Below are 54,411 nucleotides of genomic sequence, written 5' to 3'. Positions count from 1 at the left end.
CTTCACGGCGCCCCTGGCCCTGCGCGCCCGCGTGCTGGCCGATCTCGCGCAGGACCGGCGGCGCCCCTTGCCGGGGTTGCTGCGCCGGCTGTGGAACTGGAGCCCGGTGCCCCTGGCCGCCGGGCTCGCCGCCTGTCTGATGCTGCTGCTGGCGCAGCCGCGTGGGCCGGATCTGGCCGATGAACTGGTCGCGGGGCATGTACGCTCGCTGCTGGCGCGGCACCTCACGGATATCGAGACCTCGGCCGCGCATACGGTCAAACCCTGGTTCATCGGGCGGATCGATTTCGCGCCGCCGGTCGTCGATCTGGCGGCCCGCGGCTTCCCGCTTGTCGGCGGCAGGCTCGACTACATCGGCGGGCGGGCGGTGGCGGTGCTGGTCTATGGGCGGCGGGAGCACGTCATCAACCTGTTCGTCTGGCCGGAGCTGCATGGCCAGGAGGGCGCGGCGGCGCGGGAGGGCTACAGCCTCACCCAATGGACCCAGGCGGGGCTGGCGTTCTGGGCCGTGTCCGACCTGAACGCGGTCGAGCTGCGCGAATTCCGGGAGGAGTTCAGCGCGGCGACCCCGCGCTGAGCATGTTCAAGCCCGGCGACGACTGGAGCGAAGGAAAGCCGCGCCGGCCCGCTTCAGCTCCGGCCGGCCGCGGCCTCCGTCGCCAGGGCGCTGAGCAGCGCATCCATATCGGCGCCGGCGGGCGTCGGGCCCGGCGCCCCACTCGCCGCCCGCGCGACGCGCAGATTGGCCGCGACGCGGGCCGGCGCGCCTGGGCGGCGGGACAGCGGCTCCAGGATCGCCAGGGCCTCCGCCGCCCGCCCGGCCAGCAGCAGCGACATGGCGAGGTTGTTGGCCGCGGGGATGTTCTCCGGGCTCGCGGCCAGCGCCTGGCGGTAGCTGGCCTCGGCCTCGGCATGGCGGCCGAGCAGGTCCAGCGCGACACCCTGCCCGTCCAGCGCGCCCACGTCGCGCGGGGAGGCGGCGAGCAATTGGCCGAACACCACCAGCGCCTGCGGCGCCGCCCCGGTCCGCAGCCGCAGGCGGCCCAGTTGCAGTTGCAGCACGGGATCGCCGGGCCGGCGTTCCAGCGCGCGGTTCAGCACCTGCTCGGCCTGGGCGACATTGCCGCTGCGGGCGAGTGCCGCGGCGAAGCGGGACTGCGCCTCGGCCTGCCCCGGCTCGGCCGCCGCGGCGGCGGCATACATGGAGAGCGCGATATCGGTCTGGCCCGAGGCCTCGGCCGCCTGCGCCACCCGCATGCGCGAGCCGGCATCATAGGTCGCCGCGCGCTCTCCCCCGAGCGATCCGCAGGAGGCCAGCATCGTCGCGGCGAAGACCGCGGTTGTGGCGCGTAGGAACATGCGGGTCATTGCGGGTTTCCGAAGGAGCTGCCGAGTTCGAGGATGGAAGGGCCGATCAGCGCGATGAACAGCGCCGGCAGGATGAACAGGATCAGCGGGCCGATCAGCAGCGCCGGCAGGCGGATCGCCTTCTCCTCGATCCGCAGCATGCGTTCCTGGCGCATGTCCGCCGCCAGCACGCGCATCGCCTGCGCCAGCGGCGTGCCGTAGCGCAGGGTCTGCGACAGGGTCGAGGCGAGGCGCTTGAAGCCCTGGATCTCGTTGCGCTCGCCCATGCGTTCCAGCGCCATGCGGCGGTCGGGCAGGATGCGAAGCTCCTGCACCAGAAGGTTCAGCTCCATCGCGATGGCGCGGTTGGAGGCTTCCATCTCCCGCGCCACCCGGTCCACCGCCGTCTCCAGCGCCAAGCCGGCCTCGGCCGCCACGACCATCAGATCGAGGGCATCGGGCAGGCCCTGGCGCAGCTTGTTCTGGAACGGGCCGCGCAGCCGGGCGACGATCCAGCTCGGCCCCATCACCGCCAGCACCAGCGAGCCGCCGACGGTCATCGCGGTATGGAGATCATCCTGTTCCAGGAAGATCGAAACGCCCCAGCCCGCCAGCGGCAGCGCCAGCAGCAGCACCGCCTTGAGGCCGATGAAGATCGGCACCGCGCGCCGCGGGTCAAGCCCCGCCGCGGTCATCGCACTCTGGAAGCCCGCGACCTCCTTGGGCGAGATGATCGCCTTGTCGCGCAAAATATCGCCGAGATAGAGGAAGGGCCGCAGCAGCCCGGTCGCGATGCCGCGGGTCAGATGCGCCGGCGCGCGGGCCTCGGTGGGGCGCACCACCGTGCGCAGGCGGGCGCCGAGGTCACGCTCCTCGGCCAGATGCGCGAGCAGCGCAGCGGCCAGCACCGCCAGTGCCACGGCGGCCCCGGCGGCCCCGGCGGCGAGCACCAGCACGGTCCAATGCGGGACGGCGAACATCAGTCCCGCCCCGCCTGGCGGATCAGCCAGCGTATGGTCAGCAGCCCGAGCAGCATCAGCCCCAGCCCGATCAGCCCCATGCGTTGCCCGGTCGGGTTCTGCGTGAAGGCGGCGATATAGAAGGGCTGGATGAAGGACATCGCGGCGGCGGCGATGAAGGGCAGGATGATCAGCAGCCCGGCCTGGGCCTTGGCCTCGCCCGCCAGCGCCTTGGCCCGCTTCACCATCGCCACGCGCTTGCGCACCATCTCCGACAGATTGTCGAGCGTCTCGGCCAGGCTCCCGCCGGTCTGCGACTGCAACCCCAGCGTTACCGCGAGGAAGGCGTATTCCGTGAGGCCGGTGCGTTCATGCAGCCGCACCAGCGCGGTATCGACCGAGCGGCCGATCGCCATGTCGCCGACCACGCGGGAGAATTCCTCCTTGGTGGGGGACGGCATCTCGGTGGTGATGTTGCGCACCGCATCGGCCAGCGGCAGCCCCGCGCGGATCGCGCGCACCATCAGCCCCAGCGTGTCCGGGATCTGCTGGAACACCGCATCGCAGTAGCGCGCATGCTGCCAGCCGAAGATCATGCGCGCGCATTGCACCCCGACCCCGATGCCGCAGGGCACCCCCAGGACCAGGCCAAGCAGTTGGGACAGCCACCAGATGCCGCCCGCGCCGACGCCGACGCCGATCAGCAGCACCACGGGCCAGGGGATCACCTGCTCCTGCGGAATGTCGGGATCGAAGCGGAAGAAGCGCAGCACACGCAGCGCGAAAGGGCTGCGGTTCGCCGCCCCCACCCGGATGCTGCGCTGGACCGGCGCGGCCTCGACCTGTCGCGCCAGGCTGCGCACGCGCTCCCGCATCTGGCGGGAGGAGCCGGCCCGCACCAGGAACACCGTGCCGAGCACGAGGCTCAGCAGCAGCACCGCGGCAAGGGCGAAGATCGGCGCGTGCTGCATCCTCAGGCCTCGCGCAACGCCGCCATCCAGGCTTCGCCGAGGCCGAAATAGTCCAGCCTGTCGTAGAAGCCGGGGCGGATGCCACCCGTGACCCAGCGGCCGCGGATGCGCCCGGTCGCGTCCTCGCCCTGGTACTCGAAGGTGAAGACCTCGTTCATGGTCACCACCTCGCCCTCCAGCCCGCAGACCTCGGAGACCTGGAGCACGCGGCGGCCGCCGTCGCGCATGCGCGCGACCTGGACGATGATGTCGACGGCGCTTGCGATCTGGGTGCGGATGGCGCGGCTCGGCAGGCTGCTCTGGCCCATCATCACCATGTTCTCGATGCGGATGATGGCGTCCCGCGTGGTGTTGGCATGGACGGTGCAGTAGGAGCCGTCATGGCCGGTGTTCATGGCCTGGAGCATGTCGAAGGCCTCCGCACCGCGCACCTCGCCGACGATGATGCGGTCCGGCCGCATCCGCAGCGCGTTCTTGATCAGGTCGCGCTGCGTGATCTCGCCGCGGCCTTCAAGGTTCATCGGCCGCGTTTCCAGCCGCACCACATGCGGCTGTTGCAGTTGCAGCTCGGCCGCATCCTCGATGGTGACGATGCGCTCGGTCTCGTCGATCAGCCGGCTCATGGCATTCATCATCGTGGTCTTGCCCGAGCCGGTGCCGCCCGAGATCACCACATTCAGCCGGCAGCGCGCCGCGATCTCCAGCACCCGCGCGACCGAGGGCGACATCGAGCCGCCATCGGCCATGGCGCGCAGATCGACCTTGCGCTTGGCGAATTTGCGGATGGAGATGCAGGCGCCGTCGATGGCGAGCGGCGGGAAGACGACATTGACGCGGCTGCCGTCGGCCAGGCGGCAATCGACCAGCGGGCTGCTTTCATCCACGCGGCGCCCGACCGTCGCGGCCATCTTCTGCGCGATGGCGGAAAGCTGGGCGCTGCTGCGGAAACGGACGTTGGTCTGGACGACCTTGCCGCGCACCTCGATGAAGACGCGGTTCGGGCCGTTCACCATGATGTCGCTGATGCTGTCGTCCTGCAGCAGCGGTTCCAGCGGGCCGTAGCCCAGCATGTCGTCGGCCAGCTCCTCCGCGATGCGGGCCTGTTCCCGCGCGGAAAGCTCGATGCGCTCCCGATCGGCGATCTCATGCACCAGCGCCTCAAGCTGCACGCGCAGGGTCGCCGCCGGCAGATCGGCCGCGACCACCGGGTCCACACGCTCCATCACCTGCGCGCGCAGGCGCTGGATCGGCGCCTGGGCCGCGGCGGTGTTGGTGGTGGCGGCATTGGGCGCGGCGACGGCGGTGGCGGTGACCGGCGGGACCTGCGGTGCCGCGGCCTCGGGCGCGACAAGCGGGCGGCGGCCGAAGGAACGGCTCATGCCCGCTTGCCTCCGAACAGCCGCGCGAAGAAGGACGACGGGATGCCGGAGGCCGCGACGGCGGCGATCTCCTGCATCAGCGGCTCCATCGCGCGGCGCAGCGCCGGCGTCTCGCGCACCGCGGGACGGCCGAGATTGGCCGCGCGCGGCAGGTGCCGCGGCAGGTCGGGGATCACCACATCCGGGGCCATGCCCAGCCCCTCCTCGACCAGCTTCAGCTTCAGCCCCCCCGGCAGGCCGGCGCGGTTGAGCACGATGGTGGCGCGCGAGCTGCCGCCCGTGTTCACCAGCTTGCGCAAGGCCAGCGTGTCGCGGATGCCGGCGATGTCCGGGCCCAGCACCAGCACGCAATGCCGCGCGGCGGCGAGCGCGATCATCCCCGCCGGGGTCGGCGGCATCGGCAGGTCGAGCACCACGAAGTTGAAGCGATGGCGCAGCATCTCCAGCACCCGCTGCACACCGACCTCGGAGGGTTTCGGCATGCTGTCCATCGGCTCATCGGCCGCGATCAGCCGCAGCCGGTCGTCGATCGGGATGCCGACGCGGTCGAGGAACAGCGCATCGACGCGATCGGGTTCCTCCAGCGCGACGCGCAGCCCGGTGCCCGGCCGCACCCCCAGCATCAACCCCGCGGTGCCGCCGCGCAGATGCAGGTCCAGAAGCGCCACATGGCCACGGCTCGATTCGGAAAGCTGCACCGCGAGGTTCACCGCGATGGTCGTGGCGCCGCAGCCGCCGCGCGCGCCGCAGACGGCGACGACATGGCTGCCGCGGCTGAGCGCCTCGGCCGCGGCAGCGGCGGCCTCACCCGCGAGCTGCGGGCCGAACAGCCGCGCCACCATGTCGCGGGTGAGCGGCTTGTGCAGGTATTCGGCAACCCCGAGGTCGCGCGTCAGCCGGCGGTAGAAGCCGATATCGGCCTGGTCGCCGATCGCCAGCACCCGCACATCGGGGGTGCAGACCGCGGCCAAAGCCTCCAGCGCCTGCAAGGGATCGGCGATGCCGGAGATATCGACCAGCAGCACCCCCGGGGTCGGCTCGCGTTCCAGCACCCGTGCGGCGACACGGGCATCACCGCGGCGGATCTGGACATCGCCCAGGAGCTTGGGCAGGCCGCCGCGCAGGGCCGTCTCGCTGGCCTCATCGGCGACGAAGGCGAGGAAGCCCGGCCGGTCACCCAGCGGCAGGCCGGGCGTGGCCCCACGGGGGGCATCGGGCGCCTCGCGCAGCAGCCAAGGCTCAGCGCCCACCGCCACCTCCCGCGGTCGGCGCCGCGCCGATGGCGGAGGCACGGCTGTCGGGCAGCGGCGGCCGGCGCCCCTCGCCAAGCTGGGTGACGGCGCGGATGCCCGGATCGGCGCGATCGGTCGCGGCACCGACGCCGCGCTCGGCATGGCTCGGCTCGGCCAGCATCAGCGCCAGATTGGCATCATTCACCCCGGTCGCGTGCCAGGTGCCGGGGCGTTCGTAATCCTGCCCGCCGGCGCAGCCGGCCAGAAGGAGAAGCAGCAGGGGGGCACGGGACGACATGGCGATCATTCCACGATAAAGCCCGCGTCCAGGCCGGACCGCAGCGGCGGCGCGGCGGCCCCCCGCGCGGTCTGGCGCCGGTACAGCACGCGGTCGAGGTCGGTGGCCGGCTGGAAGCCGTCGGTCGGCGCCCCCAGGGCGCGCGGATTCGACACCGGCCGCACCAGATAGGGCGTGATGATGATGACCAGCTCCGACTCATTGCGGCGGAACCGGTCGGAGCGGAACAGCGCGCCCAGCACCGGGATGTCGCCGAGGCCGGTGACGCCGTTGTTGACGAGCGTGTTGCTGCGCTGGAGCAGCCCCGCGATGGCGAAGCTCTGGCCGCTGCCGAGTTCCACCGTCGTCTCCGCGCGGCGCACGCTCAAGGCCGGGATCGTGACCACGCCGGTCGAGAGCGGCAGGCTGATGGCACCGTTTTCCGACAGCTCGCTGACCTCCGGCCGCACCCGCAGGTTCAGCCGGTTGGGGCCGAGCACGGTCGGCACGAAGGCGAGGCTGACGCCGAACTGCTTGTATTCGATGGTGATGCTGTTGCTGATCGAGCTTGCCGCCACCGGCACCGGGAATTCGCCGCCCGCGAGGAAGCTCGCGACCTCGCCCGATTGGGCGGTCAGGTTCGGCTCGGCGAGGATGGTGATGAGCTGGTCCGAGGCCAGCGCATCGACCACCGCGTTGATGTCGAAGCGCGAGGAGCTGTAGCCGACGCCATAGCGCCCGATCTGCGACTCGGTGGCGGAGACCGCGCCGGTCAGCGCGGCCCCCGCGGCGCCGGCGAGGCCGGAGCGCAGGCCGATCAGCAGCCCCGCGCCATTGTTGGCGACGGCCTGCCAGTTGAAGCCCAGCTCCCGGCTGACCTGGCGCGAGATCTCGGCGACGCGGACCCGCAGGTTGACCTGGATGGAGGAGAGCAAGGTGAGGGTGTTCACCACCTCGCGCCCCTCGCCGCCATAGGTGCGGGCGATGGCCTCGGCCCGCTGGGCGCTGGCCGCATCCGGCACCTCGCCGCTCAGGACCAGGGCGCTGCGCCCCGCCGTCGCGACCAGCAGGCCTTCGGAACCGGGGACGAGGCGGCGGATCATGCTTTGTATGGCGCCGGCATTGGGCGGCGGCGGCGCCCCGGCCTGCTCCCCGCCGGCGGCGCCGCGGACGGGCAGCACCGTGATGTCGTATTCGGCGATCGGGGAGCCATCCTCGGCGGTCGCCAGCACCGTGGTGCGGCCGGGGGCCACGGCCATCAGGAACAGGCTGGTCGGGGAGACCGGCTGCACCCGGGCGACGCGCGGATCGGCGGCCAGCACGGTGATGGCCGGCCCGGGCAGGCGCAGCAGCCGGCCGACGCCGGTTTCCAGCAGCATCGAGATCGGCGGCTGGCTGGGGCCCGCGGGCGTGGCGCCCGGCGCGGGGCCGGCGGCCGGCATCGGGACGGCCACACCGGCCGGCGGCGCGGCCGAGGGCAACAGCGGCGGGGCCACCAGCCGCCCCGGCGGCTGGCCCTGCGGCAATTGCACCGGGGTCGCGGGCATCGGGGTCGCGGGCGGCGCGTCGGGGCCGCGGCGCTGGGCCCGCGCGTCACCCGCTGCCGCCAGAAGGCAGGCACCAAGGACAAAGGCCACAAGGCCCGCCTGGACGTCGCGGGTCATCGCCAAAGCCTCATGGGCCAGTTCTCGTCATGGGCCGGCATTCGTCATCTGAAGGTTACGTCCCGCCGCTCGTCGCCCTGGATCAGCCGCATCCGCACGCCGCCTGAGATCGCCGAACCGGTGAGGGCGGGGGACACATCGCCGCCGAAGACCGAAGCGCCGGTCGAAACCAGCTCCGCCTCCAGCCGGTCGATCGCCCGGACGGTCAAAGCGATGCGGCCAAGCCGGTTGGCGACGGCGACGCGCTCGGCCTGTTCGGCATCGACCTCAAGCGTCACGGTGCGGGCGATCCGGCCCGCCGCCACATCGTCCGGGTTGGCGCCGCGGGTGAATTGCTGGTCCACCGCGATGACCCGCACATCGGTCAGCACCGTCTCGCCGATCACCCGCCGGGACAGCGGCGCGTCGGCGGCGGCGAGCTCCTGGGTCAGGATCAGATCGACCTGATCGCCGGGCCAGATCAGCCCCGCGGCCCCGGTCACGACATCGACCCCGACCGAGATGGCCCGCATCCCCGGCCGCAAGACCGCGGCGAGGAAGCCATGTTCGCGCGCCCGCAGCACATCGGCGCGGCGCAGGGGGGTATTGGGGTCGAGGTACCTGCGCAGCAGCGCGCCGCGCAATTCTATCCGGCTGTCGTCGCCCGGGGCGACATAGCCCTCCGGCGCATCGGCGGTGGCGACCTGTCTGGTGGCGAAATCCTCGTCCTTCAGCAGCGTTCCAGCCAGAAGCGGGCGCGCGGCGACGACGAGCGCCACCATCGCGGGCGGCGCGGGGGGCGCGACCGTCACGGAGGCGGTGAGCGGCGCCGGGGCCGGGGAGAGCAACTGGTACCCGAGCACACCCAGGCCGAGCGCGCTGAGCACGAGCGAGAGTATCAGGAGGAGGCGGAGGAACACGGTTTAGAGCCCCGGTGAAGCCAGCAGGATAAGCGCGCCGCCGGCTGCAATAGCAACACCATAGGGTAAAGGGCCCCCTTGGCGGAAACGCCTCGCCTCCACAGCCATGATGCGACGGAAGGGATGCCGCCCGCCGGACCGGCGGGGGCGGAGCGCCAGGCGGCGCCCGGCGATATAGGCAAGGCCCAGGACGCCTCCGGCCAGCACCGTGGCCAGCAGGAAATCCCAGCTTGCATAAGGCGGCAGCCCGATTGCGACGGCCGCGGCGAGCTTCACGTCACCCCCGCCGAGCCATCCGCGGACAGCCAGGACCAGGAGTGCCAGGAAGAGCAATGCGGCGGTCGCGAGCGACCACAGAAGGGGGGACCATCCCACGCTCAGGCGAAGGGCAATGCCGATCGCGGCGATCGAGAGGGAAATTTCGTCCGGGATTATGCGCGTTGCGATATCCCGCCACGCGGCAAGGACAAGCAATGCGACCAGGACCACAGAGGCGAGGAGGTGCATATCACCAGATGCACCAGCCTCAGCTCTTAGGAAAGCCGCGATCGCCAACCCGCGGCCTGGGCCGCGGGTTGGTCGAGGCGGAACACTTCAATCAGCCGGCGAGGGGCTTACCAAGGGTCCCGAAGATGTCGCTCAGGCGGGTGCCGAGGGCGCCGGCCGCGATGCCGACGACGAGCACGATGCCCGTGGCGAGCACGGCGTATTCGGCGGCGGTCACGCCCTTGCGATCGTTCAGAGTCTGGACGGTGGCGGCATAGGTGGCGGCAATCAGGGTGCGGATCATCGTTTGGGTCCTCTTTCGATAAGGGCTGTGACCAACCGCGCTCCCGTTTTGGATTGCGGCCAACTGCGTGCATCAGACAGTCAAATTCTCGCTGGAGGTTGTTTGCCATCCAACGAATGCAACTATTGCGCGAGTTTTCGCCTGAGTCAACAAAGATTAACGCCTGGATCTTACGCCGGAGCCTGCCGATATGCGCCTGGCGAAAGGCACCGATTTCAGCGGCATCCCAGCAGAAATCGGCCTAGAACAAGGCCTTCAAGGCAGCTCGATGCCGCCGCGCAGGGCGCCCCGCATAGATTTCGCGTCCTGCGTGTGGCGCGGGGCGCAAAGGAAACGAAACCGTGAATGCAACCCGCCCCGCCCAAGTAACCAAATCGCCCCAGGCCGGCGGTCGACGACGCCCGCTGGGCCGGCGCGGCGCCACCACGGTGGAATTCGCCCTGATCGGCGGCCTGGTCGTGATGCTGCTGCTCGGTTGCCTGGAAATCGGACGGTATCTGTTCACCGCCGAAGCCGTCCGCAGCGCGACGGCCGAGGCGGTGCGCCTCGTGACCCTGCGCGGCAGCCAGAACCTCAATGCCGGCTCCGCCGCCTGCACCAACCTCACCGGCGCCCTGTCGGGTGCCGCGGCGAAGACGCCCTATCTGACCCCCGCCTCACTCTCCGTGACGATGAGTGGCTGCGCCAGCCAGGCGGGCGTGACGACTGTCGCCATCTCGGTGCAATACCCCTTCACCTTCATCGTCGATGTATTCGGGGCGCGGAGCCGACCCATTCGGGAAACGGCGCAGGCCCTGTTCAATTGAGGCGGGGTCGGGGCTGCGGCCGCAGGTGAGTTTGAGAATGACTCGCATTGACTTTTTGGGGTTTCGATGATGCTCTGGGGCAAAGGAGTCCCCAGCCATGCTCACCCGCCGCCTCATCCTGACCGCCGCGCCGGCACTTCTCGCCTTCGACGGCACGGCCCTCGCCACCGTGGGCGGCCTGCCGCGCACCCTGCGCGATCCCGTCCTCGGCGATATCCCGATCTGCCGCGGCGGCGCCACCCGCGTACAGTACATGCAGGGCCGCGAGAGCAATGACCCCGCCGCCGCCGATGCCGCGCTGCTGGAAGCGCTGGGGCTGATGGAAGGCCATATGCTGATCGGCCGCGCTTTGGTCGATGCCGGCGAAACCCGCCTCGGCCTGCCGCATTTCGGGCACCCGGTCAGCGAGCTCTACACCTGGCTCGAACCCCGCATCGCCACCCGCGGCGCCCGGCCGTTCGAGGCCGAGTTGATCGCCCTTGAGGCCCGCGCCAAGGACGGCGCCAAGGGCGCGGCCCTGGCCACGGTGTTCGAGCCCGCTTTGGCCGGCGTCGCCGCCCTGCGCGCCACCATCGCCCCCGAGCGCGCCGCCAGCCAGCGCTTCCGCATGGAGCATGTCGCGACCATGCTCGGCGCCGTGGCCGATGATTATGGCGAGAGCATCGAGCGCGGCCGCATCGCCAATGTCCTTGAGTACCACGACAGCGCCGGTTTCCTGCGCTACGCGATCGCCACCGCCGCAAAATGGGGTGGCGAGCCGGGCGCGCCCGCCGTCTGGGGCTCGGCCCTGTCCGAACTCGAGACCGTGCGCCAGACCGCCTATCCGGAGCTGCTGCCACCGCCCCGCCCCCCGGTTTCGATCAGCGCCGTCCGGGCCCGCGCGGCCAAGGTTCGCAGCTTTGCGGAGCAGATCTGACATGTCGGCCATGCGCCCACTTCTTGCCGTGCTGCTCCCCGCTCTGCTCGCCGCCGCCCCGCTCGCGGCGCAGGAGATGGAGCTCGCGCCCGGTGTCACCCTCGGCGGCAATCTTGAGGTCGAGATGGACCTCGACGTGCTCGGCCGCCGCGGCGCCAGCCGCGCCCATGCCAGCGCCTACAACAAGACCGCGCTCGGCCTGTATCTGAACCTGCCGGGCGGCTTCACCGTCAATGGCGTGTTCAAGTTCGAGCCGACCGACCGCGAGCGCAGCGCCGCCGATCGCGGCTTCGCCGACCAGGCCGCCTGGGTGGATGAGCTGACCCTCTCCTGGGTGCAGGGACCGCTGGAGCTGTTCGGCGGCAAGATCCATCCCCGCTTCGGCTTCGCCTGGGACCGCGCGCCGGGGCTCTACGGCACCGACATCGCCGAAGGCTATGAGCTGGCCGAGAAACTCGGCTTCGGCGCGCAGCTCGCCTGGTCCGACCTGGCCGGGCTGACCGCCGCCTATGGCGAGCATGATCTGCGCTTCGAGATGTTCCAGGCCGACCGCAGCTTCCTCTCCGAATCCGGGGTCTCTCCGCGCTATGCGACGGTCGACCCGCAGACCGGGGACATGCGGTATCTGTGGCGCAACCGCCGCTCCACCGGCGGGGCGGACAATACCCGGGGCACCAACAACTGGGTCGCCTCGGCGGCGGGCCATGGCATGCCGCTGCCGCTCGGCACGCTGGACTATACCCTCGGCTATTCCTCGCGCCGCGCGGGGGATGACAGCGTGGAGGCCGGGACCGCCGCGACCGAGACCGGCACCGTCGCCGGCCTCGCCTGGGAAGTGCCCCTGCCCTTCCGCGTCACCGCGACCCCGCTGGTCGAATGGACGCGGCTGGACAATGCCGATGGGGTGCGCGATGCCAAGCGCGATGTCGTGACCGCCGGGATCGAGGTTGCCAGGCGCCCCTTCACCGTGGCCTATGCCTATGCCGTGCAGCGCGACACCGGGCCCACGCCCTATGATGCCACGCAGCACAGCGCCTCTGTCTCCTATGACCTCGGCAATGCCGCGGAATTCCTGAAGGGCTTCGAATGGACGGTCGGTTGGCGGCGTCTGCGGGAAGACGGGGTTTCGGCCAATGATTTCGGCACGCAGCTGGTCTATGCCGTCCGCTTTTAGGCGGGCGCGCCTGCCGCTTGTCGCCGTGCTCGCCCTGCTCTCGCAGGGCGCCGCCGGCGACGGCCCGCTCCCCCCCGGCAGCCAGATCGACCCGCCGCACGACCGCGTGGCGGCGATCCGCATGTCCAGCGAACTGGCCGGCGGGACGCAGTCGCCGCTGGTCGCCCTGGGTGGCGCGGCCTTCGCATCGCCGCTGCTTTATGGCGCCGCGGCGCAGGCGGCCGGCATCTCCTGCAATGCCTGTCACAGCAACGGGCATGTGAACCAGAGCTTCAACATCCCGGGCTTCTCCGGCCATGGCGGCAGCTTCGATGCCACCAGCGGGCTGTTCAATCCGCGCGCCGACAATCATGTGCACGACCCGGTCGATATCCCGAGCCTGCGCGGCGTGCGCTTCCGCGCGCGCTTCGGCCGCGACGGCCGCTTCGGCTCGCTGCGCGAATTCGCCCGGCATGTGATCGTCGATGAATTCGGCGGGCCGGAGCCGGCGCCGCTGATCCTCGATGCGCTGGCGGCCTGGATGTCGGAGCTGGAGTTCGTCTCCAACCCGCGCGTCGGCCCGCTCGGCGACCTGGCCGAGAACGCGACCCCAGCCGAGCACCGGGGCGAGGCGGTGTTCAACCAGCCCTTCGCCGGCCTCGGCGGGCTGGCCTGTTCGAGCTGCCACATCCCCTCGGCGGGGTTCACCGATGGCCGCGCGCATGATGTCGGCACGGGGGGGCGCTACCTCACCCCGACCTTGCTGAATTCCAGCAGCTCCGCGCCCTATTTCCACGATGGCAGCGCGCCCGACTTCGCCGCCGTGGTCACGCGATTCGACGATCGCTTCGGCCTTGGCCTTACCGAGGAGCAACGGGCGGATCTGCGCGCCTATCTGGACGCCATCGGCGATGGCGAGGATGTCTGGGAACCGCCGAGCTTTCGGCGCGACATGGCCGAACTCGCGGTCTGGGTCGATCTGCTCGACTCCACGCTGCGCGGGCACGAGGTGGTGCTGACGCGATTTGTCGCTGACACCGTCAGGCATGATTTGCAGCGCGTGGCGCGGTCCTGGCCGGAGGGCGATACCTCCAACCGCGCCGACCGCAAGCGCGAGCCCTTCGATCCGGTGCGGCTGTCAGCCCTGCTGGAGGTCCTGGCGACCAAGGCCGAGGCCGGGGACGCCGAGGGCGGCCTCGCGGCGCTCAACGCCTATTACGCGATGGCCGAGAAGATGGTGGCCAATTACCCGCGTGGTGGCGTCACGCATTAAGCCGGTCAGCGCAGCGCGTCGCTGGCCTCCAGCAAGGCGTCGGACACGATCGCGCTGACCGCGCCGATCGAGGGCATCTCCGCCGGCGGCACCGCGGGCAGCAGCACCAGCAGGCGCCCGAGATCGGTGGTCATCGCCGTCGCCGCCGGCAGATCCACGCCTTGCAGCACCGAAACGCCGCGCTCGGCCAAGGCCCGCGCCTCGACATAGGCGGCGCGATCGGCCAGCCGCCCGCACTCCAGCGCCGCGCCATAGGCGTCCAGCGCCGCCGCGGTCATCCGCGCCGCACGGCCGAGGCGCTGCAAGGGCGTGCCGGCGCCCGGCATGGCGGCCAGGCCAGAGGCGATCGCGGCCTCCGCCCCCGCGCGCGCCGCAGCATCCGTGGGTGCCGCGGCGAGGGGGGCCATCGCGGCCTCCAGCGCCGCATTGCGATGCCCGCGCCGGGCGAGATGCGCGGGGCCCTCATCCGTGGCGGCGCCGGTCAGGATCTCGGCGCTTTCGGTGTCGCCGGCGGCGCGCGCGGCGGCGGCGCCGGCGATCTGCGCGGCCATCAGATCGAATTCCAGGGCCAGATCTTCCTCGGTCGCCACGGTGCCCTCGCCCGACTCCCCGGCCTCGCCCGCGCCACCGGTCTGGAGCATCGGCTTTTCGCAGGCGGGGGCCGCCTTGCCGTCCTGCGCGAGCGCGGGCCCGGCGGCGAGGACGGAGAGGCCGAGACCAAGCCAGAGTCGGGGACGGTAGGTGGTCATGTCGCCTCGGAGTTGCGAAGGGTTCGCGGTATACTACGCCCGATCAAACCAAGGGCCAACGCCGATGCTGCTGCCGATTGCCGATGTGCTGGAGGCGGCGGCGCTGGAGCGGCTGCGCAAGGTGCTGGCCCGCGCCACCTGGCGGGACGGGCGCGCCACCGCGGGGGCGCGCGCCGCCGGGGTCAAGGCCAATGAACAGGCCGATGGGGACGACCCCGCGACGCGCGCCGCCGCCGTGGAGCTGGAGGCGAGCCTGCGCGCCCATCCCGTCTTCGCCGCCGCCGCCCTGCCGCTGCGGATGACGCGGCCGCTGTTCAGCCGCACCCCGCCGGGCGGTGGCTATGGGCGGCATGTGGACAATGCGCTGATGGGGCGCGGCGGGGCGACGATCCGCACCGATCTCGCCTGGACGCTGTTCCTCGGCGGCCCGGTCGGCGGCGGCGCGCTGGTGGTGGAGACGGCCGGCGGCGAGCAGGAGATCGCGCCGCGGCCGGGGCTGCTGGTGCTCTACCCCGCGACGCATCTGCATCGCGTGGCACAGGTCGAGAGCGGTGAGCGCCTCGTCGCGGTCGGCTGGGTGCAGAGCCGCGTGCGCGACGCGGCCCAGCGCGCCCTGCTGTTCGACCTGCATCTGGCCGAGCATGGCGGCGAAGATGCCGCGCTGCGCCTGCAACTCGCCCGCGCCAACCTGCTGCGGATGTGGGCGGAGAGCTAGCCGCGCCAGCCCGGGCATTCGCGATCGAGGCGCCGTAGCAAGGCGGGCCATTCGCGCTCGCCCTGCGGTGCGGGCTGGTCCTCGAATTGCCGCGCGGTGAGTTCGCAGACCTCGGGCGGGGGCAAGGGCAGCGTGGCGCCATCGGCCATCGCGGCAAGCTGCACGGCGGCCGCGCGTTCAAAGTAATGCGCGAGGATGAAGGCCTCGGGGATGGTGCGGCCGCAGGTCAGCACGCCGTGGAAGCGTAGCAGCATGGTGTGGTGCTGGCCGAGGTCGGCGATCATCCGCTCCCGCTCGCCGAGGTTCAGCGCCAGGCCTTCATAGCCATGCAGCGCCACGCGGTTGAAGAAGCGCATCGCGAACTGGCTGAGCGGCAGCAGCCCCTCGGGCCGCGCGGCGATGGCGACCGATGCGGGGGCGTGCGTATGCATCACGCAATCCACCTCTGGCCTGCCCATGTGGATGGCAGAATGGATCACGAAGCCCGCGGCATTGGCGTCATAAGGGCTGTCGCCGATCTTCCGCCCGGCATGGTCGATCTTCACGAGGCTGGCGGGGGTGATCTCATCGAAGCCGAGGCCATAGGGGTTGAGCAGGAAATGCTCCGGCTCCCCCGGCACCCGGGCGGAGATATGGGTGAAGATGAGGTCGTCCATCCCCATCAACGCGACCAGGCGATAGGCGGCGGCGAGGTGCAGCCGTGCCTCCGCCTCGGTTGCCGGCGCATGGGCGGTGACGCCGGCGATGCTGTCGCGGACATGGCCTTGGGCGTCGGCATCGAACATCGGGGGGCTCCGTCAAGGGATGGCACACCGATTGCTTACCGAAACCTCATTCTTCTGCATACGAAAATTCTCGTATTGCATGCGATCCGTGAGGCGAGGCGATGGACATCCTTCTGCTGCACCCAGGTTTCGGCGTCGAGATCGCCGGCATCGACCTCACCGGACCGGTGAGCGCGCCGCAATGGCGCGCGATCCTCGACGCCTTCCACACCAAGGGCGTCGTGGTCTTCCGCGCCCAGGCGCTCGACGAGGCCGCGCATGTCGCCGTCAGTCGCCGCTTCGGCGACTTGCAGACGCATGTGCTGACGCAGTTCCTGACCACGCCCCATCCCGAGATCTACGTCCTCTCCAACGCGCTGCGCGAGGGCAAGCCGATCGGCAACCACAAGGAAGGGCTGAACTGGCATTCGGACTGGTCCTACAAGGCCGAGCCCGCCGTCGGCTCGATCCTGCATGGCCGCGTCTGCCCGGCCGAGGGCGCCGATACGCTCTTCGCCTGCATGCATATGGCCTATGAGACGCTGGACGAGGCGACGCGGACACGGATCGACGGGCTCTTCGCCACGCACAGCTATGCGACCTACTACGACCGCGCCTTCGCCGACCGCGCGCCGCTGACGGAAGCACAGCGCGCCGCGACGCCGGATGTGATTCATCCCTTGGTACGACTGCATCCGGGCAATGGCCGCCGCGCGCTCTACATCGGGCGGGAGGTGGTGAAGGAGATCATCGGCCTGGACCCCGAGGAGGGGGCCGCTTTGCTCGACCGGCTGAACGCGCATGCGGTGCAGGCCGCGCATGTCTATCGCCACAAATGGCAGGAAGGCGATCTGGTGGCCTGGGACAATCGCAACACGATGCACCAGGCGACCGACTACGACGACAGCACATACATCCGCATCATGCATCGCACGACGCTGGCCGGCGAACGGCCGGTCCCGGCGACACCGATGGTGCGTGCGGCGTGAACGCCGAGCCCGTCCCCCATCCCAGCGCCGAACCGGAGTCACCGCCCATGCATCGCCGCACGCTGCTCGCAACGCCCCTCGCCGTCCTCGCCGCCCCCCGCATCGGCCAGGCGCAGGCACTGACCCCTGTGACCCTGCGGCTGAAGTGGCTGCCGCAGGCGCAGTTCGCCGGCTTCTACCTTGCCGTCGAACGCGGCTACTATCGTGAAGCAGGGCTCGATCTCAGCATCAGCCCGGGCGGGCCGAACCTGCTGACGGAAAACCTCGTGGCCTCGGGCAGCGAGCAATTCGGCCTCTCCGGCGGCACCGACAGCGTGTTCTCCGCACGCGAGAAGGGCCTGCCGATCACCTGCATCGGCGTGGCACACCAGGTCACGCCCTTCGTCTTCGTCGCCAAGGCCGATGGCCCGGTGAAGACGCTGGAGGATTTCCGCGGCAAGAAGGTCACCGCCTGGTTCACCGGCGCGCATCTGGTGCTGTTCGGCATGCTCGCCAGCCGCAACATCCCGCGCGATGCGCTGAGCATCAGCCCGCAGCAGGTCTCGATCACGCCCTTCATCAATGGCGATACCGATGTCTGCGCCGCGACCTGGTACAATGAGCTGAACACCATCAAGGCGCGCATCGGCGGCGCGGACAAGCTCAAGCTCTTCGTCGCCGAGGATTACGGCATCACCGTTCCGCGCGACACGGTGATCGTGAACGAGGCCTTCGCCGCCGCCAATCCCAATGCGGTGACGGCCTTCCTGCGCGCGTCCATCCGCGGCTGGAAGGCGGCGAAGGCCGAGCCCGCCGCCGCGTTGGAAGCGGTGATGAAGATCGTGCCGACCTTGGATCGCGCGCATCAGATCGCGATGCTGCCGGAAGTGCTGCGGCTGATGGAGGCAGGTGCCGCGGCACAGCAGGGGCTGTTCGTCATCGACCCCACCGCGATCAAGAAGGCGCATGACTTCTTCGTCGAGCAGCAGGTGCTGAAGGCGCCGATCGATCTCGCCACCGCCTTCCGCTCCTCCTTCCTCGAAGCGATCCCGCTGGCCGACCGTCTGGCATGACCGAGGCCGCCGGGCTGCTCGATCCGCATCTCACCGTCGGCACGGCGCCGGCGGGGCGGGAGAAGCTCGGGCTGCGCGGCGTTTCGCGGCATTTCGGGGCGGTCCATGCGCTGGACCGCATCGATGCCTCCATCCCCGAGGGCGCCTTCGTCACGCTCATCGGCCCCTCCGGCTGCGGCAAGAGCACGCTGTTCAACATACTGGCGGGGTTGCTGGAGCCCGATCCCGGCGGCAGCGTCGCGCTGGATGGCATGGTGGTGCCCCCGGGCGGGCTGCTCGGCCGCGTCGCCTTCATGCCGCAGCGCGACCTGCTGCTGCCCTGGCGCAGCGTGCTGGACAACGCGATCCTCGCCGCCGAGGTGCAAGGCCAGCCCAAGAAGGAAGCCCGCGCGCTGGCACGCGAGATGGCGCGCGACTTCGGCCTCGCGGGGTTCGAGGACCACTTCCCGCAGCAGCTTTCGGGCGGCATGCGCCAGCGCGTGGCGCTGATGCGGACCTTCCTGTTCGACCGCGACGTGATGCTGCTGGACGAGCCCTTCGGCGCGCTGGATGCGTTGACGCGCTCGCTGATGCAGCGCTGGCTGCTCGACATCTGGTCGCGCTATCGCCGCACCATCGTCTTCATCACGCATGACATCGACGAGGCGATCTTCCTCGCCGACCGCGTGCTGGTGATGGGCGCGCGCCCGGGGCGCATCCGCATGGATCGCGCCATCGACCTGCCGCGTCCGCGTGCCGCCGCGCTCATCACCGCGCCGGAGTTCACCGCCATCAAGCGGGAGCTGCTGGAGGTGCTGGAGGAGGAGAGCCTCAAGACCTTCCAGGCCGGGCAGAGGTGAAGGCGCTCGCCCTCCTCGCCCCCCTGGCGCTGATCGCCGCGGCCTGGGAGGGGTCGGTCGCGCTCTTCGCCATCAGCCCCTTCTACTTGCCGCCGCTGCGCGATGTGCTCGGCGCCATCGGCGCGAATTGGCAGGCGTATCAGGCGGCGTTCCTCATCACTTTGCTTGAGGCGGTGGTGGGATTTGTCGCAGGCGGGCTCGTGGGTGTCGGCAGCGGCATCGTCTTCGCGCATGCGCCGCGGTTGAAGCAGATGGTGCTGCCGATCTTCATCGTCTCGCAGACCGTGCCGGTGATCGCCTTCGGCGCCATCATCGTGTTGTGGTTCGGCAATACCTTGGCGGCCAAGGCGGCGATCGCCTTCTACCTCACCTTCTTCCCGGTCACGGTGAACACGCTGGCGGGGATGGAGGCGGTCGATCCGCGCCAAATCGCCCTGCTGCGCAGCTTTGGCGCGGGGCGGCGGGCGCTGCTGTGGAAGCTGCTGCTGCCATCGGCCTTGCCGCGCATCTTCACGGCCCTGCGGCTCTCGGCCGGCCTCGCGCTGGCGGGCGCCATCGTCGGCGAATGGTTCGGCGCGGTGCAGGGCGTCGGCGCGCTGCTGCTGGCGGCGATGTTCAACGAGCAGATCATCGCCCTCTGGGCCGCGATCATCCTCGCGGCGGCCGTCGGCGGCGCGCTCTTCGCGCTGGTCGCGGTGATCGAGGCGCGGCTGCTGTTCTGGCGGGAGGAGCTGTGACCGCCGCCCTGCGCGGCCTCGCCGGCGGGTTGATCCTGCTGCTGGGGTGGGAGGCCGCGGTGCGCCTCTTCGCCATCCCGCCCTGGATTCTGCCCGCCCCCAGCGGCATTCTCGCCACCACCTGGACCGCCCGCGCCGGCTTGCTGCCGGCCGCGGGGATGACGCTGGCCGAGGCGACCGGCGGCTATGCCATCGGCGCGGTGCTCGGCATCCTGCTCGCGATCCTGCTGTCCCAGGCAGCGATGTTGCGGCGGGTGCTGCTGCCGGTGGTGGTGATCATCAACTCGGTGCCGGTCGCGGCCTATGCGCCGCTGGCCCTGCTGTGGTTCGGCACTGGCGCGACCTCCAAGGTCATCATGGTCGCCTTCATCGTCGGCTTCACCGTCTTCCTGAACGCGCTGGATGGGCTGACGCGGGTGGACCCCGCCGGCATCGCGCTGCTGCGCAGTTTTGGCGCGGGGCGGCTCTCGATCCTGTGGCGGCTGCGGCTGCCTTCGGCGCTGCCCGCCATCGCGGTCGGGCTGCGTGTCTCGACCGTGCGCGCCATGATCGTGGCGATCGTGACGGAGATGCTCGGCAGCCAGCTCGGCCTCGGCTGGACCATCTTCGAGGCGGTGCTCCAGATCGATTTCTTGCGCGTCTGGGCCGCGATCCTCGTCGCCTCGGTGATGAGCCTCGCCTTCTTCGGCGCCATCACGCTGCTGGAGCGGCGCGTGGTGTTCTGGAAATGAACGCGGCCTCAGCCCGCCTTCTTCATCATCCGCAGCAACACCAGCGCATCGCGTTGCAAGGTATCCAGATGCGCGCGGGCACAGCGCGCGGCAAGCGGGCCGTCGCCGGCCTCGATCGCCTCGCGGATGCCGGCATGCTCGGCGTTGGATTGCGGCATGATCCCCGCGCGCCAGGTGACGCGGCGGCGCCAGGGCTCCAGCCGGCGGCGCAGCGCCAAGGTCTGCTCGGCCAGGAAGCGATTGCCCGCGGCCTCGGCGATCGCGTCGTGGAAGCGGTTGTTGGCGTCCAGGAACGCCTCCATCGCGCCGCGCGCGGTCGCGGCCACGCAGGCCTCATGCGCCGCGAGCAGGGCCGCGCGATCCACCGGGCGTGCCCGCAGTGCTGCGAAGGAGGCGCAGGCCGCCTCCAGCTCCGCCATGGTCTCGAACATCTCGATCAGCGCCTCGCCACCCGGCTCGGCCACGAAGGCGCCGGCATGGGGGCGCAGCTCCACGAGGTTCTGCGCCGCCAGGGCCTTCAACGCCTCCCGCACGGGGGTACGCGAGACGGCGAAGCGCGTCGCCAGATCCATCTCGTCCAGCCGCATGCCGGGGGTCAGCGCGCCGCCCAGCAGGTCCTGTTCCAAAGCCGCACGCACACGTTCCGCCGCCGTCACGCCAGCCCCCTTTTTGTCCGCGGCCATTGTATGCCACAGACGCTATATCGCATACAATTCACCTGACTCCGAGAGAGCTTCATCATGGACCTCCAGCTTCGCGGCAAGACCGCCCTCATCACCGGCGCCTCCAAGGGCATCGGCCGCGCCTGTGCCGAGGTGTTTGCCGCCGAGGGCTGCGACCTGCATCTGGCCGCCCGCAGCGCCGCGCCGATGGAGGAAGCCAAGGCCAGCCTCGAAGCCCGCCACGGTATCCGCGTCACCGTGCATGCGCGCGACCTTTCCGATGATCGCGCGATGCATGCGCTCGCCGATGCGGTCGGCGACGTCGATATCCTGGTCAACAACGCCGGCGATATCCCGGCGGGCCCGATCGATGTGGTGGATGACGCCGCCTGGCGCCGTGGCTGGGATCTCAAGGTCTTCGGCTACATCAGCCTGACCCGCGCCTATTACGCGCGGATGAAGGCGCGCGGCCATGGCGTCATCGTCAACGACATCGGCAATTCCGGCGAGAATTTCGATGCACGCTACATTGCCGGCTCCTCGGGCAATGCGTCGCTGATGGCCTTTACGCGGGCACTCGGCGGCACGTCGCTGGATGACGGCATCCGTGTGCTGGGCGTCAATCCCGGGCCGGTCGCGACGGATCGGATGATCAAGCTCATGAAGCGCCGCGCCACGGATTGGTATGGCGACGACAGCCGGTGGGAGGAGCTGTTCGACAAATACCCCGGCAAGCGCCCCGCCAGCGTCGAGGAAGTCGCGGATCTGATCCTGTTCCTGGCGAGCCCGCGCGCCGCCTATATCACCGGCACCATCGTCACCATCGATGGCGGCATCGCCTCGCGCGGCAGCATCATCTGATGCGCAGCCTGCCCCCGCATGAAATCCGCAACCGGCATTTCGACGCGCTGACGCGGGATGAGGATCTGCTCTGGCTCGGCCAGAACACCAATCATCTGCCGCCGCCCGCGCCATGAACGACATCCCCGAATTGTTCTGAGGCTCCCCCCATGCCGCATATCACCACATCCGATGGCACCAGGCTCTGGGTCGAGGAGGCCGGCAGCGGCACCCCGATCCTGTTCATCCATGAGTTCGGCGGCGATCATCGCAGCTGGGAGCCGCAGCTTCGCGCCTTCGCCCGCCGCCATCGCTGCATCACCTATGGCGCGCGCGGCTACCCGCCCTCGGATGTGCATGCCGATCCGGAACGCTACAGCCAGGCCATCGCGGTATCCGATGCGGTGGCGGTGCTCGATGCGCTCGGCATCGCCAAGGCGCATATCGTGGGCCTGTCCATGGGCGGGTTCTGCGCGCTGCATTTCGGGCTGGCGCAGCCCGATCGCGCGCTCTCCATCACCGCCGCCGGCGCGGGCTATGGCGCCGAGAAGCAGCATGAGGCCTATTTCCGCGGCGTCTCGCTGGCCGTCGCCGATGGCTTCGAACAGCAGACCGCCGGGGTCTTCGCCCGCACCTATGCCCTCGGCGCATCCCGCGTGCAGTTCCAGAACAAGGACCCGCGTGGCTGGGCCGAGTTCGCGGACCAGCTCGGCGAACATTCCACCGAGGGGTCGGCCGCGACCATGCGCGGCGTGCAGGCACGGCGGCCCTCGCTCTATGATCTGGAGGACGGCTTCCGCGCGATGGACCTGCCGGTTCTGGTGATGGCCGGGGATGAGGACGACCACTGCCTGCAACCGGCGCTCTACCTGAAGCGGGTGATCCCGCGCTGCGGCCTCGCGGTCTTCCCCAAGACCGGCCACACGCTGAACCTGGAGGAGCCGGAGCTGTTCAACCGCTTCCTCGCCGAATTCATCGCGACGGCCGAAGCCGGCCGCTGGGACCGCCGCGACCCCCGCGCCAACCCGGCCGAGGTGATGAAGACCTCATGATCCTGGACGGCGAGCGGCTCTGGCAGCGGCTGCACGCGCTGTCGCCGCAGGAGGCCGTGGCGAAGCGATGTTCTGATGGGGTCAGCCCGGAGGCGTCATTCGATAGAAATCAGACTGATACGGCACTGTAATATAGCTGCCTCTGAAATTCACACTCTTCTGACGAGTCTGCCTCAGGCTTGGCGCAACCCGTAGTAGAAACAGCTCTCATGCCGCTGGCGTGCCGAACACCAGATCTGGCCGGCGCTGACACGGCTGAAGCCGAGTGACTCCAGCAGGGAGATGGACCGCACATTGTCCGGTTGCACGGCCGCCCGCAGCTCCGGCACCCGCAGGACTTTGAAGAATTCCGCCATCGCCCGGGGGGCCGCCCGGCGCATCAAGCCAAGACCTTGATATTGCTCACCTATCCAATAGGTCAGCATGGCATAATTGCTTTCGCCGCGCGGGATTTCGGCGCTCACCCAGCCGCAGGGGATGGCCATGTCATGGGGTTCCACGACCGCCAGCCCATAGCCCCGGCCGTGGGCCGCAGCGTCCTGCATATAGGCGATCCGCGCCGCGACGTCCCGCGACGAGCACGGCGCCTGCCAGGACGCCAGCCGTGCCGCAACCTGCGGAGTCATAAGGGATGCGAGAGCCGGAGCGTCACCTTCGCGCAAGACACGAATAGGACTACCCTCCGCTCTCAATACGACGATGGTCTCAAGCTCTGCAATCATAAGGATATGAATGCACAACCGACACTACCGCAGCAACCCTTTCATAACCCTTTCCGCCAAAGATTTTCTGACAGTGCCGGAATTGCGGGGTATACAACTTTATCGTGCATGAATTACACGCCCAGGTTGCCGAACGATTCGAAACCGGAGCGGCCCTGGTGCCCTGCCCCGAAATTCGCCGCTCTTCGCGGCGCACTTCAGAGTCGGGACACCAGGGGCAGCGCGCGGGCGGCGGCCTGGCCGCTACGCACGGCGGCTTCAATGGTCGCGGGCAGGTCGGGGTCGGTCCAATCCCCGGCCAGCGCCAGATTTGCGAGCGGCAGACGGGGTGGCAGGCTGCGGGGGCCGGGGCGGTGGCGCGGGGTGGCCCGGCGCTCCTTCACCACGCGGCAGGCGGGGGGGCGGATCGGCCATTCGCCGGCAATGCCGACCGCGGCCACCGCGCGCAGGATTTCGGCCCAGGCGCGGGGGCCGAGGCTTTCGCCCGGCTCCTCGCTTTCGGCATCGGCGGCGCTGACGGTCACGGCGATCCCTTCCGGGCGGAACAGCACCCATTGGCACAGCCCGCCCAAAACCCCGACGAACCGCACCGGCCCCGGCACGCCATGGCCGAAGTGCAGGTTCAGGATGGGGGCATGCTCGCCTGGCGCCGCAAGCCCGGGCAAGAGACGCGTGGCCTCCCACGGCGGCAGCGCGAACAACACCGCGTCATCGCGCCCGAGCGCGATCTGTTCGCCCGCGAAGAGCAGCCGCGTCGCGCGGCCGGCCTCGGTCTCCACCCCCCGCAACCGTGCCCCGAAGACGACCGGCACCCGGCGTTGCGCCAGCGCGGCCAAGGCGGGGGCGATCAGCCCGGGGCCCAGCCCCTCCCGCGCCACCAGCAGCCGCGCCGCACCGGGCCAGGCGAGCCGCCGCGCGACGCTGCCGAGCAAGGCGGTGGAGGCCTCGGCGACCGGCGTGTTCAGCGCGGCGATGGCCAGCGGCTCGACGAAGCCGCGCAGCAGCTCGGGCCGGTCGGCGAAGGTTTCGGCGAGGCTGCGATCCGGCCCCCGGCCGAACAGCCGCGCCAGCGCGAAGATGCCCCCCGCCGGCCGCCGGTCCGCCCGCCACCAGCCTGAGGGGGACAGCGCGATGCGCCGCAGCGACCCATCGGCCAGATCGAGCAGCGGCAGCCCGTCCGGCTCCGGCTCCACCCAGGCCTCCCGCGCCCCGATCGCGCCCAAAAACCCCAGCGCCGCCCGATTGCCGGCGAGCAGCGCATGGGTGCCATTGTCCCGCCCATCCGGCAGCGCCCGGCAGCGCCCCCCGGCGACGGGGGCCGCCTCCCACAGCCGCACCGCGCGCCCCGCATCGGCCCCCCTCTGGCCAGCCAGGGCCAGCGCCGCCGCCAGCCCGGCGACGCCCGCGCCGACGACATGGACCGTCACCCCGGTCGGCCCCCCGGTTGGACCCCCGGTTGGATCCCCGGTTGGATCCCCGGTTGGATCATAGGCCAGCCGGCGGCCCAGGCGGCCATGCGGGCCTTCTCGGCGCGGTCCAGGCGCGGGCGGGTTCGCGGGGCGGCGAAGCCCTGTGCCAGCATCCGCGCCAGCAGCCGCCGATAACCCCACATCATGATCCGCGCCGGCAGCAGCGCGCGGGGGTGGCCGAGGGCCGCCAGCGTCGCATCCGCCGCGCCGAACCCGGCCTCCGCCTCGCGCGCCAGCGCCATGGCGGCGGCCGGGACCGAGGGCAGCGCCAGCAGCGCGGCGGCGGGCCGCGCCGCATCGGCGCCGGCCAGCAGCGACAGCGGCAGGTAGAGCCGATCCCGCGCCGCATCCTCATCCAGGTCGCGCAGGATGTTCACCAGTTGCAGCGTGCGGCCGAGAGCCAGCCCGAAGCCCACCGCCTCCGGCGCGCCAAAGACCCGCACCGCCATCGCGCCGACGCTGCCCGCGACCTGGCGGCAATAAAGATCCAGCGCCGGCGCATCGGCGATGCGGGGTGCGGGGGCGGCATCGGCCTCCATCCCCGCGATCATCGCCACGCATTCCGCGGCCGGCAGGTCGTGCGCGCGGCGGGCCAGGGCCAATTCGCGCGACAAAGCGCAATCCGGCGCCTGGAGCTTCGCCCGCCAGCCCGCCAGCGCGCGGCGGCGCTCCGCCAGCGGCGCGGCGCCATCGGCGATGTCATCGACGGCGCGGCAGAAGGCATAGACCGCATGCAGCCCCCGCCGCCGCCCCGCCGGCAGCACCGCCATGCCGGCACGGAAGCTGGAGCCGGAGCGCCCCACCCGCGCCTGCACGATCGCCGCGTCGCGCGGCGGCAGGGGGGAGGCAGCCAGCGCCGCCAGCGTATCGGCCCGCGACAGCGCGACCCGGCCCAGCACCGGGTCCGCCGCGCGCAGCCGCGCCAGCAGGCGCCGGGCGCAGCCGAGCGTCGCAGCGCTCTCCAGCGCCAGACGGCGGGAGGCGAGGCGGCGCGGCAGGCCGGCGGCGATGTCCAGCGCCGCCTCCACCCGGTCAAGCGCGGCATCCAGCACCGGGCGGCGGGCGGCGGCATCGGCGAAGAACGCGGCCTCCCCGCCCGCGGCCTCAAGCCAATCCAGCGGCAGGTAGACCCGCCCCAGCGCGGCGCGGTCCTGCGCGAGATCCTGCAGATGGTTCAGGATCTGCAAGGCGGTGCAGAGCGCATCGGCATCCGCCCCCGCGACCTCGCCATGCAGGCGCAGCAGCAGCCGCCCGACCGGCACGGCGGAGGTGGCGCAATACGCTTCCAGCGCCGGCCAGTCGGCATAGCGCGCCTGCACCGCATCCTGGCGGAAGGCGGCGAGCATCTGCCGTGCCTCGGCGGCGCCGGTGCCGGCGGCGTGCAGCCCGGCGGGTTCGGGCAGCGGCGTCGCGGGATCGTCCAGCCCGGCCTCCAGCAGCGCGAGGCGCGCGAGCTTCTCCCCAGGGTTCAGCAGCGGGTCGTCGGCGATGTCATCGGCGGTGCGGACGAAGCGATAGAAGGCGAGGATTTTGGGCCGCACCGCGCGCGACAGCAGCAGCGAGGCGACAGGGAAATTCTCGCTGCCAGGGCTCCGCGTCGGCGGCCCCACCGCGACGCCGCTCATGCGCGGCGGGCCATCGGCACGGGCAGCGGACAGCGGGGGCTGGGGCGGCGCATGGCCGCTGTCCTGCCCTGGGCGAGGGCGCAGGGCAAGGCGTCAAGCTTTCGCTAACCCTTGCCGGAGCAACCTGCCGCGGCCGCGTGGACCCGTGGAACTGCCCCCTAGCCCCCCCGGGGAGGCCTGCTCAGGAGGAGCGCCCGTGCCCCAGACCCTGCCTCAGACCCTGCACCGACTGACCTATTTCAGCCGCAGCCTGCTTCGCGGACCCGCCTGGTTCGTCGAGGCGGAGATCGAGCGCCTGCGGCACACCTCCGAGGCACGGAACCGCGCGGCCGGGATCACCGGCAGCCTGCTGTTCAACGACGGCTGCTTCGCGCAGATCCTGGAGGGGCCGGCGGCGGCGCTGGACCGGCTCTTCGCCGCGATCTGCGCCGATCCGCGCCATTCCCATGTGACGGTGCTGCAGGAGGTGACGGCCACCGCGCGCGCCTTTCCCGACACGCCGCTGAGCTACATCGGCCCGACGCTCACATTGCCGCCGCGAGGCGCGGCCGTGCCGCTGTTCGAGCGGATCGAACAGGTGGCGCGCGGGGAGGGTCCGTCAATCTCCCGGTAACCCGATCCGGGCAGACTCGTCCCAGCCAATTCGGCACCGCAAAGGCGCCCGACCCACCACGCCAGAACGGCGTCCGAAAGGATTGCCATGGCGACCCGCCATACCGTGCTCACCGACCCTCTTCCGGTCATGGAGCTGCACCCCGAGCTGCAAGCCGACGCTCTGCGCCGCGCCGCCTGGACCTTGGCCGCCCATGCCGAGGATCTGGCGCGGGCGATGCAGGCGGGCGCGGTCGAGCCCCGCGATGGCGTTGCCGCATTGCGGCTCTTCGCCGCCGTGGTGCGGGCGGCCGATGCCGCCCCTGCCGCGCGGCACCGCGGCCCGGCCGGGCGCGCCTGATCCCAGGCAGTGCTCAGCGCGCGAAGCGCGCCGGGCGGTGCTCAGCGCGCGAGGCGCGCCAGGCAGTGCTTAGCGCGCGAGGCGCGCCGCCGCGGCCTGCGCGATCCGCGCCTGCTCGGCCTCGGTCGCCGTGCCCCAGGCGGCGATCTCGGCCAGCGTCCGTCCGCAGCCGAGGCAGACCCGCCCGGCCGCGTCCAACACGCAGATCTGCTTGCAGGGGCTCTCCATGCCGCCCCTGTGCCCCGGCCACGCCAACAAGGCCAGCGCCCCCGTCTTGCGGCGCCGCCGCGCCCCCCGTAATCCGGCAGTCGGGGGGACTGACCAGCCATGACGACCGACCTTGAGATCGCCCGCGCCACGACCCTGCGCCCGATCACCGAGATCGCCACCCGCGCCGGCATCCCCGATGAGGCGCTGCTGCCCTATGGCCGGCTGAAGGCGAAGATCGACCCCGCGCTGATCCCCGACACCGGCCGGCGCGGCGCGCTGGTGCTGGTCACCGGCATCAGCCCGACCGCGGCCGGCGAGGGCAAGACCACCACCACCGTGGGCCTCACCGATGCGCTGGCGGCGGCCGGCATGCGCGCCATGGCCGCCCTGCGCGAGCCCAGCCTCGGGCCGTGCTTCGGGGTCAAGGGCGGGGCGACCGGCGGCGGCCGCGCCCAGGTCGGGCCGATGGAGGACATCAACCTCCATTTCACCGGCGATTTCCACGCCATCACCAGCGCCAACAACCTGCTGGCGGCGATGCTGGACAACCACATCCACTGGGGCAACGCGCTCGGGCTGGATACGCGCAAGATCGCCTGGCGCCGCGCGCTGGACATGAACGACCGCTCGCTGCGCCAGATCGTCGGCTCGCTCGGCGGGGCGGCCAATGGCGTGACGCGGGAGGATGGCTTCGACATCACCGTGGCGTCGGAGGTGATGGCGGTGTTCTGCCTCGCGACCGATCTCGCCGATCTGCAGGAGCGCCTCGGCCGCATGGTGGTGGGCCAGACCCGCGAGGGGAAGCTGATCACCGCGCGCGACCTCAAGGCCGATGGCGCCATGGCGGTGCTGCTGCGCGATGCGCTGATGCCCAACCTCGTGCAGACGCTGGAGGGCACGCCGGCGCTGATCCATGGCGGCCCCTTCGCCAATATCGCGCATGGCTGCAACAGCGTGATCGCGACCAAGCTCGCACTCCGCCTCGCGGATGTGGTGGTGACGGAGGCGGGCTTCGGCGCCGATCTCGGTGCCGAGAAGTTCCTGGACATCAAATGCCGCCAGGCCGAACTCTCGCCCGCCGCCTGCGTCGTGGTCGCGACGGTGCGGGCGCTGAAGATGCATGGCGGCGTCGCCAAATCCGCCCTGGCGGCCGAGGATGTCGCGGCGGTGCGGCGCGGGATCGCCAACCTCGCCCGCCATGTCGAGAATTGCCGCGGCTTCGGCCTGCCCGTGGTGGTCGCGCTGAACCGCTTCTCCGGCGACACCGAGGAGGAGATCGCCGCGGTGAAGGAGGCGATGGCCGCCCTGCATACCGAGGCGATCCTCTGCACCCATTGGGGCGATGGCGCCGCCGGGGCCGCCGACCTCGCCCGCGCCGTGCGGCGGATGATCGAGCATGGCGCCGAGCCCTATCTGCCGCTCTACCCCGACGCGATGCCGCTGGCGGAGAAGATCCGCACCATCGCGCGCCGCATCTACCGCGCCGCCGATATCTCCCTGCCCCCCAGCGTCGCCAAGCGGCTGGAGGCCTTCACCGCCGGCGGCTTCGGCCATCTGCCGGTCTGCATCGCCAAGACGCAGTATTCCTTCAGCGCCGATCCCACCGCCTTGGGCGCGCCGCAGGACCATATCCTGCCGGTGCGCGAGGTGCGGCTATCGGCGGGGGCCGGCTTCATCGTGGTGGTCTGCGGCGATGTGATGACCATGCCCGGCCTGCCGCGCAGCCCGGCCGCCGAACGCATCATGCTGGACGATCAGGGGCGGATCGACGGGCTGTTCTGATCGGCGTCGCGCGCGCCGTCGATCAGGAAACTCGCCATCGCCTGGGCGAGGCATTCGTTCAGCCGGTCCACCTCCGGCGTGCGATGCGCGCGATCGACGTGTTCGACATCGACGGTGCCGGCATCGGCCCAGGCCTGCATCAGATCATAGCGCCGGAACAGCGGCGCGCCATTGGCGGCCGAGGCGTAGCGCAGCGCCTCCAGATACGGCCAGACGTTGACGTTGGCGCGCAGGAAGCGGCTGAACTGCAAATCCATCAGCACGGAATCGATGTCCGGCCGCGCCTTCAACCGCGACAATCCGCGCGACAGGGTCTCGGCCATCTCGGCGACCTCCAGCCCCCGCGTCGCCTCGGTCGCGGCGGCCTGCCAGATCACGAGGTCGGGCTGCGCGCGCAGCACACTGTCGCGGATCATCGCCAACTGGTCGGCGGCGGTCAGCCCGCGGCCGCCCTGCACATCGACGGTGACCTGCACCTGCGGCAGCCGCTCGGCCAGCGTCGCCTCCAGCCGCACCGGCCAGGCGGCATCGGGGCGGGAGGTGCCGAGGCCGAGAATGGAGGCTGAGCCGACCGCCAGCACCCGCAGCCGGCCATGGGCGATGGCGCCGGCGACGGCAGGCAGCGGGCCGCTGTCGAGGAACTCGTCAGGGCTGGGGCAGACGGGCGCCGAGGCCATCGCCACAGGGGCGCCCAGCAGCGAAAGCAGCATCGAAAGCAGCAGAAGGGGCAGAGCGGGGAGCCGTCGCATCGGCTTTACGTCCTATCGGTCGTGACGGGAACCGGCAAGGAGGATTTGCGGAGGGTCCGCATCTCCACCCCATACCAGCCCGTCAGCAGCGCGACCCCGATCAGCCCCGCGGCCCCGACGAGGTTCACCGCCACCTGCATCCCCAGCGCATCGGAGCGTTCGAGAGCGAGGCGCCCGAAGAAGGACAAGGCGATGCCGCAGCAGAACACCGGCAGCGCCTGCTGCCCCATCAGCACGAAGGGCTGCGCCCAGCGCGCCCGCAGCCAGGCGGCGGAGGCCGGGACCAGATGCGCGAAGAGGTAGGCCATGGCCAGGATGCAGGCGAGGCGCATGGGATGCAGCGCGGTCTTGTCGATGCTGGCGATGAAGCCGGCCAGCGCCTCCGGCAGGGTCGCCTCGGCCCAGTCCCAGCGGAAGAAGATCAGGATCACGGCGAAGAAGGAGAAGGCGAGCAGCACCATGCAGAGCGCCGCGATCCAGCGCCGCCAGGGCACCGAGAGCGGCGCGCCATCCGGCGGGCGGTAGCCCATGGCGCAGCCGCAGAAGAACAGCAACTGCCAGGCGAGCGGATTGAAGAACCAGCCGCCCCCGCCCCAGGCCGTGAAATTCACCGACCAGAGCCGTGCTGCGGCATAGACCGTGGCGGAGATCCCCAGCATCAGCCACCGCCGCCGCAGCAGCGGCAGGGCCAGCGCCAGCATCGCCAGCAGCACGATGTAAAGCGGCAGGATGTTGAGGAAGGAGGGCTGGTAGCTGAGCATCAGCGCCTCCAGCAGCGCCTGGTAGGCATTGTCGGTGAAGGGGTCGAGGTGCAGCTCATCCAGATAGGCCATGCTGTCCAACGCCGCGGCCGAGTAGCCGACCTGGGCGGTGAACACGACCAGCAGGAAGATGTGCGCCACATAAAGGGTGAAGACCCGGCCCATCACGCGGCTGGCGGCGAAGAACCAGCCCTGGCGGTCCATGACCCGGCCATAGGCGATGCCGGCGGCGAAGCCGGCGAGCAGCACGAAGGCCTCGGTCGCATCGGCCAGCGACCAGTTCTTGGTGGTGACATAGCCGAGCCAGTTGCCCGGGATGTGATTCACGAAGATCGCCCAGAGGGAAAAACCACGGGCAAGGTCGGCCCGCAGGTCGCGCCCTTGGCGTATCAGCCCGTCCATGCGCATCGTCCCTCGATTGGCTGTGTATTGGGCGGGGCGTGGCAATGGCGCAAGCAGATGCGGAGGCGACGCTGCGGGAAGCTGCGCGGCGCCATGCCGCCGGCGATCTGGCCGGCGCGGTGCAACGCTACAAGGCCGTGCTGGTTGCGCGGCCGGGGGATGCGAATGCGCTGAACCTGCTCGGCGTGGCGGCCCGGCAACAGGGCGATCTGGCCGCCGCCCTGCGCTATGCCGAGGCGGCGGTGCGGGCGCGGCCGGGCAATGCGGTGTTCCTGCTGAATTTCGGCGCGAGCCTGGCTGAGGCCGGGCACCTGCCCCGTGCGGTGGCAGCGCTGCGGGCCGCGGTCAGGGCCGATCCGGCCAATGCCATGGCCTGGCGCAACCTTGGCCAGGCGATGGCCGCGGGCGGGGATGCGGCCGGGGCGCTGGAGCCCCTCGCCCGTGCCATCGCCACCGATCCCCGGGTGCCGGAGGCGCATCTGGCCCTGGCCCATGCCCGGCGCGAGGCGGGCGACCCGCTGGGCGCGCAGGCGGCGGCCGAGGCGGCGCTGGCCCTCGCCGGGGCCGATGCCGCCCTGGCGCGGCAGGCGCGGTTCCTGCTGGCGGCCCTCGGCCAGGGCCCGGCGCCGGACCGGGCGCCGGCCGATTACGTGCGCGGGCTGTTCGACCAATATGCCGCGCGCTTCGACGCCGACCTCCAGGGCCGGCTCGGCTATGGCACGCCGCTGCTGCTCGCCGGCGCGCTCAGGGCCTGCGGCGTGGCGGCGGATGGCAGCCGCCAGGTGCTCGACCTCGGCTGCGGCACCGGGTTGTCGGGGGTGGAGCTGCAGCCCTTCGCCGCGCGGATGGAGGGGGTGGACCTCTCGCCCCGGATGCTGGCCGCCGCCGCCGCGCGGGGGATCTATGCCGCATTGCACGAGGCCGATCTGATGGCATTCCTGCCCGCCCGGCCGGGGGCCTGGGATCTGGTGGCGGCGGCGGATGTGTTGAACTACCTCGGCGACCTGGCGCCGGTGCTGCCCTTGATCGCCGCCGCGCTGCGCCCCGGCGGGATCGCCGCCTTCAGCCTGGAGACGGGGGATGTGGCGCCCTACGCCCTCGGCCCCGGCATGCGCTACCGCCACGCGCCCGCGCATGTGGCGGGGCTGGCCGAGGCCGCGGGCTTCGCGGTGCTGGCCCAGGATGCGGCGGTGTTGCGGGAGGAACAGGGCGTGCCGGTGGCCGGCACGCTGTTCGTGTTGCGGCGCTAGCGCGGTTTCCGTTCGCTTGCGCTCACTCCACCCGCTCTAGCTTGTTGTTTTTCCGCATTTTCCGAGTCGTCAGGTGACTCCACCTGACTTGAAAATGCCTTAGCGCCCCTTAAGCGGGGAAGGTCCAGGAAACCCGGTTTCCTGGAGGCGTGATGGGAGGGCGACGCCCTCCCATCACGCCGCCAGGAAGGCGTGGATCCCGCGCGCCAGCGCCTGGGCCACCTTGGCGCGATGGTCCGGCCGGCGCAGCGCCGCCTCGTCCCGCGCATCGGAGAGGAAGCCCATCTCGACCAGCACCGAGGGGATATCCGGCGCCTTCAGCACCGCGAAGCCCGCCTGCCGGTGGGTATTGGGCAGCAGCGGCACCGCATCGCCGAGGGAATCCACCGTCAGCCGGGCCATGCGGTCCGACCCCGCGCGGGTTTCGGCCTGGACCAGGCTGATGAGGATGCGGGCGACCTCGAGGCTGACGGGGGGGATGTTGAGCCCGCCGGCGCGGTCGGCGTCATTCTCCCGCCGCGCCAGATTGGCCGAAAGCGCGTCCGAGGCGCGGTCGTTCAGGGTATAGACGCTGGCGCCGCGCGCGCCCGGGGCGCTATCGGCGTGCAGGGACACAAACAGCTTCGCCTGCCGCTGCCGGGCGAAATCGACGCGCCGGCCGAGCGACACGAAAACGTCGCGCGACCGGGTCACCGCGACGCGGCAGCGGCCGCCGCGTTCGAGCTGCCGCTTCAGCTCCAGCGTCGCGGCCAGGGTGATGATCTTCTCTCGGGTGCGGCGCGCGGTGCCGATGGTGCCGGGATCGCGGCCGCCGTGGCCCGCGTCCAGCACCACCAGCGGCAGCGGCGCCCGGCGGGCGGGCCGTCTGCCCTGGGCCAGGGCCTCCTCCGGCGCGATGCCGGCGATGGCGAGGATCAGGGCGGCGAATTGGCGTCGGTGCAGGGTCACGGGGGCGCGCTTGTCCGGCTTTGGGGTGCCTCTGCGAGGCGAGTCGTATGGCGCGAGGCTACCATAGGTCGTGCGCCAATCCGACCGGTTGCGCCGTCGCGCGACGCTGCCTATGGTGTAACGCCCCGGCGGCACGCGCCGCCGGCGGCGCATTCGGGGCAGGCCGCTCCGACGCGTCGGCACGTCGCTTGCCTCCACCCTCACCCGGGTCGGGGACCACAATCGGCTTTCGCCCTCGTATGGCCCCTGAAAACGGGGTGGGCGGCCGCGCCTTGCAGGCATGGAGCGACCCCGCTTTTCTGGCAGGGGCCCGCCCGTTCGTCAGCAGCCCCGATGGCGCCGCCGCACGCGAACCGGTGCGCGATCGACCTGACGTGTCAGGTCATAGTCTCGCGCGCCTGCTGCTGGCCCGACCGTGCCTGTGGCCCTCAAGGGCTGCGGGGCCTTTCCGGGGCACGACCCAGCACGGCGTATCGCCACCGGGCCGCCGCATCCTGTGCGGCCCGCCGAGGGAAAGGACGGGCCCGCACCATGCGCCGCATGCAGCGCCAGGTCGTGCCGTGCCGTCACCCCCCCGGGATCGCCACCCCTTGCCGCCCCGCGACGCGAGACACGCGCCGGGGCAGGGAGCACCCCGCGCCATGACCAAGCGCATGTTGATCGACGCATCCCACCCCGAGGAAACCCGGGTTGTGGTGCTTGACGGCAGCCGCCTCGATGATTTCGATATCGAATCCTCGGACCGTCTGCCTTTGAAGGGCAATATCTATTTGGCCAAGGTGGTCCGGGTGGAGCCCAGCCTCCAGGCCGCCTTCGTCGAATACGGCGGGAACCGGCACGGCTTCCTCGCCTTCGGCGAAATCCATCCTGACTACTACCAGATCCCGGTCGCCGATCGTGAACGTCTGCTGAAGATGCAGGCGGCCGAAGCGGCCGAGGACGCGGCGCGGGACGAGATGGATGCGGCGCATGAGGCCGCCTTGGCCAGCGCGCTGGAGGAATCGCTCCAGGCCGCCGCCGCCAATGGCGACACCTTGGCCGCCGAGGTCCTGGCCGAGGCCGGCATCCCCGCCGCCTTCGAGCCCTATGCCGCCGCCGAGGACGCCCCTGAGGAGGACACACCGGTCGAGGACGCACCGATCGAAGCTGGCCCGGCAGAGGTGGCGCCGGTCGAGGCTGCCGCCCCGGACGCCGCGCCGGTTGAAGCCGCCCCCGAACCCCCGGTGGCCGAGGCGCCCCCCCCTGGCGAGCCCCCCCCTGGCGAGCCCACCCCTGGCGCGCCGCCCCGCGCCCAGCCGATGTCGATGAATGAGGAGGTGCGCCACGGCGCCCCCGAAGACGACACCGCCGAAGCCGCTGGCGCCGAAGCCCGCGACACCGCACCCGAGGCGACCGCCGCCGCGGATGAGGCCGAGCCGCAGGCCCAGGCCGAGCCGAACGGCGAGCGCGAGCCCCACCGCTCCAGCCGCCGCCATGAAAGCCGCGACAACAACCGCCCCGGCCCCGTCGAGGTCGACAACGGCGCCGACGACACCCCTCCCCCCGAGACCATGGGTGGCGAGGACGCCGATGAGGACGACCGCGGCGAGGACCAAGCCCGCGAGCGCCGCGTGCCCTCGCGCCTGCTGCGCCACTACAAGATCCAGGAAGTCATCCGCCGCCGGCAGATCATGCTGGTGCAGGTCGTCAAGGAAGAGCGCGGCGGCAAGGGCGCGGCCCTGACCACCTACATCTCGCTCGCCGGCCGCTACTCCGTGCTGATGCCCAACAGCCCGCGTGGCGGCGGCGTCTCGCGCAAGATCACCTCCGCGACCGATCGCCGCCGCCTGCGCGAGATCGTCGAGGAAGTGAACCTGCCCGATGGCATGTCGCTGATCGTCCGCACCGCCGGCGCCGCCCGGCCCAAGCCCGAGATCAAGCGCGACTGCGAATATCTGGTCCAGCTTTGGGACCATATCCGCGAACGCACCCTCTCCTCGGCCGCGCCCGCGCTGATCTATGAGGAAGCAGACCTGCTGAAGCGCTCCGTGCGCGACGTCTACAACCGCGATTTCGAGGAAATCGTGATTGCCGGCAACGATGCCTGGAAAGAAGCCCGCGATTTCATGCGGATGCTGATGCCTGGGCAGGAACGCAAGATCCATTTGCATCAGGACCCGCTGGTTCCGCTGTTCGCCAAGAACGGCGTCGAGCAGATCCTCGATGCGATGATGTCGCCCACCGTCCAGCTCAAGTCGGGCGGCTATCTCGTCATCAACCAGACCGAGGCGCTGGTCGCCATCGACGTGAACTCCGGCCGCGCCACCCGCGACCGGCACATCGAGGACACGGCGCTGCGCACCAACACCGAGGCGGCCGAGGAAATCGCCCGCCAGGTGCGGCTGCGCGACCTCGCCGGGCTGATCGTGATCGATTTCATCGACATGGAATCCGCCCGCAACGATGCGCTCGTCGAGCGCAAGCTGAAGGAATCCCTGCGCCACGACCGCGCGCGGATCCAGGTCGGCCGCATCAGCCACTTCGGCCTGCTGGAGATGAGCCGCCAGCGGCTGCGTCCCTCGCTGACCGAACACGCCTTCATCACCTGCGCGCATTGCCAGGGCCTCGGCATCGTCCGTGGCCAGGACAGCGCCGCACTCCAGGTGCTGCGCGGGATCGAGGAAGAGGGCGCCCGTCGCCGGGCCTCGGAAATCCGGGTGCATCTGTCCGCGTCGCTCGCCATCCACATGCTGAACCGCAAGCGCGACCGCCTGACCGCGATCGAGGCCCGCACCGGCATGTGCGTGCTGTTCGAGGCCGACCCGACCGCGCTTGGCGCCGCCTTCCGCATCGAGCGGACCAAGGCCGCCAATCCGAACGCACCGCTGCCGGTCGCACCCAGCTCGGCGCTGCGGATGGACTACACCGCCGCCACCGAACCGGTTGAGGAAGCCGAGCTGGAGGAGGAGGAGATCGTCGAGGAGGCGCCCGAGGCCGAGGCCGGGGCGGACGCCCCGCGCGCCCGTGACGACAGCGCCCGCCGCGGCCGTGGCCGTGGCCGCCGTCGTGGTGGCCGGCGTGAGGATGGCGAGGCCGCCGAGGGGGCCGAGCCGCGCCCCGCGCGCGACGAGACCCCTCGCCCGCCGCGTGAACCCCGCCCCGCGCGGGTCGAGGCCGAAGCAGGCGAGGCTGAAGCAAGCGAGGCTGCGGCCACGCCGGCTGGCGATGGCACCGAGCCCAACGCCGAAAGCGATGCCGCCGCGGCCGAGGAGGCCCAGCGCCGCCGCCGCCGCCGCCGTGGCGGCCGTCGCCGGCGTGAGGAGATGGAAGGCCGCGCCAGCGGTGAGCCGGAGTCCGAGGACGGCGCCGAGCCTGGCGCGGAGGACGTCCCCGCCGCGGCGCCGCCGGCGCCCTCCGCCCCGGTCGCCCCGCGCTATGCGGGTCCGACGCCGGCCGATCCCTTCGCCGGCACGCTGGACGACATCTTCGACGTGATGGCCGCGGCGGAAGCAGCCGCCGAGGCCGCGGTGGCGGCCCCGGCACGCCGCGCCCCACGCCGCGCCCCGGACGCGCCTGCCCCGGAGGTGGCGGCCCCTGAGGCGGCGGCCCCGGAGGCTGCGGCCCCTGAGGCGCCGGCCCCCGAGGCACCCGTCCTGGAGGCACCCGCCCCTGAGGCAGCGCCGCCCGTGGCCCCGGCCGAGCCGGTGGTGGAAGCCGCCGCCGAGGCCGTGGCACCGGAGCCCGGCGAGGAGCCGGCCCAGGGCCCGTTGGTGAAGCCCATCGTCATCGGTGCCGAGGCCGATGCCGCCGCCCCCCGCAAGAAGGGCTGGTGGAACCGCTGACCGAACAGCATCCCGGGGGCGGCAGCGCCGCTCCCGGGCCCGTGTTGCAACCATTCACCCGGCTGGCGCGCTTCCAGGACGACCCATTCATTCGTTCGGAGGTGTTTTCATCATGTTCGCCACCTACAGCCTCGCCGCCGCGGCCACCCTTCTCTCCCTGGCCGCCTATGCGGCGGAGCCCGACCGTCGGGCCTCGTCCGACGTGCGGATCGTGACCCCGGTCTCCGCCACCTGCGAGGTGACGCATGAAGGCAAGGTGGTCTACCGCCTGCCCTCGACGCCGGCGGTGGTCCCGGCCAGCTCGCTGACCGAGCAATCCGTCATCACCTGCGTCTGGCAGAACGCGGCCGGCGGCCAGGTCACCGGCACCTCCAACATCGGCAGCGCCGGCTTCAGGCCGGTCGGCATGGGCGAGATCATCTTCCCGGCAAGCTGACGCCCGCGGCCTGGCCCCGCTCCATATCCTCAAGGATCGGGCAGTCGGGCCGTTCGTCGCCATGGCAATGCGCCGCCAGGTGCCGCAGGGTCGCGGCCATGGCGTGCAAAGCCTCGGCCTTGGCCTCCAGCTCGGCGATGTGCTGGAGCGCCACGGCCTTCACCTCGGCGCTGGCGCGATTGCGGTCGCGCCACAGCGCCAGCAGCCGCCCCACTTCCTCCAATGAAAACCCGAGGTCCCGCGCCCGGCGGATGAAGCGCAGGCTGTGGATCGCCGGCCCGTCGTAATGGCGGTAGCCGGCTTCGGATCGGGGCGGCCCCGGGATCAGCCCGATCGCCTCGTAATGCCGGATCATCTTGGCGGAAACGCCCGAGGCCGCGGCGGCCTCGCCGATGGTCGCGGTCATGGGGTCGGCCTCCAGCGGCGCAGCGACAGCGCATTGACCACGACCGTCACCGAGGACGCCGCCATCGCCGCCCCGGCAAACACCGGGCTGAGCAGCCCAAACGCCGCGAGCGGCAGCCCCAGCGCATTGAAGACGAAGGCCCAGCCGAGCCCCTGCCAGATGCGCGTGCGGATTTTCCGCGCGATCTCAAGCGCGGCGGGGACCAGCCCCGGATCGCCGCGCAGCAAGGTGATCCCCGCGGTCTGCATCGCGACATCGCTGCCCGAGCCCATGGCGATCCCCAGATCCGCCGCCGCCAGCGCGGGCGCGTCGTTGATGCCGTCGCCGACCATGGCCACGACCTCGCCCGCCGCGCGCAGGGCGGCGATGCGGGCCGCCTTGTCGCCCGGCAGCAGCCCGGCCGCGACCTCGTCGATCCCCAGGGCGCGCGCGGCCACGGCGGCGCTGCCGGCGCTGTCGCCGGTCAGCAGCAGGCTGCGCACCCCCTGCCGGCGCAGCGCGGCCAGGGCCGCCGCGGCCTCGGGCTTTATCGAATCGCCAAAGGCGAACATCCCGAGCACCGTCCCGGGTTCCGCCAGGTAGGAGAGGCTGCGCCCTTCCGCCTCCAGCGCCGCCGCGCGGGCGGCGAAAGCGCTGATGTCCAGTCCCATCTCCCCCATCAGCCGCGCGGTGCCCAGCACCAGGGTGCGGCCGCCGACCTCGGCCTGCACGCCCCGGCCCGGCAGGGCGCGGGCGGCGGTCGCGGCGGGGATGGGCAGGCCGCGCCGCGTCGCCTCGCCGGTCACGGCGCGGGCCAGCGGGTGGAGGCTGCCGGCCTGCACCGCCGCCGCCAGGGCCAGGATGGCGTCATCCTCGGGTTCCATGGCGACCAGGCTGGGGTGGCCCTCGGTCAAGGTGCCGGTCTTGTCGAAGGCGACCACCGTGACCGCCAGCGCCTGTTCCAGCACCGCCGCATCCCGCAGCAGGATGCCATGCCGCGCCGCGACCCCGGTGCCGGCCATGATCGCCGCGGGCGTCGCGAGGCCGAGCGCGCAGGGGCAGGCGATGACCAGCACCGCCACCGCATGCAGCAGCGCCACATCCACCCCGGCCCCCACCCAGAGCCAGCCCGCCAGGGTCACCAGCGCGATCCCCACCACCACGGGCACGAAGATGGCCGCCACCCGGTCCACCAGCCGCTGCACCGGGGCACGGGTCGCCTGGGCGTCCTCCACCAGGCGGATGATGCGGCCGAGCATGCTTTCCGCGCCGAGCGCCGTGGTGCGGACCACCAACTGGCCATCGCCGTTCACAGCCCCCCCCGCCACCGCATCGCCGGGGGATTTGGCGATCGGCAGGCTCTCGCCGGTCAGCAGCGCCTCATCGACCTGGGAGACGCCCTCCAGCACCGTGCCATCGACCGGGATCGCCTCGCCGGGGCGGACCACCACCAGATCGCCGATCGCAAGCTCGGCCAGCGGCACGGCGCGCTCCACCCCATCCAGCCGCCGCCGGGCGGTGGCGGGGCGCAGCGCGGCCAGGGCGCGGATCGCCGCCCCCGTCTCCCGCCGCGCCATCGCCTCCATGCGCTTGCCGAGCAGGACCAGGGCGATGACCACCGCCGAGGCCTCGAAATACAGATCCCCGCCCCGCCACAGGTTCACGAGGCTCAACCCGAAGGCGGAGGAGGTGCCGAGCGCCACCAGCAGGTCCATGTTGCCGGTCCCCGCCCGCAACGCGCCCCAGGCCGCGCGGTAGAAGCGCGCGCCGAGCCAGAGCTGCACCGGCGCCGCCAGCGCCAGTTGCAGCCAGCCCGGCAGCATCACATGCACCCCGAAGGGCATCAGGATCATCGGCAGCGCCAGCCCGCAGGCCAGCAGCACCGGCCAGAGGTCGGAGCGCGGGGCGGCGGGGGCGGCCGCCTCCGGCACCGTCGCGCCATAGCCGGCGCGGGTCACCGCCGCGACCAGCGCGGCCGCATCGGCCGGCGCCGTCATGGTCACCCGCGCGCGGTCGCTGGCGAGGTTCACCGTGGCCGAAAGCACCCCCGGCACCGCCCGAAGCGCCTTCTCCACCCGCCCGGAGCAGGAGGCGCAGGTCATCCCGGTCACATCCAGGTCCAGGCTCGCCAGCGCCGGCTCGTAGCCCGCCTTGGACACCGCCTGCGCCACCGCCGCGGCCGTGGCCGGCGGCTCGGCCAGGGTCACCCGCAGCCGTTCCGAGGCGAGGTTGACCGAGGCCGCCGCGACGCCGGGCAGCGCCCGCACCGCGCGCTCCACCCGCCCGGCGCAGGCCGAACAGGTCATGCCCCCGATTCCAAGATCGAGGCTGGTGGTGGTCATGAAAAAATCTCCCGGCGGCGCGCGCCAGGATCAGATGAGGGTTCCCATCATGGGAAGGTCAAGAGGCGGCGCGCGACTCCGCGACCAGCCGCTCCAGCGCCGCCAGATCCACCGCCCCCGGCACCAGCGCATGGGTGCCGGAGATCACCAGCGCCGGGGTGCCCTCGATCCCCAGGGTCTGGGCCAGCGCGACGTTCGCGGCGATGCGGCGCTGGATGGAGGGGTCGTCCATATCCCGCCGCAGCCGCGCCCAATCGGCACCCGCATGTTCGGCCTGGACGCGCAGGACGGCCTCGCTCGGCTCCCCGTTCAGCCGCATCAGCGCGTCGTGCAGCGCCGCGTAGCGGCCCTGGCGCTGGGCGGCGAGCAGGGCGCGGCTCGCGACCACGCTGCTCGGCCCCAGGATCGGCAGGTCCTTCAGCACCAGCCGCACGCCGCGATCCTTGGCGAGCAAGGCGGTGATCGCGGGGTGCATCTGCTTGCAGTAGCCGCAGCGGGCATCGAAGAACTCGACGATGGTCACATCGCCCGAGGTATTGCCGAGCACCGGATCGGCGGCATCGCGGAACAGCGCATCGGCATGGGCCAGGATCACCGCGCGCTGACGGTCGGCGGCGGCGGTGGCCTCGGACTGCTGCAAGGCGATCATCGCCTCGCGCAGGATGCTCGGGTCCTCGCGCAGGGCGCGGCGCAGCACCTCCACCACCTCGGCGCGCTGGGCTTCCGTGAGGGCCTGGGCCAGCGCCGGCAGGCCCGGCAGCGCCAGCGCCAGCCCCAGGATCAGGCGGCGGCGGGACGTGGTGGTCATCGGCGCGGAATCCCCTGGCGGCGTCGCGCGGCGTCATCCGCATCGCGTTCATCGCGCGTCATGTTATCGCGTTGCGCGGCATTGCGCAGGTCCTGCGCGCGCAGACGTGTGGGCCCCGGCGGCAGCGCCGCCTCGGCGCGGGTGGCGAGCCAGCGGACCTGGGGGTAGTCGCCCTCCAGCAGGGCTTCCTCGGCCAAAGCCAGATCGGCCTGTGGCATCTGCCCCTGGCGGCCATAGGCGATGCCGAGCTGGCGCCAGGCGAAGGCATTGTCCCGCTCGGTCGCCAGGGCCGACTCCAGCTCGGTGACGGCGGGGCGCAGCAGCAGCGGGTCGCCGGTCTCGATCATCACGCGGGCCATCGACAGCCGGATCAGCGCGGCACCGGGGGCCATGCGGATGGCGGCGCGATAGGGGTCCAGCGCCTGCACCGGGCGCCCGCCCTCGAACAGCACCTGGCCCTTCATCTCCTGCAGCCAGGGGCTGCGAGGGTCCTCGGCGATCAGCTGGTCCAACGCGACGACGGCGGCATCGATCCGCCCCGCGCGGAAATCGGCGATGGCGCGGGCGTAGCGGGCGGGGGCGGAGGTGTCGCTGGCCGGATACCGCCGCCGCGTCACCGCCGGGGCGGCCAGGAAGCCATCCAGCTTGGCCCGGACCATGGCGTAGCGCTGGTGCCATTCGGCGGGGATGCCCGCGTCCTTGGTCGGGCTGCGGGCCAGTTCCTCCTGCACATACTCCAGCCGGTCGCGGGAGAGCGGGTGGGTGCGGAAATACGGGTCCTGCCGGCCCACCGCCAGCAGCTCCTGGTCCAGCAGCCGTTGCAGCAGCACGGTCAGCCCGCGCGGCGACCAGCCGTTGCGTTCGAGGTAGCTGACCCCGGCCTGATCCGCCGCCTGCTCCTGCTGCCGGGTGAAGGCGTAGAGCGAGCCTTGCGCCATCTGGGTGCCGCCGAGGGCGATGGCCATCCCCGCGTCCGCCCCGCCCCCGGCCGCCGCCACACCGCCCAGCAGCATGGCCGCGACCGAGCGCAGCATGGCCAGCCGCATCTCCTCCGGCAGCCGCGCGAGGTGCCCGCCGGCGATGTGCCCGGTCTCATGCGCGAGCACGCCGAGCAGCTCCTCGGCGCCCTCCGCCTTCTGGATCAGCCCCGTGTGAATGAACATGCGGTTGCCGGTGGCGACGAAGGCGTTTATCGCCGCGTCCTGGATCAGCGTGATGCGAACCGCGGATGGCGAGACGCCGGCGGCGCGGAACAGCGGATCGGCGAAGGTACGGAGCAGGCTCTCCGTCTCAGCGTCCCGGATCGTGGTAACACGCGACGTGCCTTGTGCCGTCGCCGCTTGGGGATACAGGGCCGACACCATGAGCATCAGCGCGGCGAAACAGAGGGCCAGCCGGTTCATGGGTGGCACCCTAACCCAGCGGGGCGGGCAGCGGCCAGCCTTGGCTCTCGTGTCCATCCTGGCCCTGGCCGGTTGCGGCACGGCCTCCAACACCGGCCCGGTGCCGGGGGAGACCGGCTATGTGCGCGGCTTCCTCGGCCAGGTGGCGGCGGATGAGCCGCGTGCGGCGGTGGTGGCGCGCGATGTCCTCTCCGCCGGCGGCAATGCCATCGACGCGGCCGTGGCGGGGGGCTTCGCGCTCAGCGTCACCTTGCCCTCCCGCGCCGGGATCGGCGGCGGCGGCGCCTGCCTCGTGTTCCTGCCGTCCCGCGGCGTCACCGAATCGGTGACCTTCCCGGCCGGCGCCCGCGCCTCGGTGCCCGAAGGGGCGGATCGCCCGGCGGCGGTGCCGATGATGGCCCGCGGGCTGTTCGCGCTGCACACGCGGGGCGGCAAGCTGCCCTTCGAGCAATTGGTCATCCCGGCCGAACAGGCCGCGCGCTTCGGCATCGATGTCTCCCGCGCGTTGGGCGCGGATCTGGCGATCGCGGGCGTGCCGCTCGCGGCCGACCCCTGGGCGCGGCTGATCTTCGCCTCGCCCGGCGGGCAGCCGCTGGCCGAGGGGGGGCGCCTCGTGCAGCCCGATCTGGCGGCGACCTTGGCGACGCTGCGGACCGCCGGCGTCGGCGACCTGCACCAGGGCAACCTGGCGCGGCGGGTCGAGGCGGTCTCCGCCCATGCCGGCGCCATGCTGACCGTGGCCGAGATGCGTGCCGCCGTCCCCACGATCGGTGAGCCGCTGGTCACACCCGGGACCTCGACCGGCGACAGCATCGCCTGGCTGCCGAATCCGGGCGGCACGGCCGCCGCCGCCGCCTTCCGCGCCCTGCCGGGTGCGGCGACCAGCGGCGCGACCCTGCCCGCCTCCGCCGGTATGCTGGTGGTGGACCGCGATGGCATGGCGGTGAGCTGCGCCTTCAGCATGAACAATCTGTTCGGCACCGGGCGGGTGGCGCAGGGGTTGGGCTTCCTCTTCGCCGCCGCCCCGGGTGTCGGGCAGATCCAGCCGCCGCTGCTGGCGGCGGCGATCGCCTCCAACGGCCCGCTGCGCGCCTTCCGCGCCGCCTCGGTCGGCACCGGGCAGGCGGGCGCGCCCTTGGGCGCCGCGGCCCCGCTGGCCGCCGCTTTGCGCGGCGCCACCGCCACCGAGGCGCTGCGTGGCCTGCCCGATCCGGCGCGGGGGCTCGTCGCCTCCTGCCCGCGCTATCTGCCGGGCCAGTCGGAGCAATGCACGGCCGCCGTCGATCCGCGTGGGTTCGGGGTGGCGCTCGGCACGCTCGACTGATGGCGCTGAAGGTTGGTCGGGGGGCTTTGGCGCCCCCCTTCCTGGTCATGGATGTGATCGCGGCCGCCAATGCGCGGGCGCAGTCCCTGGCGCCGGGCGAGCCCGGCATCATCCGCATGGAGGTCGGCCAGCCCGGCACCGGCGCGCCGCGGGGGGCGGCCGAGGCGGCGATCGCCGCCCTGCGGGCCGGCGCGCCGATGGGCTATACCGAGGCGTTTGGGCTGCCCTCGCTGCGGGCACGGATCGCGCGGCATTATGCGGAGAAATACGGCCACGCCGCCGCCCCCGCCCAGGTCGCGGTGACGGTGGGGGCCTCGGGCGCGTTTCCGCTCGCTTTCCTGGCGGCCTTCGACCGGGGCGATGAGGTCGCGATGGCCGCCCCCTTCTACCCGCCCTATGCCAATATTCTGGTGGCGCTGGGGATGGTCCCGAAACTGCTGCCGGCCGATGCCGGCACCAATTTCCAGCCGACGCTCGCGATGCTGGAGGCGATGGACCCGCCCCCCGCCGGGCTGATCATCGCCAGCCCCTGCAACCCCGCCGGCACCATGCTCGCGCCGGAGGATCTGGCCGCCATCGCCCGCTGGTGCGATGCCAAGGGGGTGCGGCTGATCTCCGACGAGATCTACCACGGGCTGTCCTGGGGCCGGACGGCGGAGGCGACGGCGGCGGCGTTCTCGCCCTCGGCCATCGTGGTGAACTCGTTCAGCAAGTATTTCTCCATGACCGGCTGGCGCATCGGCTGGCTGCTGCTGCCGCAGGATCTGGTCCGCCCGGTGGAGTGCCTGGCGCAGAACATGGTCATCAGCGCGCCGCACATCGCCCAGGTCGCGGCCGAGGCGGCGATGGACTGCGTCGAGGAATGCGAGGCCAACCGCGCGCGCTACGCCCGCAGCCGCGCGGCTCTGCTGGCGGCGATGCCGGGGGCGGGGTTCAACCGGATGGCGCCGGCGGATGGCGCCTTCTACCTCTGGGCCGATGTCGGGCATCTGACCAACGACAGCACCGAATTCTGCGCCCGGATGCTGGCCGAGGCGGGGATCGCGGCGACGCCGGGGGTGGATTTCGACCGCGCGCGGGGGGCGCGCTATGTGCGGTTTTCGTATTGCGGGCCGGAGGAGGATATGGCGGCGGCCCCGGGCCGGCTGCGGCGCTGGCTCGGGCGTTAGTCGTTCCCTGCCACGCCACGCTGGGTTAGCGTGACGGTTCGACCCGGCGGAGACCCTGCATGGCCTACGCGTTGCAGCAACTGGTGAACGGCATCTCGCTGGGCATGATCTACGGGCTGATCGCGGTCGGCTACACCATGGTCTATGGCATCGTCGGCATGATCAACTTCGCCCATGGCGATGTCTTCATGGTCGGCGCCTTCGTCTCCCTGGTCGGGCTGCTGCTGCTGGCGGGGGGGATCGACGGGCCGGCGGCGATCCTGCTGGTGCTGGTCTTCGCCATGGGGATCACCGCCATGTACGGGCTGGCGGTGGAGCGCATCGCCTACAAACCCCTGCGCGGCTCGTTCCGACTGGCGCCTCTGATCTCGGCGATCGGCATGAGCATCGTGCTGCAGAACTACGTGCAGTTGGCCCAGGGGGCGCGTGAAAAGCCGATCGATGCGATCGTCACCGGGAGCCTGACGATCTTCACCGGGGATGCCGGCTTCGTGGTCGCGGTAAGCTGGATCCAGATCCTGATCGTCATCACCACCCTGATCGTGCTGGCCGGCTTCACCGTGCTGGTCACCCGCACGCCCCTCGGCCGGGCGATGCGGGCGGTGGAGCAGGACCGCAAGATGGCCGGGCTGCTCGGCGTGGACACCAACCGCACCATCAGCCTCGCCTTCCTGATCGGGGCGGCGCTGGCGGCGGTGGCGGGGTTCCTGTTCCTGCTGCGCTATGGGGTGATCAACTTCTTCATCGGCTTTACCGCCGGGGTGAAGGCCTTCACCGCCGCGGTGCTGGGTGGCATCGGCAGCCTGCCCGGCGCGGTGCTGGGGGGCTTGCTGATCGGGCTGATCGAGACCTTCTGGTCCGCCTATTTCTCCATCCAGTACAAGGATGTGGCGGCCTTCGCGATCCTGATCCTGGTGCTGATCTTCCTGCCCACCGGCCTGCTGGGGCGGCAGGAAGTCGAGAAGGTATGAACGGCGCGGCCCTGAAGGACGCCACCCTCTGCGCCGCGGTCGCCGCCGTGCTTTTTGTCCCGGTGGTCGGCCTGCGGACAGCACCGGGGCCGACCGGGCCGCTGCGGATCGAGCCGCATTTCGGCATCGTCGCCGTGCTGGTCGGGCTGGTGCTCCTGGGCCGGCTCGCGATCATCGCCTGGCAGGCGCGGCGCCGCCCCACGGCCGCCGAGACGCCGCGCCGCGTCGCGCGCGTCATGGCCCGCTCCGGCCGCTATGTCGCGCCCGCGCTGCTGGCGCTGGCGGTGCTGCTGCCCTTCCTGCCGGGAACGGGGCGGTACGAGCTGGACCTGGGCATATTGGTGCTGACCTATGTGATGCTCGGCTGGGGGCTGAACATCGTGGTCGGGCTGGCGGGGCTGCTGGACCTTGGCTACGTCGCCTTCTACGCGGTCGGCGCCTATGCCTATGCGCTGCTGGCGCAGGAATTCGGCCTGTCCTTCTGGGTCTGCCTGCCGCTCTCGGGGCTGATCGCGGGGATGTGGGGGGTGCTGCTGGGCTTCCCGGTGCTGCGGCTGCGGGGCGACTACCTTGCCATCGTGACGCTCGGCTTCGGCGAGATCATCCGCATCGTGCTGCTGAACTGGACCAACCTGACCAATGGGCCGAACGGGATCGGCGGGATTCCGCGCCCTTCCTTCTTCGGGCTGCCCTTCTCCTCGGGTGGCGAGCCCGGCTCCTTCGCGCATTTCTTCGGGATCGAGCCCTCGCCGGTGCAGCGGGTGATCTTCCTGTATTATCTGATCCTGGCGTTGGCGCTGTTGACCAACTGGGTCTCGATCCGGCTGCGCCGCCAGCCGCTCGGCCGCGCCTGGGAGGCGCTGCGCGAGGATGAGATCGCGGCCCGGGCGCTTGGCATCAACGTCCGCAACACCAAGCTCACCGCCTTCGCGCTGGGGGCGACCTTCGGCGGTTTTGCCGGGGCCTTCTTCGCGACGCGGCAGGGCTTCATCAGCCCGGAATCCTTCACCTTCAGCGAAAGTGCCATCATCCTGGCGATCGTCGTGCTGGGGGGCCTGGGCAGCCAATTGGGCATCGCGATCTCCGCTTTGGTGATGATCGGCGGCTTCGAGCTGTTCCGCGGCCTGGACGAGTGGCGGATGCTGGTCTTCGGCATGGCCATGGTGGTCATCATGGTGGTGAAGCCGCGCGGGCTGGTGGGCGACCGCACGCCCACCATCGCCCTGGGCACGCGAAAAGCCATCGGCGGTGGCCTCGTGGGGCAAGGCCAGGGATGACGCAGGGAACCCGCCTCGTCGTCGATGCCGTCACCATGCGCTTCGGCGGGCTGACGGCGGTCGATGGCGTCTCCTTCACCGCCGAGCCCGGCGACATCACCGCCGTCATCGGCCCCAATGGCGCCGGCAAGACCACGCTGTTCAACTGCATCACCGGCTTCTACCGCGCGAGTTCGGGGCGGATCATGCTGGGCGAGACCGCGCTGCACCGGCTGCCCGGCCACCGCATCGCGCTCGCCGGCGTCGCGCGCACCTTCCAGAACATCCGCCTGTTCGGGGGCATGACCTGCCTCGAAAACCTGCTGGTCGCGCAGCACCGGCGGCTGATGGCGGCAAGCTGGTTCGGCATCGGCGCGGTGCTCGGCCTGTCGCGCTACCCGGCGGCCGAACGCGAGGCGGTGGAGCGCGCCCGCGCCTGGCTGGAGGCGACCGACCTGCTGGACCGCGCCGATGATGCCGCGGGCTCGCTGCCCTATGGCGCCCAGCGGCGGCTGGAGATCGCGCGCGCCATGTGCACCGGCCCCCGGCTGCTCTGCCTGGACGAGCCCGCCGCCGGGCTGAACCCGCGCGAATCCGCCGCCCTGTCGCAGCTGGTCCGCGCCATCCGCGACGGCACCGCGGCCGGGGCCGATCCTTGCTCCGTGCTGCTGATCGAGCACGACATGGGCGTGGTCATGGGCATCAGCGACAAGATCGTGGTGCTGGACCATGGCGCCCGCATCGCCATGGGCACCCCGGCCGAAATCCGCGCCGATCCAAACGTCATCGCGGCCTATCTCGGCGAGGATGAGCCGGCATGAGTCTGCTGTCCCTGGAAGGCATTTCCGCCGGCTATGGGCCGGTGCAGGCGCTGGAGGATGTCTCCCTGCATGTCGGCCAGGGGGAGATCGTGACCCTGGTGGGCGCCAATGGCGCCGGCAAATCCACCCTGCTGATGACCATCTGCGGCGATCCGCGCGCGCGCACCGGGCGCATCGTCTTCGATGGGCAGGACATCACCGCACTGCCGACGCATCTGATCATGCGCCAAGGGCTGGCCCAATCGCCCGAGGGGCGGCGCATCTTCCCGCGCATGACGGTGAACGAGAACCTGCTGATGGGCGCCGAGGTCGCGGGGCATGACCCCGCCCCCGGCCTCGCCCAGGCGCGGGCGCTGTTCCCGATCCTGCTGGAGCGCGCCGGGCAGCGCGCCGGCACGCTCTCGGGCGGGGAGCAGCAGATGCTGGCCATCGCCCGGGCGCTGATGTCCCGCCCGCGGCTGCTGCTGCTGGATGAGCCCTCGCTCGGCCTTGCCCCCTTGATTGTGCGGCAGATCTTTGGCGCCATACGCCGGTTGAACGAGGAAGAGGGGCTGACCGTGCTGCTGGTCGAACAGAACGCCTTCCAGGCGCTGCGCCTGGCCCATCGCGGCTATGTGCTGGTGAATGGCCGCATCACCTTGCAGGGCAGCGGCGCCGAGTTGATGACGCGGTCCGAGGTGCAGGATGCCTATCTCGGCGGTGGCCATGGTTGAGATGTACACGCCGACCCAGTTCCGCGTGGAGGACCCGGCCGAGATCCGCGCGATGATCGAGGCCGCGCGCCTCGCTTTGCTGGTCTGCCAGGGCGAGGACGGGGTGCCCAGCGCCTCGCATCTGCCGCTGCTGTTCGACCCGGAGGACGGGCCGCATGGCGCGCTGGTCGGGCATCTGGCGAAGGCCAATCCGCAGCTTCGCGCCCTGGTGGCGGCGGGTCAGGCGCTGGCGATCTTCACGGGGCCGGAGGCCTATGTCTCGCCCAACTGGTATCCGAGCAAGGCCGAGCACGGCCGCGTGGTGCCGACCTGGAACTATGTCGCGGTCCATGCCAGCGGCCCGGTCGAGGTCTTCGACGATCCGGCGCGGCTGCATGAGGTCGTCACCCGCCTGACCCAGCGGCATGAGGCCGCCCAAGCCTCGCCCTGGGCGGTGACGGATGCGCCCGCCGCCTTCGTCGCCGGCCAGTTGAAGGGCATCACCGGGCTGCGGCTGCGGATCACCAGCCTGGTTGGCAAGCGCAAGATGTCGCAGAACCGGGGGCCGGCCGATCGCGCGGGCGTCGCCGCCGGGCTGGCCGCCAGCGAGGACCACCGGGACCGCGAGACCGGGGCGCTGATCCCCGGCTGACCATCGGCCAAAAGCAGGAGCACGGCATGCATATCGAACCCGGCGTCGTCGATGGCGCGAAACTCGTCCTGAGCCATGCGACCGCCGCGGGGGCCGTCGGCCTCGCCGCGAAGATGGCCCGCGACACCATCCGCCAGGATGGCGGAGTCGGTGCGCTCACCCTGCGCGGGGCGGCGGCGACGGCGCTGGTGTTCAGCTTCTTCGAGATCCTGCCGCATTACCCAATGGGCGTGTCGGAGGTGCATCTCATCCTGGGCTCGACGCTGTTCCTGCTGTTCGGCGCTGGCCCCGCCGCCGTCGGGCTCGCAGCCGGGCTGCTGGTGCAGGGGGTGTTCTTCGCGCCCTGGGACCTGCCGCAATACGGCATGAACGTCACGACGCTGCTGGTGCCGATCTGGGGGGTCAGCCGGCTGGCGAAGCGGATCATCCCGGCCGGCACGCCTTATGTGGAGGTGGGCTACGGGCAGGCGCTGGCGCTGTCGGCCGCCTGCCAGGGCGGGATCATCGCCTGGGTGGCGTTCTGGGCGGTCTATGGGCAGGGCTTCGGCGCGGCGAACCTCGCGGCGGTGGGCTCCTTCGGCGCGGCCTATCTGACCGTGCTGCTGGTCGAGCCGCTGGCCGATCTGGCGGTGCTGGCCGGGGCGAAGGCCTGGGCGGCGACGGGGCGGACGCCCTGGTTCAGTGCCCGGCTGCGTCACGCGGCGGGATGAAGCCCTGCGGGGGGGTTTGGGCCCCCGTTTCTTGACGCGGCACACCCAGAACGATAAAATTCCGCAATATTACTGTTTTACTATTAAGCCCGATGGAGACAGGCCGTGAGCCGGTACGACTATATCCTTGACCGCATCGCCGCCTCGCCCTTCACCGAGGTGCCCTTTCGCCATCTCTACATCGAGAATGTCCTGAACGAGGCCGATTTCCAGGTCCTGATCCGCGCGCCTGAGATCGATGTGCAGCCAGTCGGGAGCGACGAAGCGCTGATCGAGGCCCTGCACGGACTCGGCTACAAGGAAATCCAATTCCCCGGAACCACCACCGATCTGCCGACCTACCTGAACTGGCACCGAGACCGCAAACGCCAGAAGGACATCAACAACGGCAATTGCGAAGGCTTCGGCGTGACCCTGCGCCTGCAACACCCGCCCGAGACTCCTGCCCTGCGCGAGTTGGACGCCTTCTTCCGCTCACCTGCCTTCAGCGACGCCCTGGCCCAGAAGTTCAACCTGGACACCAAGGCCTGCACCTTCGATTTCGGCCTGCAGAAATACCTCGACGGCTATGAGATCAGTCCACATGCCGATATCCGCCGCAAGGCGCTGACCCTCATGCTCAATATCAACCCGGCGCCGAAAGCCGAGGCGCTCGACATCCACACCCACTACATGCGTTTCAAGCCGGCCCAGCGCCATATCGGCGAGCAATGGGTCGCGAATCCGCATATGGAACGCGGTTGGGTCTCCTGGGATTATTGTGAGACCATCGCGCAGCAGACGCATAACAACAGCGTTGTCATGTTTGCGCCGGCCGACGACACACTCCATGCGGTCAAGGCCAATTACAACCATCTGGTGACCCAGCGGACGCAGTATTACGCCAACCTCTGGTACAAGATAAACCCGACCGATACCGCCAAGGCCCGCTTGGCGTCCGTAGCCTAAAGCATTTTCAAGTCAGGCGGAATCGCCTGACGACTCGGAAAATGCGACAAAACAACAGGCTAGAGCAGTGGAAGTGAGCGCAAGCGAACGGAAAACGCTCTGGGGTAGCTCCACCTGAGCTGAAAGTACTCTAAAACGCCACCAGCCGCGGCCGCATCGCCACCGGCGGCGGCGGCGCGCCGGGCCCGGCCGCCTCGGCAAAGCGCAGCCCGGTCACGGACCAGCCCAGCCGTGCCGGATCGGTCATCGACAGCACCACGCTCAGCGCCGGTGCCGCATCGCCCGCCCGGCCGAGATCCAGCACCACCCGCCCCGGCGCCTCGGCGCGGGTGGCGTGCAGATCGGCCGCCCCCGCCCCGGTGCGGGCGTGCAGCACCGCATCGCGCCGGGCGGGGCTTTGCCAGGCCTCGGCCATTTCCCCCGCCATGATGTCGAGGAAGCGCGCCGCCCCGGCGCCATGCCCCTGCCCGCCCGCCGCGCGCAGGTCGCGGGCCAGGGTGGGGGTCACGGCGGACCAGTCGGTGCGCTCGGTCAGCGCCCCCATATCCTGCCGCGCCAGCCCCTTCAAAAGCCCGGCCGCGACCAGCGTGGGTTCCGTCAGCCAGGCCGCCGGCATCGCCAGGGCGAGGGCCATCACCCCGCGCCAGCGCCGGCGGGCCCGGATCGGCGGGCGCGGGGCCGGCGCCACCTCGGGCGGGGCCACGGACGGGGCGCGCCCGTCGAACTCGGCCCAGATGCTGTCCCAGGCATCGCCACGCGGAGGGGCGGCGGCGGCTGCCAGGCAAGGGCTCGGGGACATGCGGCGTCTCTCCCGGCGCCTGCGGGGCGATGGGGGCCGGAGGGGGTGGCTTTGTGCCGAACCCGTCCGATCCATCCCACCACATGCGGCGCCGTCTCTGATTTTGAGACTACCGCCGCAAGCGTGCTCGAAAGGTTAACGCCCTCTCTGCAAATCAAAGGTCAGGCGAAGGGGGCGATCGCGTTTTCCAGCGCCGTCAGCGCCCCGGCCAGCGCCTCGGTGCAGGCGGTGGCGATGGCGCCCGGCGGCGGGCCGTGGGGATCGGTCGAGGCCGCCAGCGGCGCCCCGCCCGAGACCGCCCATTGCCCGAGCAGCCGCCCGTCGCCGCCACTGGGGGATTCGGCCAGCAGCACGGCCGCAAGCCCGGCGCGGGCCTGGCCGTTGCGCAGATCCGCCTCCAGCGCCGTAACCTCGCATTCCAGCACGAGGTCCGGGCGCGCCCGCGTGCCGGGGGCCACCACGCCGGCGAAGAGGCCGGCGCCCGCGAGCCAGCGCCGCGCCGCCTCCTCGATCAGCTCGGCCGGCGGGGCGGCCCATTCCGCATAGGGGTCCAGCCGCTCGGTGCCATCGGCGCGGATGGTCCGCAGCCCGCGCAGCTCCGTCCCCGGCGCCGAGCGCAGCAGCCGCACCAGCAAGGTGCGGCGCGGCGGCCGCGCGGGGGCGCGGACGGTGCCGCGGACCGGCTGCAACGGGTAGCGCAGGACCTCGACATAGGGGCGGTCGGGAAAGACCGAGCAGCCGGCCAGCAGCGGCAGGCCAAGCAAGGCGGTGCGTCGGGCGAGGATCATCAGCGGCGGTCCCGGTTGGTCGGCGGCGGCGGCGGGGCGCCCCAGATGGCCTGGGACGGGGCGCGCCGGATCTGCTCGGTGGTGTCTCGCAGGTTGGAGACGGTGGCGCGCAGCTCGCGCAGCACCGGCCCGATATCGGCCTGGGTGTCGGAGGCGGTGCTGCGGATGGTCCGCACCGCCTGCTCCACGCCCGCGATGGCGGCGGGCAGGCGGGCGATGGCCTGGCGCAGGTCGGCGGCGGCGGCGGCGGTATTGGCCAGGGTCGCGCGCACCTCCGCACCCCCGATCAGCGCCCGCGTATCGGTCGCGACGCCGCGCAGATCGGCCACGGCCCCCGGCAGGTCGGCGGCGACGATGGTGTCCCGCAGCGTCTTCATGGTCGCCAGCACCTCATGCAGCGTCTGCGCCAGATCGCCATCGGTCAGCTGCGCCCGCACGCTGGAGGTGATCGCCCCGGCGTCGCGCAGGATGTTGTCGATGGGCGCCTGCTCGATGCGGGTCAGGATCTGCTCCGCGGCCGATTGCACCTGCGCGACGGTGGAGGGCATCGCCGGCACCACCGGATTCTTCGGCGTCCAGGGGAAGGGGTTGGGCGGGAAGCGGGCCGGATCGACGAAATCCATCTCGATGTAGTTCACGCCGGTGATGCCCTGGCTCGCGAGCCGCACCCGCAGCCCGAGCCGGACGGCTTCCTCCAGCGAGGGCGCGCTCTGCCCCACCGCGGTGGGGTCGATCGCGAAGCGCACCACCACGCGGCGGAAGGCGGCGTTGAAGGAGCTCTCGGCCGGGCGTTCGTATTCCGCCGCCGCCAGGCGCAGGGCGGTGACCCGGCCGACCGCGACGCCGCGGAAGCGGACCGCGGCGCCGACATCCAGGCCGGTGACGGATTCGGAGAGGTAGGTTTCGAGCACGGTCGCGCCCTCCCCCAGCCGGGCGGAGGTGAGGAACAGCACGAAGCCGACCGCGAGCGCCGCCCCGATCAGGATCAGCGCGCCGACGCGGGCGTAGAGGGTGCGGGGGGCCGCCATGGTCGCTACATCGCCTCCCGACGAAAAAAGGCGCGCACGACGGGATGGGTCGCGGTGTCGCGCAGCTCCCGCGGATTGCCGGTCGCGATCATGCCCTGGGCGTCCTTGTCCAGCATGATGCAGCGATCGCCGATCGCCAGGATGGATTGCAGTTCATGGGTGACAACGATGAAGGTGGTGCCGAGGTCGCGCGCCAGATCCTGAATCAGCTTGTCCAATCCTGCCGAGGTGATGGGGTCGAGCCCGGCCGAGGGCTCATCGAGGAAAAGCAGCGGCGGGTCCAGCGCCATCGCCCGCGCGATGCCCGCGCGCTTGGCCATCCCGCCCGAGATTTCCGCGGGCAGACGGTTGGAGGCATCGCCGAGCCCGACCATGCCGAGCTTGATCCGCGC

Annotated in this window: 56 protein-coding genes (2 of these 56 cut by a window edge); 28 read left to right on the top strand and 28 right to left on the bottom strand. The window is 71.4% G+C overall.

Annotation, left to right across the window (positions count from 1 at the left end; all coding sequences use genetic code 11):
* A protein-coding gene (locus C8P66_RS06210) for an anti-sigma factor family protein (RefSeq protein ID WP_211314040.1) crosses the window boundary here: on the top strand, nt 1–577 show its 3' portion. 179 nt of this gene lie to the left of the window's left edge; 577 of the gene's 756 nt are visible here — the last part of the coding sequence; its start codon lies off the left edge, out of view; its stop codon occupies nt 575–577.
* A 53-nt stretch (nt 578–630) separates the two neighbouring features.
* Here C8P66_RS06210 and C8P66_RS06205 read toward each other — a convergent pair whose 3' ends face one another.
* From C8P66_RS06205 to C8P66_RS06165, 10 genes are all read right to left on the bottom strand, one after another.
* Nucleotides 631–1,368 (bottom strand): tetratricopeptide repeat protein, encoded by a 738-nt coding sequence (locus C8P66_RS06205; protein WP_111397282.1) that lies wholly within the window; start codon nt 1,366–1,368, stop codon nt 631–633.
* Nucleotides 1,365–2,327 carry a type II secretion system F family protein gene (locus tag C8P66_RS06200; protein WP_111397281.1) on the bottom strand — a complete coding sequence of 321 codons (963 nt, stop codon included), beginning with the start codon at nt 2,325–2,327 and terminating at the stop codon, nt 1,365–1,367. Before C8P66_RS06200 ends, C8P66_RS06205 begins: the two co-directional genes overlap by 4 nt.
* Nucleotides 2,327–3,277 carry a type II secretion system F family protein gene (locus C8P66_RS06195; RefSeq protein WP_111397280.1) on the bottom strand — a complete coding sequence of 317 codons (951 nt, stop codon included), beginning with the start codon at nt 3,275–3,277 and terminating at the stop codon, nt 2,327–2,329. The genes C8P66_RS06200 and C8P66_RS06195 overlap by 1 nt, the downstream gene beginning before the upstream one ends.
* A gap of 2 nt (nt 3,278–3,279) precedes the next feature.
* Entirely contained in the window at nt 3,280–4,656 is a 1,377-nt protein-coding gene (locus C8P66_RS06190) for a CpaF family protein (protein WP_111397279.1), read from the bottom strand.
* Nucleotides 4,653–5,906 (bottom strand): AAA family ATPase, encoded by a 1,254-nt coding sequence (locus tag C8P66_RS06185; protein ID WP_158537118.1) that lies wholly within the window; start codon nt 5,904–5,906, stop codon nt 4,653–4,655. Before C8P66_RS06185 ends, C8P66_RS06190 begins: the two co-directional genes overlap by 4 nt.
* On the bottom strand, nt 5,896–6,186 hold the full coding sequence (locus C8P66_RS23750; protein ID WP_158537117.1) for a hypothetical protein: 291 nt from the start codon (nt 6,184–6,186) through the stop codon (nt 5,896–5,898). Before C8P66_RS23750 ends, C8P66_RS06185 begins: the two co-directional genes overlap by 11 nt.
* Before the next feature lie 5 nt (nt 6,187–6,191).
* Nucleotides 6,192–7,829, bottom strand: a complete 1,638-nt coding sequence (locus tag C8P66_RS06180; protein WP_111397277.1) for a type II and III secretion system protein family protein — start codon at nt 7,827–7,829, stop codon at nt 6,192–6,194.
* Nucleotides 7,830–7,873: 44 nt separating this feature from the next.
* Nucleotides 7,874–8,728 carry a Flp pilus assembly protein CpaB gene (cpaB, locus tag C8P66_RS06175; protein WP_111397276.1) on the bottom strand — a complete coding sequence of 285 codons (855 nt, stop codon included), beginning with the start codon at nt 8,726–8,728 and terminating at the stop codon, nt 7,874–7,876.
* Between the two features lie 3 nt (nt 8,729–8,731).
* A complete protein-coding gene (locus C8P66_RS06170; RefSeq protein WP_111397275.1) occupies nt 8,732–9,235 on the bottom strand; it encodes an A24 family peptidase in 504 nt (167 codons plus the stop codon).
* A 91-nt stretch (nt 9,236–9,326) separates the two neighbouring features.
* A complete protein-coding gene (locus tag C8P66_RS06165; RefSeq protein ID WP_111397274.1) occupies nt 9,327–9,518 on the bottom strand; it encodes a Flp family type IVb pilin in 192 nt (63 codons plus the stop codon).
* 341 nt (nt 9,519–9,859) lie between these two features.
* Here C8P66_RS06165 and C8P66_RS06160 point away from each other — a divergent pair, with 341 nt between their 5' ends.
* From C8P66_RS06160 to C8P66_RS06145, 4 genes are all read left to right on the top strand, one after another.
* Nucleotides 9,860–10,324, top strand: coding sequence for a TadE family protein (locus C8P66_RS06160; protein WP_211314039.1), 465 nt, complete (start codon nt 9,860–9,862; stop codon nt 10,322–10,324).
* A gap of 97 nt (nt 10,325–10,421) precedes the next feature.
* Entirely contained in the window at nt 10,422–11,240 is an 819-nt protein-coding gene (locus C8P66_RS06155) for a hypothetical protein (protein ID WP_111397273.1), read from the top strand.
* Nucleotide 11,241: 1 nt separating this feature from the next.
* Nucleotides 11,242–12,414: a hypothetical protein gene (locus C8P66_RS06150; protein ID WP_111397272.1), complete on the top strand. Its 1,173-nt coding sequence runs from the start codon at nt 11,242–11,244 to the stop codon at nt 12,412–12,414.
* A 25-nt stretch (nt 12,415–12,439) separates the two neighbouring features.
* On the top strand, nt 12,440–13,666 hold the full coding sequence (locus C8P66_RS06145) for a cytochrome c peroxidase (RefSeq protein ID WP_158537116.1): 1,227 nt from the start codon (nt 12,440–12,442) through the stop codon (nt 13,664–13,666).
* Nucleotides 13,667–13,671: 5 nt separating this feature from the next.
* On the opposite strand, the gene C8P66_RS06140 is transcribed toward C8P66_RS06145, so the two are convergent.
* Nucleotides 13,672–14,415: a hypothetical protein gene (locus C8P66_RS06140; protein ID WP_111397270.1), complete on the bottom strand. Its 744-nt coding sequence runs from the start codon at nt 14,413–14,415 to the stop codon at nt 13,672–13,674.
* Nucleotides 14,416–14,479: 64 nt separating this feature from the next.
* Between C8P66_RS06140 and C8P66_RS06135 the strand changes: the two genes are divergently transcribed.
* Nucleotides 14,480–15,130, top strand: coding sequence for a Fe2+-dependent dioxygenase (locus C8P66_RS06135; RefSeq protein WP_158537115.1), 651 nt, complete (start codon nt 14,480–14,482; stop codon nt 15,128–15,130).
* Here C8P66_RS06135 and C8P66_RS06130 read toward each other — a convergent pair.
* On the bottom strand, nt 15,127–15,915 hold the full coding sequence (locus C8P66_RS06130) for a class II aldolase/adducin family protein (RefSeq protein ID WP_111397268.1): 789 nt from the start codon (nt 15,913–15,915) through the stop codon (nt 15,127–15,129). The genes C8P66_RS06135 and C8P66_RS06130 overlap by 4 nt on opposite strands.
* 101 nt (nt 15,916–16,016) lie before the next feature.
* On the opposite strand from C8P66_RS06130, the gene C8P66_RS06125 reads away from it, so the two are divergent.
* Genes C8P66_RS06125 through C8P66_RS06105 form a run of 5 tightly spaced genes read left to right on the top strand, consistent with a single transcriptional unit; the run spans nt 16,017 to nt 20,242 of the window.
* The gene (locus C8P66_RS06125) at nt 16,017–16,883 is read left to right on the top strand and encodes a TauD/TfdA dioxygenase family protein (RefSeq protein WP_111397267.1); all 867 of its coding nucleotides are present in this window, start codon (nt 16,017–16,019) and stop codon (nt 16,881–16,883) included.
* Between the two features lie 47 nt (nt 16,884–16,930).
* A complete protein-coding gene (locus C8P66_RS06120; RefSeq protein WP_111397266.1) occupies nt 16,931–17,935 on the top strand; it encodes an ABC transporter substrate-binding protein in 1,005 nt (334 codons plus the stop codon).
* Nucleotides 17,932–18,774 carry an ABC transporter ATP-binding protein gene (locus C8P66_RS06115; RefSeq protein ID WP_111397265.1) on the top strand — a complete coding sequence of 281 codons (843 nt, stop codon included), beginning with the start codon at nt 17,932–17,934 and terminating at the stop codon, nt 18,772–18,774. Before C8P66_RS06120 ends, C8P66_RS06115 begins: the two co-directional genes overlap by 4 nt.
* Nucleotides 18,771–19,511 (top strand): ABC transporter permease, encoded by a 741-nt coding sequence (locus tag C8P66_RS24065; RefSeq protein ID WP_111397264.1) that lies wholly within the window; start codon nt 18,771–18,773, stop codon nt 19,509–19,511. The genes C8P66_RS06115 and C8P66_RS24065 overlap by 4 nt, the downstream gene beginning before the upstream one ends.
* Nucleotides 19,508–20,242, top strand: coding sequence for an ABC transporter permease (locus tag C8P66_RS06105; RefSeq protein WP_211314038.1), 735 nt, complete (start codon nt 19,508–19,510; stop codon nt 20,240–20,242). Before C8P66_RS24065 ends, C8P66_RS06105 begins: the two co-directional genes overlap by 4 nt.
* 8 nt (nt 20,243–20,250) lie before the next feature.
* Here C8P66_RS06105 and C8P66_RS06100 read toward each other — a convergent pair whose 3' ends face one another.
* The gene (locus tag C8P66_RS06100) at nt 20,251–20,925 is read right to left on the bottom strand and encodes a GntR family transcriptional regulator (RefSeq protein WP_111397263.1); all 675 of its coding nucleotides are present in this window, start codon (nt 20,923–20,925) and stop codon (nt 20,251–20,253) included.
* 57 nt (nt 20,926–20,982) lie between these two features.
* On the opposite strand from C8P66_RS06100, the gene C8P66_RS06095 reads away from it, so the two are divergent.
* Nucleotides 20,983–21,765 carry an SDR family oxidoreductase gene (locus C8P66_RS06095; protein WP_111397262.1) on the top strand — a complete coding sequence of 261 codons (783 nt, stop codon included), beginning with the start codon at nt 20,983–20,985 and terminating at the stop codon, nt 21,763–21,765.
* Between the two features lie 149 nt (nt 21,766–21,914).
* Entirely contained in the window at nt 21,915–22,796 is an 882-nt protein-coding gene (locus tag C8P66_RS06090) for an alpha/beta fold hydrolase (RefSeq protein ID WP_111397261.1), read from the top strand.
* A 173-nt stretch (nt 22,797–22,969) separates the two neighbouring features.
* Here the strand turns inward: C8P66_RS06090 and C8P66_RS06085 are convergent, their stop codons facing one another.
* The 3 genes from C8P66_RS06085 to C8P66_RS06075 all read right to left on the bottom strand — a co-directional run bounded on the left by C8P66_RS06085 (nt 22,970) and on the right by C8P66_RS06075 (nt 26,612).
* Nucleotides 22,970–23,518: a GNAT family N-acetyltransferase gene (locus C8P66_RS06085; protein ID WP_111397260.1), complete on the bottom strand. Its 549-nt coding sequence runs from the start codon at nt 23,516–23,518 to the stop codon at nt 22,970–22,972.
* A 197-nt stretch (nt 23,519–23,715) separates the two neighbouring features.
* Entirely contained in the window at nt 23,716–24,945 is a 1,230-nt protein-coding gene (locus C8P66_RS06080; RefSeq protein ID WP_158537114.1) for a hydroxysqualene dehydroxylase, read from the bottom strand.
* Nucleotides 24,942–26,612, bottom strand: coding sequence for a squalene/phytoene synthase family protein (locus tag C8P66_RS06075; protein WP_111397258.1), 1,671 nt, complete (start codon nt 26,610–26,612; stop codon nt 24,942–24,944). The genes C8P66_RS06080 and C8P66_RS06075 overlap by 4 nt, the downstream gene beginning before the upstream one ends.
* Nucleotides 26,613–26,808: 196 nt before the next feature.
* Between C8P66_RS06075 and C8P66_RS06070 the strand changes: the two genes are divergently transcribed.
* Entirely contained in the window at nt 26,809–27,225 is a 417-nt protein-coding gene (locus tag C8P66_RS06070) for a BLUF domain-containing protein (protein ID WP_158537113.1), read from the top strand.
* Between the two features lie 87 nt (nt 27,226–27,312).
* Nucleotides 27,313–27,564 carry a P-loop NTPase family protein gene (locus C8P66_RS06065; protein WP_245903259.1) on the top strand — a complete coding sequence of 84 codons (252 nt, stop codon included), beginning with the start codon at nt 27,313–27,315 and terminating at the stop codon, nt 27,562–27,564.
* A gap of 69 nt (nt 27,565–27,633) precedes the next feature.
* Here C8P66_RS06065 and C8P66_RS06060 read toward each other — a convergent pair whose 3' ends face one another.
* Entirely contained in the window at nt 27,634–27,792 is a 159-nt protein-coding gene (locus tag C8P66_RS06060) for a DUF1289 domain-containing protein (protein WP_111397256.1), read from the bottom strand.
* A gap of 99 nt (nt 27,793–27,891) precedes the next feature.
* On the opposite strand from C8P66_RS06060, the gene C8P66_RS06055 reads away from it, so the two are divergent.
* Nucleotides 27,892–29,556: a formate--tetrahydrofolate ligase gene (locus C8P66_RS06055; RefSeq protein ID WP_111397255.1), complete on the top strand. Its 1,665-nt coding sequence runs from the start codon at nt 27,892–27,894 to the stop codon at nt 29,554–29,556.
* Here the strand turns inward: C8P66_RS06055 and C8P66_RS06050 are convergent.
* Together C8P66_RS06050 and C8P66_RS06045 are read right to left on the bottom strand one after the other, a co-directional pair.
* Nucleotides 29,529–30,305: an SGNH/GDSL hydrolase family protein gene (locus tag C8P66_RS06050; RefSeq protein WP_111397254.1), complete on the bottom strand. Its 777-nt coding sequence runs from the start codon at nt 30,303–30,305 to the stop codon at nt 29,529–29,531. The two genes, C8P66_RS06055 and C8P66_RS06050, sit on opposite strands and share 28 nt — an antisense overlap.
* Before the next feature lie 5 nt (nt 30,306–30,310).
* Entirely contained in the window at nt 30,311–31,468 is a 1,158-nt protein-coding gene (locus tag C8P66_RS06045; protein WP_158537112.1) for an OpgC family protein, read from the bottom strand.
* A 44-nt stretch (nt 31,469–31,512) separates the two neighbouring features.
* Here C8P66_RS06045 and C8P66_RS06040 point away from each other — a divergent pair, with 44 nt between their 5' ends.
* On the top strand, nt 31,513–32,718 hold the full coding sequence (locus C8P66_RS06040; RefSeq protein WP_111397252.1) for a tetratricopeptide repeat protein: 1,206 nt from the start codon (nt 31,513–31,515) through the stop codon (nt 32,716–32,718).
* 174 nt (nt 32,719–32,892) lie between these two features.
* Here C8P66_RS06040 and C8P66_RS06035 read toward each other — a convergent pair whose 3' ends face one another.
* Complete coding sequence (locus C8P66_RS06035; RefSeq protein ID WP_245903257.1) at nt 32,893–33,666, bottom strand: N-acetylmuramoyl-L-alanine amidase family protein; 774 nt, start codon at nt 33,664–33,666, stop codon at nt 32,893–32,895.
* Nucleotides 33,667–34,307: 641 nt separating this feature from the next.
* Between C8P66_RS06035 and C8P66_RS06030 the strand changes: the two genes are divergently transcribed.
* On the top strand, nt 34,308–37,487 hold the full coding sequence (locus C8P66_RS06030) for an Rne/Rng family ribonuclease (RefSeq protein ID WP_170141559.1): 3,180 nt from the start codon (nt 34,308–34,310) through the stop codon (nt 37,485–37,487).
* Nucleotides 37,488–37,599: 112 nt separating this feature from the next.
* Complete coding sequence (locus C8P66_RS06025; RefSeq protein WP_111397249.1) at nt 37,600–37,923, top strand: hypothetical protein; 324 nt, start codon at nt 37,600–37,602, stop codon at nt 37,921–37,923.
* Here C8P66_RS06025 and cueR read toward each other — a convergent pair.
* From cueR to C8P66_RS06005, 4 genes are read right to left on the bottom strand one after another with little or no spacing between them, the layout of a single operon-like run.
* Complete coding sequence (cueR, locus tag C8P66_RS06020; RefSeq protein ID WP_111397248.1) at nt 37,904–38,329, bottom strand: Cu(I)-responsive transcriptional regulator; 426 nt, start codon at nt 38,327–38,329, stop codon at nt 37,904–37,906. The genes C8P66_RS06025 and cueR overlap by 20 nt on opposite strands.
* Nucleotides 38,326–40,650: a heavy metal translocating P-type ATPase gene (locus C8P66_RS06015; protein ID WP_111397247.1), complete on the bottom strand. Its 2,325-nt coding sequence runs from the start codon at nt 40,648–40,650 to the stop codon at nt 38,326–38,328. The genes cueR and C8P66_RS06015 overlap by 4 nt, the downstream gene beginning before the upstream one ends.
* Nucleotides 40,651–40,708: 58 nt before the next feature.
* Nucleotides 40,709–41,458 carry a DsbA family protein gene (locus C8P66_RS06010; protein WP_111397246.1) on the bottom strand — a complete coding sequence of 250 codons (750 nt, stop codon included), beginning with the start codon at nt 41,456–41,458 and terminating at the stop codon, nt 40,709–40,711.
* The gene (locus tag C8P66_RS06005) at nt 41,455–42,861 is read right to left on the bottom strand and encodes a M48 family metalloprotease (protein ID WP_158537111.1); all 1,407 of its coding nucleotides are present in this window, start codon (nt 42,859–42,861) and stop codon (nt 41,455–41,457) included. Before C8P66_RS06005 ends, C8P66_RS06010 begins: the two co-directional genes overlap by 4 nt.
* On the opposite strand from C8P66_RS06005, the gene C8P66_RS06000 reads away from it, so the two are divergent.
* From C8P66_RS06000 to C8P66_RS05960, 9 genes are all read left to right on the top strand, one after another.
* Nucleotides 42,860–44,185: a gamma-glutamyltransferase gene (locus C8P66_RS06000; RefSeq protein ID WP_158537110.1), complete on the top strand. Its 1,326-nt coding sequence runs from the start codon at nt 42,860–42,862 to the stop codon at nt 44,183–44,185. The genes C8P66_RS06005 and C8P66_RS06000 overlap by 2 nt on opposite strands.
* A complete protein-coding gene (locus C8P66_RS05995; protein ID WP_111397244.1) occupies nt 44,185–45,354 on the top strand; it encodes a pyridoxal phosphate-dependent aminotransferase in 1,170 nt (389 codons plus the stop codon). The genes C8P66_RS06000 and C8P66_RS05995 overlap by 1 nt, the downstream gene beginning before the upstream one ends.
* 59 nt (nt 45,355–45,413) lie before the next feature.
* Nucleotides 45,414–46,325, top strand: a complete 912-nt coding sequence (locus C8P66_RS05990; protein ID WP_111397243.1) for an ABC transporter permease subunit — start codon at nt 45,414–45,416, stop codon at nt 46,323–46,325.
* On the top strand, nt 46,322–47,602 hold the full coding sequence (gene livM / locus C8P66_RS05985) for a high-affinity branched-chain amino acid ABC transporter permease LivM (protein WP_111397242.1): 1,281 nt from the start codon (nt 46,322–46,324) through the stop codon (nt 47,600–47,602). Before C8P66_RS05990 ends, livM begins: the two co-directional genes overlap by 4 nt.
* A complete protein-coding gene (locus tag C8P66_RS05980; protein ID WP_111397241.1) occupies nt 47,599–48,402 on the top strand; it encodes an ABC transporter ATP-binding protein in 804 nt (267 codons plus the stop codon). The genes livM and C8P66_RS05980 overlap by 4 nt, the downstream gene beginning before the upstream one ends.
* Entirely contained in the window at nt 48,399–49,115 is a 717-nt protein-coding gene (locus C8P66_RS05975) for an ABC transporter ATP-binding protein (RefSeq protein WP_111397240.1), read from the top strand. The genes C8P66_RS05980 and C8P66_RS05975 overlap by 4 nt, the downstream gene beginning before the upstream one ends.
* Nucleotides 49,108–49,746: an FMN-binding negative transcriptional regulator gene (locus C8P66_RS05970; RefSeq protein ID WP_342768006.1), complete on the top strand. Its 639-nt coding sequence runs from the start codon at nt 49,108–49,110 to the stop codon at nt 49,744–49,746. The genes C8P66_RS05975 and C8P66_RS05970 overlap by 8 nt, the downstream gene beginning before the upstream one ends.
* A 26-nt stretch (nt 49,747–49,772) precedes the next feature.
* On the top strand, nt 49,773–50,456 hold the full coding sequence (locus tag C8P66_RS05965; RefSeq protein ID WP_111397238.1) for an energy-coupling factor ABC transporter permease: 684 nt from the start codon (nt 49,773–49,775) through the stop codon (nt 50,454–50,456).
* A gap of 105 nt (nt 50,457–50,561) precedes the next feature.
* Nucleotides 50,562–51,404, top strand: coding sequence for a hypothetical protein (locus C8P66_RS05960; protein ID WP_111397237.1), 843 nt, complete (start codon nt 50,562–50,564; stop codon nt 51,402–51,404).
* Nucleotides 51,405–51,534: 130 nt separating this feature from the next.
* Here C8P66_RS05960 and C8P66_RS05955 read toward each other — a convergent pair whose 3' ends face one another.
* The 4 genes from C8P66_RS05955 to C8P66_RS05940 form a co-directional block, all read right to left on the bottom strand.
* Nucleotides 51,535–52,203, bottom strand: coding sequence for a hypothetical protein (locus C8P66_RS05955; RefSeq protein ID WP_111397236.1), 669 nt, complete (start codon nt 52,201–52,203; stop codon nt 51,535–51,537).
* A gap of 161 nt (nt 52,204–52,364) precedes the next feature.
* Nucleotides 52,365–52,991 carry an ABC-type transport auxiliary lipoprotein family protein gene (locus tag C8P66_RS05950; protein WP_111397235.1) on the bottom strand — a complete coding sequence of 209 codons (627 nt, stop codon included), beginning with the start codon at nt 52,989–52,991 and terminating at the stop codon, nt 52,365–52,367.
* A complete protein-coding gene (locus C8P66_RS05945) occupies nt 52,991–54,019 on the bottom strand; it encodes an MlaD family protein (protein WP_111397234.1) in 1,029 nt (342 codons plus the stop codon). Before C8P66_RS05945 ends, C8P66_RS05950 begins: the two co-directional genes overlap by 1 nt.
* A gap of 5 nt (nt 54,020–54,024) precedes the next feature.
* Nucleotides 54,025–54,411: the 3' portion of an ABC transporter ATP-binding protein gene (locus C8P66_RS05940; protein ID WP_111397341.1), read on the bottom strand. It continues 327 nt past the right edge of the window; the window shows 387 of its 714 coding nt (coding positions 328–714); its start codon lies off the right edge, out of view — the gene reads right to left on this strand; it ends in the stop codon at nt 54,025–54,027.

Origin of the sequence: Humitalea rosea (genome assembly GCF_003253705.1) — a bacterium.
Taxonomy (GTDB): domain Bacteria; phylum Pseudomonadota; class Alphaproteobacteria; order Acetobacterales; family Acetobacteraceae; genus Humitalea; species Humitalea rosea.
The sequence above is the reverse complement of the archived record's forward strand: the minus strand, read 5'-3'. Positions and strand labels throughout refer to the sequence as shown.

Coding starts and splice junctions, on each gene's coding strand:
- C8P66_RS06170 (WP_111397275.1), bottom strand. CDS start 9,235: ATGCACCTCCTCGCCTCTGTGGTCCTGGTCGCATTGCTTGTCCTTGCC.
- C8P66_RS06040 (WP_111397252.1), top strand. CDS start 31,513: ATGGCGCAAGCAGATGCGGAGGCGACGCTGCGGGAAGCTGCGCGGCGC.
- C8P66_RS06000 (WP_158537110.1), top strand. CDS start 42,860: ATGGGTGGCACCCTAACCCAGCGGGGCGGGCAGCGGCCAGCCTTGGCT.
- livM (WP_111397242.1), top strand. CDS start 46,322: ATGAACGGCGCGGCCCTGAAGGACGCCACCCTCTGCGCCGCGGTCGCC.
- C8P66_RS06100 (WP_111397263.1), bottom strand. CDS start 20,925: ATGGCCGCGGACAAAAAGGGGGCTGGCGTGACGGCGGCGGAACGTGTG.
- C8P66_RS06075 (WP_111397258.1), bottom strand. CDS start 26,612: ATGAGCGGCGTCGCGGTGGGGCCGCCGACGCGGAGCCCTGGCAGCGAG.
- C8P66_RS06010 (WP_111397246.1), bottom strand. CDS start 41,458: ATGACCACCACGTCCCGCCGCCGCCTGATCCTGGGGCTGGCGCTGGCG.
- C8P66_RS06165 (WP_111397274.1), bottom strand. CDS start 9,518: ATGATCCGCACCCTGATTGCCGCCACCTATGCCGCCACCGTCCAGACT.
- C8P66_RS06050 (WP_111397254.1), bottom strand. CDS start 30,305: ATGCGACGGCTCCCCGCTCTGCCCCTTCTGCTGCTTTCGATGCTGCTT.
- C8P66_RS06135 (WP_158537115.1), top strand. CDS start 14,480: ATGCTGCTGCCGATTGCCGATGTGCTGGAGGCGGCGGCGCTGGAGCGG.
- C8P66_RS05970 (WP_342768006.1), top strand. CDS start 49,108: ATGGTTGAGATGTACACGCCGACCCAGTTCCGCGTGGAGGACCCGGCC.
- C8P66_RS23750 (WP_158537117.1), bottom strand. CDS start 6,186: ATGTCGTCCCGTGCCCCCCTGCTGCTTCTCCTTCTGGCCGGCTGCGCC.
- C8P66_RS06090 (WP_111397261.1), top strand. CDS start 21,915: ATGCCGCATATCACCACATCCGATGGCACCAGGCTCTGGGTCGAGGAG.
- C8P66_RS05990 (WP_111397243.1), top strand. CDS start 45,414: ATGGCCTACGCGTTGCAGCAACTGGTGAACGGCATCTCGCTGGGCATG.
- C8P66_RS06180 (WP_111397277.1), bottom strand. CDS start 7,829: ATGACCCGCGACGTCCAGGCGGGCCTTGTGGCCTTTGTCCTTGGTGCC.
- C8P66_RS05995 (WP_111397244.1), top strand. CDS start 44,185: ATGGCGCTGAAGGTTGGTCGGGGGGCTTTGGCGCCCCCCTTCCTGGTC.
- C8P66_RS06125 (WP_111397267.1), top strand. CDS start 16,017: ATGGACATCCTTCTGCTGCACCCAGGTTTCGGCGTCGAGATCGCCGGC.
- C8P66_RS06025 (WP_111397249.1), top strand. CDS start 37,600: ATGTTCGCCACCTACAGCCTCGCCGCCGCGGCCACCCTTCTCTCCCTG.
- C8P66_RS06015 (WP_111397247.1), bottom strand. CDS start 40,650: ATGACCACCACCAGCCTCGATCTTGGAATCGGGGGCATGACCTGTTCG.
- C8P66_RS06085 (WP_111397260.1), bottom strand. CDS start 23,518: ATGATTGCAGAGCTTGAGACCATCGTCGTATTGAGAGCGGAGGGTAGT.
- C8P66_RS06045 (WP_158537112.1), bottom strand. CDS start 31,468: ATGGACGGGCTGATACGCCAAGGGCGCGACCTGCGGGCCGACCTTGCC.
- C8P66_RS05980 (WP_111397241.1), top strand. CDS start 47,599: ATGACGCAGGGAACCCGCCTCGTCGTCGATGCCGTCACCATGCGCTTC.
- C8P66_RS05955 (WP_111397236.1), bottom strand. CDS start 52,203: ATGTCCCCGAGCCCTTGCCTGGCAGCCGCCGCCGCCCCTCCGCGTGGC.
- C8P66_RS06120 (WP_111397266.1), top strand. CDS start 16,931: ATGCATCGCCGCACGCTGCTCGCAACGCCCCTCGCCGTCCTCGCCGCC.
- C8P66_RS05965 (WP_111397238.1), top strand. CDS start 49,773: ATGCATATCGAACCCGGCGTCGTCGATGGCGCGAAACTCGTCCTGAGC.
- C8P66_RS05950 (WP_111397235.1), bottom strand. CDS start 52,991: ATGATCCTCGCCCGACGCACCGCCTTGCTTGGCCTGCCGCTGCTGGCC.
- C8P66_RS06140 (WP_111397270.1), bottom strand. CDS start 14,415: ATGACCACCTACCGTCCCCGACTCTGGCTTGGTCTCGGCCTCTCCGTC.
- C8P66_RS05975 (WP_111397240.1), top strand. CDS start 48,399: ATGAGTCTGCTGTCCCTGGAAGGCATTTCCGCCGGCTATGGGCCGGTG.
- C8P66_RS06005 (WP_158537111.1), bottom strand. CDS start 42,861: ATGAACCGGCTGGCCCTCTGTTTCGCCGCGCTGATGCTCATGGTGTCG.
- C8P66_RS06095 (WP_111397262.1), top strand. CDS start 20,983: ATGGACCTCCAGCTTCGCGGCAAGACCGCCCTCATCACCGGCGCCTCC.
- C8P66_RS06155 (WP_111397273.1), top strand. CDS start 10,422: ATGCTCACCCGCCGCCTCATCCTGACCGCCGCGCCGGCACTTCTCGCC.
- C8P66_RS06065 (WP_245903259.1), top strand. CDS start 27,313: ATGGCGACCCGCCATACCGTGCTCACCGACCCTCTTCCGGTCATGGAG.
- C8P66_RS06130 (WP_111397268.1), bottom strand. CDS start 15,915: ATGTTCGATGCCGACGCCCAAGGCCATGTCCGCGACAGCATCGCCGGC.
- C8P66_RS06150 (WP_111397272.1), top strand. CDS start 11,242: ATGTCGGCCATGCGCCCACTTCTTGCCGTGCTGCTCCCCGCTCTGCTC.
- C8P66_RS06190 (WP_111397279.1), bottom strand. CDS start 4,656: ATGAGCCGTTCCTTCGGCCGCCGCCCGCTTGTCGCGCCCGAGGCCGCG.
- cueR (WP_111397248.1), bottom strand. CDS start 38,329: ATGACCGCGACCATCGGCGAGGCCGCCGCGGCCTCGGGCGTTTCCGCC.
- C8P66_RS06060 (WP_111397256.1), bottom strand. CDS start 27,792: ATGGAGAGCCCCTGCAAGCAGATCTGCGTGTTGGACGCGGCCGGGCGG.
- C8P66_RS06030 (WP_170141559.1), top strand. CDS start 34,308: ATGACCAAGCGCATGTTGATCGACGCATCCCACCCCGAGGAAACCCGG.
- C8P66_RS06195 (WP_111397280.1), bottom strand. CDS start 3,277: ATGCAGCACGCGCCGATCTTCGCCCTTGCCGCGGTGCTGCTGCTGAGC.
- C8P66_RS06205 (WP_111397282.1), bottom strand. CDS start 1,368: ATGACCCGCATGTTCCTACGCGCCACAACCGCGGTCTTCGCCGCGACG.
- C8P66_RS05945 (WP_111397234.1), bottom strand. CDS start 54,019: ATGGCGGCCCCCCGCACCCTCTACGCCCGCGTCGGCGCGCTGATCCTG.
- C8P66_RS06200 (WP_111397281.1), bottom strand. CDS start 2,327: ATGTTCGCCGTCCCGCATTGGACCGTGCTGGTGCTCGCCGCCGGGGCC.
- C8P66_RS06115 (WP_111397265.1), top strand. CDS start 17,932: ATGACCGAGGCCGCCGGGCTGCTCGATCCGCATCTCACCGTCGGCACG.
- C8P66_RS06055 (WP_111397255.1), top strand. CDS start 27,892: ATGACGACCGACCTTGAGATCGCCCGCGCCACGACCCTGCGCCCGATC.